This is a genomic window from Streptomyces sp. NPDC005202, assembly GCF_040608235.1.
Lineage (GTDB): Bacteria > Actinomycetota > Actinomycetes > Streptomycetales > Streptomycetaceae > Streptomyces.
In genome coordinates this window covers 1-57,096 of sequence record NZ_JBEXHW010000036.1, presented here as the reverse complement: position 1 = coordinate 57,096, position 57,096 = coordinate 1, and the positions used below count along the sequence as shown (strand labels likewise).

Below are 57,096 nucleotides of genomic sequence, written 5' to 3'. Positions count from 1 at the left end.
GCGACTGCGGCCAGAGATCACCGCGCACCAGCGTGACCGTCTCCCGGTCCGGTGCATCAGCGGCGCGGAGCCGCCGGTCCTCGGCCAGGGACGTCGCCTCGGTCCTGACCCAGACGGCCGCGACGGCCGTCGCCCCCGCCGCGGCGTACGAGACGACACCGCGCGGCGCGCCCAGGACGAGCTGCGGCTCGCGCGGCGTCTGCGGCCGGTGCCGCCACAGGGAGCGGCCGCCGTGGCCGCGCGCCGCCGCGTCGCCGGCCCGCCGGTCGGACAGGAACAGATAGCCGCCGCCCTCGGTGACCGTCACCGACGACGCCGCGGCATGAGCGTGCTCCATGACCGGGTCACCGCCGGGCCCGGGCGCATAGCCGAGGACAAACGGCACGAGGTCCCGGCGGCCGGCCCGCCGCAGCTCCGCCTCGATCAGCAGACCGGAGCCGAGGCGGTGCGCCACCTGAACCCGTGGCTGCGCCAGCAGCGTCTCCAGGGCCGCCGCCCCCGGGCCCTCGTTCTGCGACACCCCCGTCATGCTGTCAAGCCTGTCCGGCGCGCTGCTGTATCCCGACCGCCGTCGCCACCAGGTCGTCGATGTCCTGCCCGGCGAGATGGGCGGTCAGTTCCCGGCGCAGCCAGCCGACCTTCTCGTCCAGGGACATGTAGTGGTGCCTGCCCGCGATGGCCTCCGCCGGTGCGCTCCTCAAGAACCCGGCCAGCGCGACCTCAGCCAGGTCGCGGGGGCTGGGCTGCTGCACGCTCAGGGTGGCGTACAGGGCGCTGCCCTCGTACGCGACCACGGTGTGCTCACGCCCCGGCGGGACGTACAGGACGTCTCCCGGCGTCAGTGCCGTCCGCGTACGGCGGCCTTCCTCGTCGACGCCCCACCGGGTTGCGCCCTCGAGCTGCAGCACGAACAGATGGGCCGCCTCGGTACGGACCCAGGTGCCGTCCTCGGCGTCGTCCTGGGCCGGCGGGGGGCTGAGAAACACCGAGGACCGTACGTCGGCCCGCAACTCCTCGCGCAGAGCGCCGACGAGTTCCTTCAGACCGGCATGCCAGTGATCGGGCTGACGCAGGGTGACCGTGCAGCCCGCCGTGAACCACTTCCGCACGCCGGCGGCGTTCGCGTACCGCGCCCTCGGCTTCTGCTGCACCTTGCGGGTCACGGTGATGTCCGCGGCCGGCGCGCTCACCCCGTCACGGGTGACGCCGAAGTACGGGGCGACGAGCAGCCCGCAGTCGAAGGCGTCCCAGATCTCCGCGGCGGAGAGCAGTGCGGGGACGGCGGCGGACCGGAACGTCGCGGCACGCACCCCCCAGGCATCGGTGAGGAAGGCGTCGGCGTCGCCGACGAGTTCGGTCAGTCGGTGCGCACTCTTGATGCTGGTCATGGATTCACGCCGTCCTGTCCCTCATCGTGGCCACTGCCGTGTCGACGAGGAGTTGTGCGTCCACGGAACTCACATGGTCGAGCAGGGCCTTGGTCACCGCGTCCGCCGTCTCCTCCAGCGTCGCGCGCCAATTCCCTTCCCGTACGCGGTCGCAGCCCTGGGCGAAGAGGGTCATCAGGGACTCGATGAGGTCCCGCGGAGTGGGTTCGGTGATGGTGAACGTCACGTGCAGCGAGGTCCCTTCGCGGGCTGTCGCCACGTGCGGCATGCCGTGCGGCAGGTACAGCACGTCGCCGGGCTCCATGACGAAGGAGTGCGCGTGGCTGTCCACGTCCACATCGAGGCCGGAGCGGGAGTCGATCTCCCGGGGCTCGTCGTAGATCCGCCATTCCTTGGCGCCGGCGACCTGGACGGCGAGGACGTGCGACCCGTCGCGGTGGGGCAGCATGCCGGTGTTGTCGCGCGGCGTGTAGAACACGTACGTCTTGAGCTCGGCGGGCAGGCGAGCCTCGATCTCCCGCATCAGCGTGCCCAGCGGACGGTGCCAGTCCTCGAGCTGGTTCATCTTCATGGTCGCGCCGGCCGCGAGCAGCGAGCGCACCTTCGCCGCGTCGGCGAAGCCCGGTACCGGGGTCCCGGCCACGTTCCGCGTCTTGGTGAAGGCGAGGATCTCCGGCTGCTGCCCCTCTTTGAGGAGGGTGAAGTACGGCCAGCGCAGCAGCCCCGTGTCGAGCATGTCCTGGATATCGGACTCATGAATCAAGTCGTCCACCGGACATGCCTGCTTGAACAATCCGTGTTTCTTGTTCCAGTACGTGCCCAGCAGGTCTTTTTCGTCTATAAGACGAGTGAGCGGATGTTCAGTACCCACGGAGGATCCTTCATGGCGTCTGGTTCCGAACGGTCCCGGGAGCGACGTGCCGCCGCCCCCGGGATCCCTGCGAAGCAAGCCGGTCAGGCTTCGTTGATCTCGGAAATCAGCATCGGGCGCGACTGGTTGGAGAGCTCCTCGACCTCGGCGTCGGCGGCCTGCAGGAGAGCCTCGTCGTCGGTGGCCTTGAGCTTGTCGTTGAGGGACATTCCCTTACCCCTTTGCGAATTCATTGATGATTCCTGCGGTCGACAGGTGCCGGTTACATTAATTATCCGGAAGGGCTCGGTCAAGGCTTTTCCGGGCCGCTCCAATGCCGCTCGAGCAAGAGGCCAGTAATTTTCCGCGGTCCGGTTTCCCGGATTGAAAAAGGGCATGCAGAATTCACGGCACGGGCTTTGTCCGGGGCCTGATTTTCCAGGAGAGAAACGCACAAGAGGTGCAGGTCGGGCCGAAACCCGGGAACGAGCGGGCGCCGACGGCAGGGGCGGGCGGCTCAGCGGACGGGACTCACCCCGGGCGCCGACTCCTGGTCGCCGTTCTCGAACACACGTGCAATGATCCGCGGGCCATCGGTCGGCTTCCTTCCGGCAGGCTGAGGCGAACGAGACACAACCGCTCCGCGCACCGTGCCACGCCCTGCTAGAGCGCCCGTGGAGAGCCGGTCAGGGGGCCTGCGCAGTCCGCCCTTCGCCCGCCCCGCTCGTCCGGGCCGCGCCTCGCGCCGCTCGGGCCCTGTGCCTCGCACCCGCCTCCGTCCGCTTCGGCGGCCGGCTCACCCGGCGGCGGTCGGTGCGGTCGTGTGTCCGTCGTCCGGATCCGGTTCCGTGGTGCGGTCCGGGGCTGTTTCGGTCCTGGTGTAGAGGACGTCGCGGCCCTGTTCGGCGGCGCGGATGAGCGCTTCGCTGACGAAGTCGAGGAAGCGGGCCGCGTTCTCCAGGCGGGTGGCGGCCGGGGTGCCGCGGCCGAGGATGGTGACGCCCTGGCGCGCGGTCTCGATGAACTGGTCGTTGGCCCGGGCACTGCGGATCATCGACTGGTACCACAGGTCGTCGTCGACGACGTAGCGCTCGCGGCGGCGCTCGTCGCGCTGGCGGCGGACGAGGTCCAGGCCCTCGAGGAAGGTGATCGCTTTGGAGATGGACGCCGGGCTCACCTGGAGGCGCTCGGCGAGTTCGGCGGCGGTGAGGCTGCCGGTGTCGGTGGTGTAGAGGCAGCCCAGCACCCGGGCCATCATCTTGGGCAGGCCCGAGGTCATGAAGACGGTGGTGAGGGTCTCCTGGTACTCGCGCACGGCCTCGGCGTCGCGTCCGTACGGCTGCGGCAGCGCCTGCGGTCCCCGGGGCGCGGCCTGTCTGCGCCGGTGGGTGCGCTGCTGGGTGGCGCGGTGGGCCAGGTCGGCGCGGTAGCCGGTGGGGCCGCCGTTGCGCATCACCTCACGCGTGATCGTGGAGGTCGGGCGGCCGAGACGCCGGGCGATCTCGGCGTAGGGCAGGCTGTCGGCCAGCCCCAGCGCGATCTGCTGGCGTTCGGCCTGGGTGAGCCTGCCTCCCGGCATCGGTGCACTCCTTCACGCGCCACGGGTGCTCCCCGGCGCTGCTCGGTGTTCCCTGACGCCTCCACCATAGCGTTCATCGTCACTGCATTGCAACGGTCAGCCTCTCAATCGTTGCGTTAAACGAGACATCGTTGCAATGATTAGTACCCTATGACTTCGAACAATGCAGTCTCTCAGCAAAACCATCGTTGCGGGAATTTGGAAAGCAACGTAGCGTTTCCGGTGTTGGGAAACAGTGAGCCGTCAGCGCAAGGGAGAGCACGATGCAGAAGTTCGACACCCCCGCCCCGATCTCCGCCGTCCTGGACATCCCCGCCGGACGCATCCAGTTCATCGCCGCCGACCGCGCCGACACCGTGGTCGAGGTGCTGCCCGCCGACCCCTCCAAGAGGCGCGACGTGCAGAGCGCCGAGCGGGCGGAAGTCGCCTACGCCGACGGCGTCCTGCGGATCCGCACCTCCGAGTCCGGGAACCAGCTCCTCGGCTCCGGGGCCCTGGAGGTCACCGTGCAGCAGCTGCCCGCCGGCTCGCGGGTCGAGGCCAGGACCTCCGGCTGCGAGCTCAGCGGCGCCGGCCGCCTCGGCGACGTCGCCTTCGAGGGCGCGTACCGCCAGATCAAGGTCGAGGAGGCCGCGAGCCTGCGCCTCACCGCGGTCGACGGCGACGTCGAGGTCGGCCGGCTGGGCGGCCCCGCCGAGATCAGCACCGCACGGGGCGACATCCGGATCACCGAGGCCGTACGCGGCACAGTCGTCCTCCGCACCGAGTCCGGGAACATCACGGTCGGCGCCGCCGCCGGCGTCTCGGCCGCCCTGGACGCCGGGACCGGCCACGGCCGCATCAGCAACTCCCTCAAGAACGACGGCACCGCCGAACTCGACATCCGCGCCACCACCCCCCACGGCGACATCACCGCCCACAGCCTCTGAAAGGACTGCCGCGGGAGCCCGGCTCCGGTGACGGGCGGGCGCGGAACCGGCTGAGCGACCCGGAGTCCCGCCCCCCGGCCGTACCCGCCCGTCAGATCTTCCAGGAACGCAGCGCCTCGGCGACGGCGTACACGCTCAGCCGGGCGTCCCGCACCTTCCGCACGAGATCCGACAGGACGCCGTACGGCGGGTCGATGCCCTCACCGGACTGATCCATGTACTGGGCGGCCACGAAGGCGGCGAACAGGCTGTTGCGGTGCGGAAGCGGCTCCAGACGCACGATCGTGTGCAGCAGCGCGGCCGCGCGCCACGCGGCATCCGGATCGGCCGTCTCCAGCGTCGGCATCTTGGTCTTGTGCCGCGCTACGGCCGCCACGAGCGCCGAGTAGTCGGTCACCGTCACGTCCTCGTGCCCGAGAGCCGCCTCCTGGACGTCGAGCAGCCAGGACACGTCGATGTGCAGCACCATCAGGCGGCCGCGGCCCCGCCGCCCCGCCCAGAGGGCGGCACCTCGTCCGGAAACGCGTCGTCGAACTCGCCGCGCAGCCTGTCGGCCCAGGCCACGGCGCCGGCGACGAACCGCTTGCGATGCATCTCCCGCACCCCGAGATCGTGCAGGTACTGCTTCAGGCTCTTGCCCTCCGCGGCAGCGGCGGCACGGACGCCTTCCATTTCCTCGTCGGAGAAGGACACGTTCAGCGATGGCATGACCCCGATGGTACCTACTTGGTACCTGCCCCGCCAGGCCCCCACTGCCCGAACAACCGACCGGCGGAGAGGGCAGGATTCGAACCTGCGTGGACCCCCGAAGGGGTCCGACTTGAGGGCGTGCGCCCTTGGTCCCCGATCAGCCGCTCCGGGCACCTCTCCTCGCTCCCGGCCCCGCGGTCTTCCCGCGGCGCCGTTCACGTGTCTCATGGTGCAGAGGTGACCTGACACGGCTCTGACACGCCGCTGACCGGCGTTTTCGCTCCGTACGGAGTGAGTGATCACCGGAGGACAGGGACCGCGGTGACGGGCACATTGGTGGCATGGCTATGCCTGGTCCGGCTCGTGCGCCGATCCGCCGGTTGCCTCCTCGGCCACAGAGCGCCCGGGAGACCCGGCGGTTCGTCCGCGAGGCTCTGGACGGGGTGGCCCCGGACGTGGCGGCACCGCCCAGCTGCTGGTCAGCGAACTGGTGACCAACGCGGTGGTGCATGCGCACACCCAGGTGGAGGTGCGGGCCTGGGCCGTGGACGGACGGGTGCACATCGAGGTCAGCGATCAGGAGCCGGGCCGTGTCCTGGTGCCCCGGACGAGCAGCACGGCGTACGCCAGTACGGGACGGGGCTGGCCCTGGTCGAGGAGCTGGCCTCCAGCCACGGCGTCCAGGTCGGCGAGGACCGCAAGACGGTCTGGTTCGAATTGTGGCCCGAGACTCCAGAGCCGCCCGTCTCGGACTGGAACATGCCTCCCGCGCGCACTGCCGCGACCCCCGTCGAGCTGATCGGTCTGCCCGGCGCGCTGCACAAGGCGGCCCAGATGCACCGCGAGGCGCTGCTGCGTGAATCCCTCATGGCGGCCTCCGCCGGCGACCTGCCCTCGGTCCCGCTGGCCGACCTGCAGATCGCGCACGACACGAACCACCTGGTCAGGGCGAGGGTGACCGCGGCGTCCGAGCGTCACTCACACGGGGACCTGCACACCGTGCGCACGCAGATTCCCGACGACGCCCAGGACGCCGTGCACACCCTGTGCCGCGTACTCGACGTGGTCCACGGGCGGCTGCTGACCCGGCCGGCCCTGCCGCAGATCCACGCCCTCAACCGCTGGCTCCTCGGGCAGATCACCGCCCAGCTCGCCGGCCACCGGCCCACCGCCTGGACCGAGATGCCCCGCGAGCCCAGCACCACGCCGCCCGAGCCGGCCGCCTGGGATCCCAGCCGGCTCCAGGCGAGCAGCACCCCGACCATCGCCGCCGACGACGGCGACCGGATCATCGCCGCCAACGCCGCGGCCTCAGACCTGCTGGGCTGGGCACCGGGCGAACTCATCGGGCAGCGGATCACCACGATCATCCCGGAACACCTGCGGGAGCGCCACGTCGCGTCCTTCACCTCCCCGCTGCTGACCGGGCATTCCCGCATCCTCGGCCGCCCGGTGTCCGTGCCGGTCCTGCGCCGCGGCGGCAGCCTGGTCGAGATCGACCTGTGCATCCAGACCAGGAGGCGTCCGACGGCCGCACCGTCTTCGTCGCCCGCCTCACCCGGCCGGACCGGAACGGCCGGCCCGGTCGGCATGACCTGGACCGGGCGCTGTCGGATCGCAGCGACAGTTCCCGAGCCTGATCACAGCTGCTGCTGTCACTGAACCGACGTGTTGTCGTGGCCTGTTGCCGGCCGAGCCCGCAGGAGCCTTCAGGGCCTGCGGCCGTGGAAGGTGCGGCGCAGGTCGCTCACCCAGGCGTCGGGGTTCTCCCAGGGGATGAAGTGGCCGCCGTGGTCGTGGGCGTTGACGTTGACGTGGTTGAACCAGTCGGCCTGCGGGCCGGTCCTGAACGCCCGGACGCGCTCGTCGGCGGTGTGGATGCCGGGCGGGTTCTCGTACGTGACGAAGGTGAGGCCGACCGGGGCGGCACGACCGGGGTGCGGTCGTGAGCGGGGGTCCAGGGATAGCGGTTGGCGTTGGCGTAGTAACGCATCGACGTGGCGATGGAGTTGTTCACCCAGTAGATCGTGGGGTGGGTGAGCATGTCGTCCCTGGTGAAGACGGACTCGACGTCGCGGCCGTTGTCGCTCCAGGCGTTCCAGCGCTCCAGCAGCCAGGCGAGCAGTCCGGCGGGTGAGTCGCTCAGGGCGTGTGCCAGGGTGGCGCCGTCGAGCATGTGCACGGCGAGTGGGACGCCCAGCGGTGGTCCAGCTCGATGATGCGGCCTCGGACGTCGGCGGGCTGGTCGTCGGTGAGGGGCCGGTTCCGGGCGAAGTCCCAGGCGCGGGGCGCGGCGGCAGCTGATAGACGGCATACGGTGGCGGACCCGGACCGGTGCTCCGTGGCGGGATGTGCCCGAAAGATACGGCCCGTGGGACCGGGTCCATGACCTGTTCCGACGCTGGCAGCGGGACGGCACGTGGGCCCGGATCCTCACCCAGCTCCAGGCCCAGGCGGACGCCAAGGGCCTGATCACCTGGGATGTGAACGTCGACTCCACGGTCTGCCGGGCCCACCAGCACGCCGCCGGAGCGGCGAAAAAGGGGACCTGCAGAAGGAACCGCCCGGCGGAGTGTTCGTCGAGCCGGCCGACCACGGCCTCGGACGCTCCCGAGGCGGACTGACCAGCAAAATCCACCTCGCGGTCGAACAGGGGCAAAAGCCCTTGTCCGTCGTGATCACGGCCGGGCAGCGGGGCGACTCTCCGCAGTTCGAAGCGGTCCTGGAAGCCATCCGGGTCCCGAGGCCGGGGCTCGGCAGGCCACGCAAGCGCCCGGACCGGGTCCGGGCCGACAAGGCGTACGACTCCCGCGGCAACCGCTCCTACCTGCGCAGACGCGGGATCAAGGCCACCATCCCCATCCCGGCGGACCGGGCCCGCAACCGTCTCAAGCGCGGATCGCGCGGCGGGCGACCGCCGAAGTTCGACAAGGACGACTACAAGCAGCGGCACGCGGTCGAGTGCGGAATCAACCGCCTCAAGCGGCACCGGGCCGTTGCCACTCGGTACGACAAACTCGCCGTCCGCTACGAAGCGACGGTGCTGGTCGCAGCAATCAACGAGTGGCTGTGACCAGCACTTTCGCAACAGGCCCTATAGAGGCCGTGGTTGCTTAGCGTGACGTGCCGCGGTCGGAGGACACCCGCACACGTGGATTACGCCCACAATGATCAAACTCTGCGAACTGGCCTTGCGAAGAAGGAAGTTCGACTCCGGCGCGTCGGCCGCACCGGTGTGGTGCCGGCCAGCGCGCCGCGGGGGTGGCGGGTGGTTGCCGCGCCGGGGTGGCGGCCGTTCTATTCGGAGGGGTGTGGGGGCGGGGTGCCGTCGGCTGCTTCGGGCCCGTCGTCGGTCGGGTCGGTGGCGGGCGGTTCGGGGGTGCCGTCCGTGTCGCCGGCGTCGTAGGGGCCGGGGTGGGATCGGTCGTCCAGGGTGATGGTGACAGGGTCTCCGTCAGCCGCCAGGGTGGTCAGCCGGTGGTGGATGCGGTGGTAGAGGGTGGTCGCCAGTTCCCAGTCGCCGTCTCCCTCCTCGGCGGTGTGCTTGATGCCGTACAGGCTGATCAGAACAGCGATCAGACAGCGGCCGGAGACGGTGGCGCTGACGCGTTCGTTGCCGTGGTCGGTGATCTGCGGTGGGACGCGGAAGTGGGGATGGCGTCCGGCGTGCGCGGTAATGAACTCCCACATGTCGCGGTGGCAGATCAGGACGGCTGAGGAGACGCGCGCGGCCTGTTGCAGCAGTGCGCTGTGGTCCTTGGTGACGTCGGGTGCGCCGGCGCCCTGTGCCGCCGTGGTCTGCTGGGCCCGCCAGTCTTCGAAGCCGGCTGCCAGTCGGGTCAGCTCCTGGCGGATCCCGGTGAGCTCCTGGTGCTGTTCGTCGCGGGCGGCGGCCTGCGCGTCCTGGGCCTCTTCGAGACCGGTAAGGGCGGCGCGCAGCGTGGAGAGTTCGTCGGCCAGAACGGCGCGAACAGCCTGCCGCACCTGTTCTTCGAGACCAGGCGGCGCTTCCACCTCCGTGCCGGCGCGCTGAGCGGGCACGGAGGGGAGCGGCCCGGCGGGTGGAGGAGCGGTGTCTGCCGTGGCGGGGCCGGCGGCTGCCGCAGAAGGCAGACCCGTGGAGTCGGTCTCGCCTGAGCCGAGGCCAGGGGACGGGGCGGCGGCGTACGAGGCGGCCTGGGCCGCCGGCTCGGTTGCCTCCAGCAGCGGGGCCGGTGCGTCGGTTTCCGTCCCGGGCCGGGCTGCGACAGCGTCTTTCACCTTCTGCACTTCTTGTCGCAGAAGGGTGATCGCTGCCCGCACGTCCTCGCCGAGGTCGTCGCGGCTGGACGCCAGCCGGTTCTTCGTATCCCGCAAGTCGTTGCGCATCCGGGACAGTTCAGCGACCACGGTGTCCGTGGTTTCCCGCTGGGCTGTCCGGCCACTGGCCTCCAGCTTTTCGATCCCCTTGTTCAGTGCGTCCTGCAGGTTCGTGCCGGTCTGCATGAGTGTCGTGTGCAGCATCGTCAGCGTGTTGGACAGATCCTGGCCTCGTTGCACGTACGCCCCCCTCTTGTCGCGTTCAGTGATCGAGTGATCTCGGACCGTTCGACGCCTTGAGATCTGCCCGGCTACTCGGCAGTTCAGAGATCTGATCCGGCCATATGCCGTGGACATCAACGCTTGGGCGGTTCAGGCGCCTGGGTCGCTCACCCACCGGCGCGACCGGCGGATCACTCGGTGGACGGCGTCCGGGAGCACATCCAGGCGGCCACCCAGCGGCAGGAAGAAGCTCCCGTCACCGCGACTGCTCGAGGGCGCCGAGCGCGGCCAGCCGGCCTCCACGCCGACCTCGCACTGGCCCGTGAGGAGATCAAGGAGCTTCAGGCGGAATGCGATCAGCTTCCGGGCGCAATGCGGCAGCAGAACGAGACCTGGCCGGGGTCTGTCAAATGAACGGTGTAACCAGGGTGGTTGGGTTACTGGCGGACGGCTGAGAGCCGGCCGTCGAAGGTGATGTCGAAGGCGTTCAGCGCGGTCTTCCAGCGCATGGTCCAGCGGGCCTGGCCCTTGCCGGTGGGGTCGAGCGACATGATGGCCATGTAGACGCACTTCAGGGCGGCCTGCTCGTTGGGGAAGTGGCCGCGGGCCTTGACCGCCCGGCGGATGCGGGCGTTGACCGACTCGATCGCGTTGGTGGTGCAGACGATGCGGCGGATCTCGGTGTCGAACCGCAGGAACGGGGTGAATTCTTCCCACGCGTTCTCCCACAGTTTGACGATCGCCGGGTACTTCCGGCCCCAGGCGTCGGCGAACTCGGCGAACCGGTCCAGGGCGGCCTCCTCGGTCGGCGCGGTGTAGACGGGCTTGAGGAGTTTGGCGATCTTGTTTCAGTCCTGGCGGGCGGCACAGCGGAAGGAGTTCCGGGCCAACGTGCCGACGAGCGCGCCGCCGGCCATGCCGCCGATGGCCTGCACACCGCGCAGCAGACCGGTGTCGCTCTCGCCGCCGCCCAGCCGGTCGGTCACGAACACGACGAACAGGACCGCGAAGAGTCCCTGCGCCAGGCCCATCAGACCTACGGTCACCACCATGGCCCGCAGCCCGGTCCGGTTCCTGATCTCCCGCAGCCCCTCCAGGTAGGCGCGCCAGGCCGTCTGGTGGACCGGGACTTCCCGAAAGGCCCCGAACGGTCGCAGCAGCAACAGGATCGCCAGCAGGAAGGAGGCGCCGTCGGCGGCGAGTATGCCGGGCAGGCCGAACCAGGCCAGCACGAATCCGCCGACCGATGCGCCGCCCAGCCGGGCCAGGTTGCCGTTCAGGCTGACCAGCCCGTTGGCTGCCGGTACGTCCTCGCGTTCGACGAGGGAGGGCAGGAGAGCATACTTGGCGGGCTGGAACACGGTGGCCAGCGCGGCCAGCACGGCGGTGACGATGTTGACGACGAAGACATCGCCGGGCCCGTGCACGGCGAGCAGCGGCACCAGTGCCGCCGTCTGCGCGAGGCTCACCCCGATCATGGTTCGGCGCCTGTCCCAGCGGTCGGCCAGCACCCCTGCCACCGGCGAGAGCAGCAGGGCCGGCAGCAGTTCCACGAGAAAGTTCGTCGCGGTCGCGCCCACCGAACCGGTGAGCTGGTAGACGTACACCGGCATGGCGACCATGAACATCCAGTCGCCGCTCTCCGAAATGAATCCGGAAATCCACAGGCGACGGAATCCCGGATTTGCCAGTGGGCCCTTCCGCAGGAATTTCATGAGTCCCTCTCGCCGTTCCGTCTTTGCGTGCCGCGAGGCTCCCAGGAGAGTGTCCTTTGTCAAACGGCGCTGAGCAACCCGCCCTGGGCGGACATGTGTTGAGCTGCGCGGAATCGCTGGCCCGGCCGCTGTTCAAGTGGCTCCGGGCCGCAGTTGGACACCGGCTTCCGGCTGCGCCGAACATGCTCCGAATTGCCTTCGTTGACACGATTGCCTTCGTTGACACGCCGAACCGGGCGCTTCTAGCGTCAACGGCATGCTTCCCACCGACATCAATCTGCTTCCCGTACTCGGCCGTCCCACGTTGTCGGGCGACGGCCGATACGCGGTCGTGAGTGTTTTCCGGCCGGATGTGGACGCCGACGAGAACACCAGCGAATTGTGGGTGGCTCGGACGGACGGGTCCGCGCCGGCCCGGCGCCTCACCCAGGGCTCGAACGACGGCGCACCGGCCTTCTCGCCCGACGGACGGTGGCTGGCCTTCCTGCGGCCGGGGCCCACCGGGCCCGCGCAGCTGCACCTGCTCCCCATGGAGGGCGGCGAGCCGTTCCGGGTGACCGACCTGCCGCTGGGCGCGGGGCAGCCCGTCTGGAGCCCGGACTCGCGCCGGATCGCCTTCGCGACGCGCGTGCCCGAGCCCGGCCCGTACCTCCCGGGTGTCCCGCCGCACAAGGAGCGGCCCCGCCGGATCACCACCCTGCGCTACATGTCGGACGGCATCGGGTTCACCTTCGACCGGCCGCACCAGATCTTCGTCACGGAGCCGTTCGCCGAGGAACCGGTGACGACGCAGATCACCAGCGGGGAGCACGCCAGTTACGACGTGGCCTGGAGCCCCGACGGGCAGTTGCTGACGTTTGTGTCGGGCCGGCACGAGACGCACGCCGACGACCTGCGCCGGGACATCTGGGTCTGTTCCCCGGACGGCACCGGACTGCGGGCACTGACCGACGGAGGCCTGGAGCTGGGCTGCCCGCGGTTCTCCACCGACGGCACGCTGGTGTGTTTCGCGGCTGAGACGCTGGACGAGCACAACCGGGCCACGGGCGCGAACAGTTACGGCTTGTGGTCGGTGCCCGTCGACGGCTCGGCACCGCCGCGTCGGCTCACCGACCCGGAGCCGTACCACCTGAGTTTCGCCAGCCAGATGATCGCGCCCGCCTCCGACGGCGTCTACTTCGCCAACGACCACCGGGGCGAGGTCCACCTCGTTCTCGTGCCTTACGACGGCGGCGCGCCGCGGCCCGTCATCACCGGGCGCCGACAGGTCAACGGGTACGCGGTCGCCGAGGGCCCGCAGGGGACCACGATCGCCGCGGTGCTCTCCAGCGCCGAGAGCGCGGGCGACCTGGTGGTGCTGTGCGGTGGCGAGGAGCGGGAACTCACCCCGTTCGGCGCGGAACTGCGGGCCCGCGCAGGTCTGTTGCCGGTGGAGGCCAGTTCACCGCCAAGACCGAGGACGGCTATCTGCTGCACGGCTGGACGGTGCGCCAGCCCGGCCCCGGCCCGCATCCGGTGCTGCTGCAGATCAAGGGCGGCCCCTTCACGCAGTGGGGGTACACCCTCAACGGCCCGGCGTCCTTCGAAGAGGCCCAGGTCTATGCGAGCGCCGGCTATGCCGTCGTGCTCGGCAATCCGCGCGGCACCTCTGGATACGGGCAGGCGCACGGCCGGTACGCAGCCAGTGACCTGGCCCGCATCACCGCCGGCGACCTGCTGACGCTGCTGGACACGGCCCTGCAGTCGCCCGACCTGGACGAGACGCGGGTCGGGGTGCAGGGCGGCTCGTTCGGCGGCTACATGGCGGCGTGGATGGCCGCGCACCACGGCGAGCGGTTCCGGGCCGCCATGGGCGAGCGCGGGTGCTACGCGATCGACAGCCACTTCGGCTCCGCCGACGACGGCGTGAACAACTCCATAGCCCTGTACGGCGCGGACCAGGAGAGGTGGGCCGAGATCAGCCCGCTCACCCACGCCGACCGGATCCGGATCCCGATGCTGCTCATCCAGTCGGAGGAGGACCGGCACACGCCGATGGAACAGGCCCAGCGGATGTTCGTCGCCCTGCGCACCCGCGGTGTCCCGGCCGAGATGCTGCTGTTCCCCGGCGAGGGCCACGACATGTCCCGTACCGGTCTGCCCAGCCACCGGGTGGCGCGGTACGAGGCGATTCTGGAGTGGTGGTCCCGTCACCTGTGACCCGGCCGCCTTCCCCCGGCCCCGGCCGTGCGCCCCGGCGGCGCTGATCGCCGACGCGTCCGCACGGCGTCCGGGGCCGGCCCAGCTCGTGCATCCAGCGATCCGATTAGGAATACAGGCAGGAATGAGGTAGGCGACGGTGACGGATTCCAGCGCCGCCGAGTACTTTCTCTCGGCATATCTGACCCCGCCGGGCGAACGCTCGGTCATCTCCCCCCGGCACGACCACAACGTCTCCCTGTGGCGGCGCACCGCCGGCCGCGTGGAACTCGTACGCCACTGTGACAAATCTGCTAGCGATCACCAGGTGGGTGATGCTCTGACCTGCGAGCCTAGTGATCGTTTCAGGATTTTTTGCTGTGCTCTGGTGCTGCTCTGAGCTGGGGTTTCCGCGGTGCTTCGGGATCTGGAGAGGCTCTGAGGTGCAGGTTTAGTGATCGTCTCGGAATGTAGTGATCGGCGCGGGATTTCTATGTTGCTGCGCGATTGGGCGGATTGGTTTGCCCTGGTCAGAGCCCTTGCCTGAGTCACGGCGTGAGCCGGACTGGCAGCGGCGGTGGTGCCGCCGGTCGTGGCCTGCCCCTGCTGAACCGCGTACAGGCCACGGCTGATGGCCTTCTCCCGGCCGCGGAATAGCGCAACGCCCGCTCCGTGCGGGTGCTGCCGTTCGGTATCTCGTTTGCGATCTCGGAGGCGACCTCCAGGTGGGCGAGGTGCAGCCGCTTCACGGCCGGGGAGGTTGGGTTGAGGCCGTTCGGGCTGTGCGGGTTGCTGCTCACTCAAGTCCCTTCCCTGGAAGCAGATCCCGCGGATGTCGGCCCGCAGAGCGCACTGCAGGGCCAGCAGCCTGGCGGCAGGTGAGGTGAACCGGGGCAGTGCGGCGGCGAGGTAGGTGAGCATCTCCCGCACGCGTACACGCTGGTCGGCTCCGGACTCAATCGGGCTGAGCGGGGGAGTCGACGGGCAAGGGGAACGGCGCAGCCGGTAAGGGGCGACCAGGGTGTCCGGCACGACGGCGGTATGACTCGTCGCCGCCGCGCAGGCCGCACACGTGTCGGCCAGCCGCCAGGTACGGCCGCCGCGGTCGCGGGTGAGGGCGAGCAGTACCGGTCCGGCGCATCCGCGATGGCGCGGATGCCAGCAGCAGCCTTGCGCTCGGCACTGGCAGGTGCGCAGATGCCCAGGCAGTACATCGGTGCGGGCGTGGCAGGCGAGATGCGCCAGGGCGGCGGATCGCGCAGAGCTTGCCTTGAGGGGACGGGTGTGGGCGGTGCAGTGCGGGCAGACGAGACTTGGTCCGCCTGCCCGTGGGCGGAGCTCTACCGTCCAGATACGCCGCACCGCGGCGTGCGCGCCGGCCAGCCTCATCGGCCTGTCGTCCTCCCATCTGTCCGTGCGTCATGGTGGATGCCCCAAGCGAGGGCGTCCGGTACGGCCGCACGGTAGTGCAGAATCCTGCACTGCTGTGGGGCCTCAAGCAGGTTGAGACTTTGAGCACGGAATGGACATCCAGGACGCGGCCGAACACGCCATCAAGGCCTGGTACGAAGCTGACGGTCTCCCCGAGGTGAAGACCGACGGCGCCAAGACGTGGGGAACGTTCCTCCCGGTGGGCGAACCTGACAGGTTCAAGGGAGTTTGTGCGGAGCGAGGCGTCACCTACGTCCAGGGCCTGGCTCAAGCACTGACCCTGTGGCTCGACAACACCAGCCTCGCCTTCAAGGGCGAACACGATCCCCGCGGCACGCAGGCCACCTGGATCATCGGTGCCCCGGCCGCCCGCGCCGTCCGCGTCCTGGAACGCCTGCAGCCCGCCGATACCGACCTGCTCCTGCACAGCCTCGGCCCTCACCCCAAGCCCGGCGCTATGACGTTGCGCACCAGCAACGAGCTGATCAACCAGGTCATCACCTGGATCAACAACTACTGCCGCGCCTACGACCTCACCGACGCCATCCCCGACGTCAACGGCTCGCCGTGGAAACTGACCACCCGCCAATTCCGCCGCACCCTTGCCTGGTACATCGCCCGTCGCCCCGGCGGCGTGATCGCCGGCGCCGTCCAGTACCGCCACCTGAGCATCCACATGTTCGAGGGTTACGCCGGCACCAGCGACTCCGCATTCCGCGCCGAAGTCGAGGCTGAGCAGGCCCTGGCCCGCGGTGAACACCTCCTAGCCCTCGCCACCGACCACCAGCACCACCTGCAAGGCCCCGCGGCGGCTGAGGCCGCTGCCCGCCTCGGCGACTTCCACCGACGCACCCACTTCACCGGCGCTGTCGTCACCGACCCCCACCGGCTGCGCCGCGTCCTGACCACGCACGACCCCGAGGTCTACCCCGGCACCTACGTCACCTGCGTCTTCAACCCCGACAAGGCCCTGTGCCGCCCGAAGATCGCGCCCCGCGGGCAGCGCCCGCGCCCCGTCGCCCTCGACTGCCGGCCCCTTGACTGCCACAACGTCGCCCTCACCCCCGACAATGCTTCCGCTCTGGCCGCCGAAGCCGACCGGCTCGACGACCAGATCCGCAGCCGTCCGACGCTCCCGCCCCTCCTCCTCGCCGACGTGCACCGCCGTCGCGACGCCATCCTCGGCTTCCTGCAGACCGCCACGGTGAGCCGCTGATGACGCCCCACCGCGCGCCACTGCCCAGCCGTGCTGAGGTCGACGCCGCCCTTACCGCCCTGACCGCCGAGACCGGGCGCACACCCAGCGTGCTCGCCCTCGCCACCCGGCTCCAGGTCGCCAACACCACCTTTCGCCGCAACTTCCCCAATGTCTGTGCTGAACTCGCACGCCCGGCAAGCACACCCCAGACCAGCCAACGCGCGGCCGACGCCTACACCCAGGTCAAAGTCGACAACGACCGGCTGCGCCGGGCCAACCGCGACCTGACCCACCAGCTCGACCTCGCATTGGCCGCCATCCAACGCCTGAGCATCGACAACAACCGCCTGCGCACAGCACTTCACCAAGCTGCTGCCGTCACCCCTCTGCCCCGCCGCCCGCCCCCGAGCTAGCTCGTCCGCACTCAACCGTTCACCCTCCTTGCCCTGCTAGCGCCGCCTGGAGCGGAGGGGATGCCTTGGACGTCACCGATCACCGTGGTGCTGCCTGTGCTCGGACGCTGTCGCCTCGGCACGGGGGGCGGTCATGTCGAGTAGCAGCATGGCGTCATGATCGGGGGTTGCAGGCTCGGCCATGTAGACGCCCATACGGTGTCCGGCAGTGCCTTCGAGCGCCATGCCCTGGAAGCCAAGGGTGATCGTGCCGACCTGGGGGTGCTGGAACGTCTTAGTGACGTTCTTGCGGCCGGTGACTTCGTAACGTTCCCACAGGCCGGCGAAGTCGGGGCTCTTGAGGAGCAGTTCTCCGACGAGCTGGGTGAGGTCGGGGGCGTCGGGATCGGTGCCCGCCAGGGCGCGCAAGCGGGCGACGCAGCCGCGGATCTGGTTGTCCCAGTCGGGGAAGAGCGTGCGGGCGTAGGGGTGGAGGAACAGGTAGCGGGCGAGGTTGCGCTGTTTCACGGGCCAGTCGGCGATACCGGCGTAGAGGGCGAGGCCGCCGGGATTGTGGGCGAGAAGGTCCATGCTGCGGCTGACGATGTAGGCGGGGTTGGGCCGCATGGTTTCGAGGAGCAGTTTCAGGTGCGGCCGCACGGTGCGGCTGGGGGCCGGGACGGCCTGAGGCGCGAAGCGGGCGGCGCGAACCGCGAGGTCGCGCAGGTGCTGGTGCTCAGCGTCGTCCAGTTGCAGGGCGCGGGCCAGGGCGTCGACCACGGCGGGACTGGGGCGCGTTTCCTTGCCGCGCTCCAGGCGGGTGTAGTAGTCGATGCTGACGCCGGCGAGGGTGGCCAGCTCCTCGCGGCGCAGGCCAGGGGTGCGCCGGACCCCGGGGCCGGGGGCCAGGCCAGCGGACTGGGGGCTGGTCTGGGTGCGGCGGGCGCGCAGGAAGCGCCCCAGCTCGTCACCGCCGCTGTGCTGCTCGGGTGCCATAGGGCCAGTGTCTCTCCGCCGTCATCGCGTCATGCCTGCCGAGGGGGGCCCTGTCACACCCTGGCTGGCTACCCCCTGGCACACCTCGGCCTGCCTGGAGCGGGCGAGAAGGAGCAGGGTTGAGCGTGTCGCCTCATGTTCGAGAGTGAACGTCTGCGGCACCGTACCGGAGCCGCCCTGGATCTTTCCCGATGGTCCGTGTCCTCCAGGCGGGCCACGGTGGACCCGATGGATGGCGACACGGCTGGGCGGAGCCTGGCTCTCGGCAATGCATTTCTGAAGGGGACCACGATGGCGGACTGGAACAACACGGACCTGAAGAAGGTCGCCGCAGCTGAGGAGCTGGACCTTGCCTCCGAACGAGCCGACGGCACCTTGCGTGCTCCGGTGACCATGTGGGGTGGTCCGCTCCGGCGACCAGCTGTACGTCCGCTCGGTCAAAGGCACCGACGGCCCCTAGTACCGGGGCACGCAGTCCCGCCACCAGGGCCGCATCGAAGCGGGCGGCGTCCGCCAGGACGTCACCTTCCACCCGGCCGACCCCAGCGAGTACCCGGGCGTGGACGCCGCCTACCGCAAGAAGTACGGGCGCTACACGAGCATCGTCGAGCACGTCCTCACCGACGCGGCCCGCGCCTCCACCCTGCGCCTCGAACCGCGCTGACCCTGCCGGCCCGCCTCCACCGAGGGCCTTCACCCCGGCTCACAGCGCTACCACAAGCCACGAAAGGCAAGATCTTCCATGCGTGCCACCTTCATGTACGGGCCCGGAGACGTACGGGTCGAGAACGTCCCCGACCCCAAGATCGTCGACCCCACGGACGCGATCGTCCGCATCACGCTGGCCTGCGTCTGCGGCTCTGACCTGCACCCCTACCACTCCATGGACAAGACCGACGAGGGCACGCCGATGGGGCACGAGTTCCTCGGCATCGTCGAGGAGACCGGCTCCGAGGTGCGCGGCCTGAAGCGCGGCGACTTCGTGGTCTCCCTGTTCGCCTTCGCCGACAACACCTGTGCGATCTGCCGGGACGGCTTCCACACCGCCTGCCCCAACGGCGGCTGGTACGGCGCCGGCGGCGTAGGGGGCGCGCAGGTCGAGGCCGTCCGCGTGCCCCAGGCCGACGGCACCCTGGTCAAGATCCCCACCGATGTCGACACGGCGCTGCTGCCCTCGCTGCTCGCCCTGAGCGACGTCTACCTCACCGGCTACCACGCCGCCCACATGGGCCGGGTCGAGCCCGGCAAGACCGTCACCGTGATCGGCGACGGCGCCGTCGGCCTGTCCGCGGTGCTGGCCTCCCGCCGTATGGGCGCGGAGAAGATCATCCTCATGGGCCGCCACACCTCCCGCACCGACCTCGGCCGGGAATGGGGCGCCACCGACGTCGTCGCCGAACGCGGCGAGGAGGGCATCGCCAAGGTGATGGACCTGACCGGCGGCGAGGGCTCCCACGTCGTGCTGGAGGCCGTCGGCCTGATGCCCGCCTACGAGCAGGCGTACGGCATTGTCCGCCCCGGCGGGATCATCTCCCGCGTCGGCGTTCCCCAGTATGAGGAGGCGCCGGTCGGGTTCGGGTCGCTGTTCGGGAAGAACGCCCAGCTGGCCGGCGGTCCCGCCCCGGTGCGCGCCTACCTCGAACCCGCCATCGAGGACGTCCTCGCCGGTCGCATCGACCCGGGCAGGGTCTTCGACGACGAGGTCGCCCTGGGGCAGGTCGCCGACGCCTACAAGTCGATGGACGAGCGCAGCCGGCTGAAGGTGCTGGTGCGCCCGTGACCAGCCGCAAACCCAACCCTGCCGCCACCGCGGCGCACGAGCGGCTCTTCCCCGGCCACGTTTCCACCCTCGCCGTCACTGACCCGGAGCTGATCGAGTACTTCGACAACTTCGCCTTCGACGAGGTCCTGCGCCACACCGGCGACGTCGACGAGCGCACCCGGCTGATGACGCAGCTCGCGGCGATGATCGCCGTCGGCGCGGTGGCCGAGTACCGGGTGATGCTCGGCGCCGCACTCACCATCGGCGTCACACCGGTCGAGGCCAAGGAGATCGTCTACCAGGCGGTGCCGTACGCCGGTATGGCCCGCGTCTTCGACTTCCTGCACGCCACCAACGACGTGCTGACCGAACGCGGCATCGCACTGCCGCTGGAGGACCAGTCCACCACCAGCCCGGACACCCGGATGGAGCAGGGACTGGCGGTGCAGAAGCAGATCATCAGCGAGAAGGCCGTGGACGCCATGTACGCCGGCGCCCCGGCCGACGAGCAGCACATCCAGCAGTTCCTGAGCGGCAACTGCTTCGGCGACCACTACACCCGCACCGGCATCGACGTACCCACGCGCGAACTGCTCACCTTCGCGATGCTCGCCGCGCTCGGCGGAGCGGACGCCCAGGTGAAGGGCCACGTCGCGGCCAACCTCCACGTCGGCAACACCCGCGCCACCCTGATCGCCGTCCTGACCGGCCTGCTGCCGTTCATCGGCTACCCCCGCACCCTCAACGCCCTGGCCGCCGTCGACGCCATCACCCCGGCCGACGCCGACCCGTCCACCCCGTCCACGGAGGAAGAAGCATGACCACCCGAACCTGGCTCATCACAGGCGTCAGCAGCGGCTTCGGCCACGCCCTGACCACCCAGCTGCTGGAGCGCGGAGACCGCGTCATCGGCACCGTCCGCAACCTCGACAAGGTCGCCGACCTGCGCGAGAAGTACCCCGACACCTTCCGCGCGGAGATCCTGGACGTCACCGACACCACCGCCGTACGCAAGACGGTGGACGCCGCGTTCGCTGCCGGTCGCGTGGACGTGATCGTCTCCAACGCCGGCTACGGCCTCTTCGGCGCCGCCGAGGAGATCACCGACGCCCAGGTCGACCACATCATCGCCACCAACCTCACCGGCTCCATCACCCTGATCCGCGCCGCCCTGCCCCACCTGCGCGCCCAGGGCGGCGGACGCATCATCCAGATGTCCACCTACGGCGGCCAGGTCGCCTTCCCCGGCAACTCGATGTACCACGCCACCAAGTGGGGCATCGAAGGATTCGCCGAGTCCGTCGCCCAGGAAGTCGCCCCCTTCAACATCGGCGTCACCATCGTCGAACCGGGCGGCGCCCGCACCGAGTTCCGCTACGGCAGCGCCCAAGTCGCCGACCCGATCGACGCCTACGAAGGCAACCCCGCCCACGCCTTCAAGGCCATGCTCGACCCGGCAGGCGGCCTCGCCCCCGGCGACCCGCAGCGCATGGCCGCCCGCATCATCGAATCCGCCGACACTGAGCCGGCCCCGCTGCGGATGGTGCTCGGCTCCCAGGCCCTGGAGTCCACCCTCGGCGTGCTGCGCAAGCGGATCGACGACTTCGAAACCCAGCGCGACCTGGCGGCCTCCACGGACTTTCCCGCAGGAGAGTGACTGCCGCACCCCATGCGCGGCCGGCCGCGCCGAGCATCCCGAGCCCTACCTACAGGAGAAGCACCGCAGCATGAAGCACATCAAGCTCGGCGACCTGGACGTCGCACGGATCGGCCTGGGCGCGATGGGCATGTCCCATGGCCTGACCGGCGCCGGAAGCGACGACGCGGAGTCCATCCGCACCGTGCACCGGGCCATCGACCTCGGCGTCACCCTCATCGACACCGCGGAAATCTACGGCCCCTACATCAACGAGAACCTTCTCGGCCAAGCCCTCAAGGGCCGCCGCGACCAGGTCGTCCTGGCCACCAAGTTCGGCCTGGTCTCCCACTCCGGGGCCGGCGCGTGGACGCTGGACTCCAGCCCGGCCAACATCCGCACCGCTCTCGAAGGCTCCCTGAAGCGGCTGGGCACCGACCACATCGACCTGTACTACCAGCACCGCGTCGACCCGAACACGCCCATCGAGGACACCGTCGGCACCCTGGCCGAACTCGTCAAGGAAGGCAAGATCCGCCACATCGGCCTGTCCGAGGCCGGCCCGGACACGATCCGCCGCGCCCACGCCGTCCACCCCGTCACCGCTGTGCAGTCCGAGTACTCGCTGTGGACCCGCGGCATCGAGGACCGCATCCTGCCCGTCCTGCGGGAACTGAACATCGGCCTCGTGCCGTTCTCCCCGCTCGGACACGGCTTCCTCACCGGCACCGTCCGCAACGAGAACGACTTCGAAGAAGGCGACTTCCGCCGCGGCAACCCCCGCTTCACCGGCGAGAACTTCCAGCGCAACCTGGCCCTCGCCGACGAAGTCCAGGCCATCGCCGCCGAGGCGGGCGCCACACCCGCACAAGTCGCGATCGCCTGGCTGCTCGCCCAGGGCGACGACATCGCCCCCATCCCCGGCACCAAGCGCGTCACCCGCGTCGAGGAAAACACCGCCGCCGACAACCTCCAGCTGCCCGCCACGTCGTGGCCAAGCTCTCCAGCCTTCCCCCGGCCGCCGGCGACACCCACACCGAAGCAGGCCTGCGCATGCTCGAACGCTGACCAGCCCGCACCACCCGCACGAGAGCAAGGAGCACCCCGTGGAGTTCGTCAAGCCGCAGCCCACCGGCAAAGGGCCTTCAGACTGGTTCAACGGCGACGTCTGGTTCGACGTCATCCAAGCAGGCCAAGAACCCTCCCGCCTGCGCGCCAACATGGTGCGCTTCGCCCCCGGCGCCCGCACGGCCTGGCACCACCACGCCGTCGGCCAGACCCTCCACGTCGTCGCCGGCGTCGCCCTGATCGGCACCCGTGACGGCACCGTCTACGAGGCCCACCCCGGTGAGACCGTCACCTGCCCGCCCGGCGAAGAGCACTGGCACGGAGCCACCGAGGACCGCTTCATGCAGCACCTCGCGCTGTGGGAAGGCACGGCACCCTACGACGACCGGCCCGAGACCACCTGGCTGGAGCACGTCACCGACGAGCAGTACCGCTCCCCGCGCACCCATAGCCACTGACCCGACTGCCGCCGTCAATGCGGCCCCGCCGCCCCCTGCTTCCCCACACACCGAGGAGTTGCGCTCATGCGCGCCACCCTGCTGTACGCGGCCGACGACGTACGCGTCGAGAACGTTGCCGACCCGAAGATCCAAGACCCCGCCGACGCCGTCGTACGGATCGTGCTGTCCTGCATCTGCGGCAGCGACCTGTGGCCCTACAAGTCCCTACCGCCCACCGACAACCCCCGCCACATGGGCCACGAGTTCCTCGGGGTCGTGGAGGAGACCGGCTCCGAGGTGCACACCCTCAAGCGCGGCGATGTGGTCGTGGCGCCCTTCGTCTACTCCGACAACACCTGCGCGTACTGCCGCGAAGGCCTGCACACCTCCTGCCTGCACGGCGGACAGTGGGGCGTGAACGGCGTCGACGGAGGCCAGGGCCAGGCAACCCGCGTCCCCTACGCCGACGGCACCCTGGTGAAACTACCCGTCGGCGAGGACTCCGAGCTGTTGCCTGACCTGCTGACCCTTTCCGACATCCTGTGCACCGGCTACCACGCCGCCCGTACCGCCGGAGTGACACACGGTGACAGCGTCACCGTCATCGGCGACGGCGCCGTGGGCCTGGCCGCCGTGATCTCCGCCAAACTCCTGGGCGCCGAGCAGATCATTCTCATGGGCCGCCACCAAGCCCGCACCGATTTGGGCCGCGACTTCGGCGCCACCGACGTGGTCGCCGAGCGAGGGGAGCACGGCATCGCCCGGGTGCGGGAGCTGACCAGCGGCGAGGGCACCCGCAAGGTCCTGGAATGCGTAGGACTCAAGGACGCAATCGAGCAGAGCTTCGGCGTGGTCCGCGATGGCGGCACGATCAGCCGGGTCGGCGCCCCGCAGTTCACCGACGTACCGTTCGGATTCAGCGACTTCATGCGCAACATCACCCTCACCGGCGGCGTCGCTCCCGCGCGGGCCTATATCGAGGAGCTGATGCCGCACATCCTCAACGGGGAGATCCAGCCCGGCCGCGTCTTCGACCGCACGCTCGCTCTGGAGGAGATCGCCGACGGTTACCGCGCGATGAACGACCGTGAAGCATTGAAGGTCCTCATCCGGCCCTGACCAGACGCCTCAACCCAGGCCCGCGAAGTCCTCATCACCCCTGCTCGGTCAGTGGTCAACCGCTGACTATGTCCACAACACGCCCTCCATCCCGACCGATGCCCACGTCAGCCACTCGCGCACGGTTTCCGGGTCGGTGGTCGACGGGCACAGCACCCACGGGGCGGACAGCCGGCGGGCGGCGAACACGGACTCCAGCGCGGCCCGGCGCCGCTGATATGGCCATCCGGTCGTGTCGGTCCCGGACAGCCGCAGCAGATCGAACGCGGAAGCGCACGAGTTCTCAGAATTTGGACGAGGGGGGGCGCGAACCCGCGCGCTCCGCAGTCCCTACGGCTACCGAGTGCGCGGGTTCGTGAACCTAGTAGGTGATCGAGTCCGATGACGTCTCTTGCGGCGCGGTTGTGTCAGAAGAACTGCCTCCGCCGGCGATCCCCCACTGGACCACGGCGGGGACGAAGAGCAGACGTTCGGCTCTCGTGGACCGGTCGTTCACTGCACTCCCGCGTACGTGTCCTGGTACGCCGCCCTCCCTCCGAACACGTTGAGGCCGAGATGGCCGCTTGTGTACGTCGTGTCCGTCACGTCGATGATCTGGCTGCCGTTGAGGAACACCTGGATGCGGTCGTCCTTGGCGAGGACGCGGACCTGGTACGTCGTACCGCGGCGGACCAGGGCCGGGACGCGGGCGAGGGCAGCGCCGTCGTCGAAGTAGCCGCCTGCCTTAGCGACCAGGCGGATCACGCGCAGGTCGGGGTCGATGTTGAGGCAGTAAGCGTCGGAGCCGTCGGAAGAGGCCCGCCAGAGGAGTGAGAGGGCACCGCCGGTGTCGGGGTCGGGGCCGCCGAGCCGGACCAGGGTGGTGAGGTCCACGTCCTTCACGGTGCGTGCGGACATGGCGTTGGAGTCGGCGTCGAAGGTGCCGGCGCGGCCCGCGCTGTCGGTCGACCAGTGGCCGGCGGGGACGACTGTCAAGGTGCCGAGGTCCGTGCGGAACTGGCCGCCGGTCGGGGCGGCTGCTGGCGGCTGGACGCGGTCCACGATGCGGTAGGTGGGCTCCAGTCGGTGGACCTTGAGCGTCTCGATGCGCGCGGAGCCGCCCTTGGCGTAGAAGGTCATGCCGTCGGCGTCCGGGGAGGGGAAGATGAGGCTGGTCACCGCGGCCTGGCCGTCCGCGCCGAATGCCTCCACCGAGGACGAGTCGACGTACAGGCGCAGGGTCACCTTGCCGTCCGTCGGCTTCATCGGCGCGGTCGTGCGGCCCGCGAAGTACTGCGTGAAGTTGCTGACGCCCGACGTCGAGCGGTCCACGAACAACTGGGTGGCTTCGGCGTCGTATCCGACCGTCGTGTGCTGGTCGCCGTCGGCCCGGAGCATGAAGCCGATCTCGGTGGCGGTGCCGAGGGTGACCTCGGCTTCGATCTCGTAGGCGATGCCCCTGATGGCCGAGAGCGGGTTCGCGGAGGCGGGGCCTACGGAGAGGTTCGCGCGGGTGGTCGTAGAGGTGCGCAGGGCGGTCAGTTCCGGGACCGGGCGCTGTACCAGGCGTACGCCGTCACCTGTGTCGGTGAGGGTCAGTTCGCGGGGGACGCTCAGCTGGCCGTTCCAGGCGCCGGTCGGGGCGCTGAAGGGGTAGTCCCAGTTGCTCATCCAGCCGAGCCAGACGCGGCGTCCGTCGGGCAGGCCGTAGAAGGATGTGGCGGCGTAGTAGTCGCGTCCGGAGTCGGCGCGCAGGACCGTGCCGGCCGTCTGGTCGGGGGCGAAGGATGTGCCGTTCCAGTCGCCGGTGAAGTATTGGGCGGCGGAGCCGTTGGTGGCGCGTACCGCGCCGGTGCTGAGCGTGAGGACCCACTTCACCTTGCCGTTGTCGTCGTCGACCGGGAGGGGGAAGAAGTCGGGGCACTCCCAGACGCCCGGGGTGGCCCAGTCGCCGTAGCCGAAGGAGCTGACGTGGGTCCAGGTGAGGAGGTCGGTGGAGGTGAAGAAGCGGACGTGGTCGCCGCCGGAGACCACCATGAGCCACTGGCCGTGGGCTTCGTCGCGGATCACCTTCGGGTCGCGGAAGGTCCAGCCGGCGTCGGGGCCGCCCGGGTTCTCGACGGCCGGGGTGGAGCCGCCGTGCAGGTGCCAGGAGCGGCCCTTGTCCTTGCTGTAGGCGATGCGGACGCTGGCGTTCCCGCCCGGCTTGTCGGGGTGGTAGCTGGTGTAGTACGCGATGAGGCCCGCGCCTCCGTCGAAGAGGCCGGACGTGTCGTCCGTGTCGACGACCGCGCAGCCCGTCCAGCAGTTGCCGTACTCGTTCCAGGGCAGGGCGATCGGCAGGGCCTGCCAGTGGACGAGGTCGGTGCTGACGGCGTGCGCCCAGCGGCCCTCGTCCTGGTGGAAGAGGTGGTACTCGCCGTCGTGGTGCACCAGGCCACAGGGGTCGCTGGTGCGGCCGGTGAGCTGGGAGTAGTGGTAGGTGGGGCGGTACGGCGCGGTGAAGTAGTCGGCGGCGGCGGTGAATTCGACGTTTTGGAAGTACGACGTGCCGTGCGTGGCCGAGGTGCCGGCGGTGGCGCCTCTGGTGTGAGCGACCCGGGTCTTCAGGGTACGTACGCCGTCCACGTGGACCTCTACGGTTTGGCCCGTGGCGCGGGCCTCGACGCGGTAGGTGCCGCCGGACGCGATGGGGCGGACCGGGCCGGCGGCGGAGGCGAGGCGTGCGCCGGAGGAGCGGTCGAACAGGACGACGGCGTCGCGGCCGGCGTCCAGGCGGACCTCATAGCCGCCGGTGCCGTTCGCGGCGGCGCGCAGGACCAGGCCGGCCGAGGACGAGGTGCCGGCGGGGGTGATGTCAGCTCGCGCCACCAGGTCACCGTCCGTGAAGGGGGCCGTGCGCAGGCCGTTCTCGCCGCGGATGCCGCGCAGGTCGGGGGTCCAGGTGCCGGAGCGGTCCGTCCAGCCCTGCAGGCCCGTGGTGAGGTCGGCGGCGGCGAGATTCTCGAAGGACGCCGCGCCTCCCGTTGCCGTGACGGCGAGCCGACCCGCGGCGTGGGCCGAGTCGTGGGCGGTGATGACGGGGCTGTAGCCGTCGGGCGAGAGGAAGTTGGTCTGCCAGTGCACGCGCAGTTCGGTGCCCTCGGCTTCGATACGCAGGCGGTAGACGGTGTCGGCCTTGATGGTCGTCGCGTAGGTGCCGAGGGTGACGTCTCCGTCGATGCGGTACAGCCTCAACCTGCCCTGACTGGGGTCGACTTGGACGGCGTAGCCGTGGGTGGCCGTACCGTCCGTGCGCAGCAGCAGCGCAGCGACGGCGGTGGCGTCGTGCAGGAGCAGATCGGTCTGGAAGGCGGTGTCGTACGCCTTCGTCGCGGTCAGCGCGAGGGCGGTCGCGCCTGCCGACGGGGCCGCGTGCCAGCCGAGCGGGGTGGCCGTCCAGTCGCCGCCGGTCGTGGTCCAGCCGGTGAGGTTGGTGGTCACGGTGGAGGCGGAGGGCGGTCCGAAGGTGACGGTGCCGCCTTGGGCGAGCAGGCCGACGGAGCCGGTGTCGTGGCGGTGGTCCTCGGCGTGGAGGAGTCGCTTGCCGTTGACGGATACCGACACCTCTGCTCCGTCCACGGCGACTTCGAGGTCGTAGGGTCTTCCGGCTCGGGTGCCCGGCAGGGGCGCGGTGGCGATGGTGTCGCCGCTCGCCAGGTCGTGGAGGCGGATGCGGGCGCGGGTTGTGTCGAGGGTGGCGGCGTAGCCGGTCGAGCCGTCCGGGGCGGCACGGAACACCAGCCCGCCGATGGCGGAGGCGGACTGGGGAGTCACTCGGGCCGTGTACGTGCCCTTGGTCGCGAGTTGCTGCTCGGACAACGCAAGGACGGGAGCCCGAAGGCCGGCTGTCACCTTCCGGCCGCCGTCCGGGGTGCGGGTCCAGGTGCCAGTGACGGGGAGGGGGTCGGGGATCGGGACGGGGCTCGCATCGCCGGTCCCCGGGGTGGCGGCCTGGGCTGCGGGCAGGATCGCACCGAGGGGCAACAGGACGGTGGCGGTGCCTCCGGCGAGCAGGAGGGTACGACGGGACACGCTCATAGCGCGGCTCCTTGACGATGGGTGGGCTGCGGCCCGCGGATACGTCCGCTCCGCGGGCCGCAGCTGGCTCTAAGACGGTCACGGCCACAGAGGCCGGGGCCCTTCTGCGAAGGCCGACGCCATCTGCCAGGCGTCGAACCGCTCCAGATGAACGTCACCGTCGGCACCGATACCGACGCCGACGGCGTCGTGGGAGCGGGTGGGGTAGACACGGGCGGTCAGAGGCCGTCCGTTGGCGAAGATCTCCAGTGCGGAGTGGTCGACGAGAACCCGCAGATCAACCAGGCCCTCGCTGTCCAACGGCAGTTCGCCGTAAAGGGGTTCGGTGTCGACGGTGAGGTCGAGGCTGCTGGCCTCGCGGTGCAGACGGAGGGTGCCGGATCCGTCGTACGCCCTGCTCACCTCCACGATCGTGCGCTCCGCGCCGTCCGGTGTCTCGCGGATGACGAGCCGGGCGGTCGCGCCGGGGGCCAGGCGCAGCGAGGTTTCGATGTCCAGCTGGTCGCCGCGCACGTCGTGCAGTCGGGTGTACGCGTCCCCGAGCGGGCTGGCGGGCAGCCGTACGTGATCTCGCCGCAGCACTCCCAGTTCCGGGACTGGGGCCTGCGCGAGCCGGCCGTCCGTGCCGAGCGTGACGACCCTGGGCAGGGACATCACCCCGCACCAGCCGGCCTCGGCGTCCGCCTCGTCGGTGCGGCCCTCCTGGAGCCAGCCGAACATGATCCGGCGGCCGTGTTCGTCGCGGGTGGACTGGGGGGCGTAGAAGTAGCGGCCGCCGTAGTCGAGGCGGTGCAGGCCGGCCGGGGTGAAGGTGTCGCCCTCGTAGCGGCCGGTCCAGTACAGGGGGTGGTGGGTGGTGCCCTCGTCCCAGGCGGAGAAGACCAGCGCGTCCGTGCCGTCGAGCCGGAACAGGTCGACGCACTCCCACATCGTGCCGGACCAGTCGGGTTCGCCCCGGTTCTGCGAGGCGTCGCCGGTCAGCAGCGGGCCGATGTACCGCCAGCTGCGCAGGTCTTCGGACTCGTAGAGGAAGGCGGTGCCGCCGACGCCCCGGATGCCCGAGCCGACCAGCTGCCGCCACACCCCGTTCTCCCGCCACACGCAGTGGTCACGGAAGGCGGTGACGTCGACACCCTCGGGCGGAGCGGTGATGACGGGGTTCGCCGGGTCCTTGGTCCAGTACCGCAGGTCCGCTGATCCCCGTGCCACGCACGGGAGTTCCTGCTCCCCGTGACGGCCGGAGTAGACGATCGTGGGTGTTCCGCCGTCGTCGACGAGGACTCCGGACCAGCAGCCGTCGCGGTCGGGCCCGTCGGCGCCGGGTACGAGTGCGACCGGTTCGTCGGTCCAGTGGACGAGGTCGGTGCTGGTGGCGTGGCCCCAGTGGATGCGGTGGTGGGCGGGGGCGAGCGGGTTGTACTGGTAGAAGAGGTGGTAGACGCCCCCCCAGTGGGTCAGTCCGTTGGGGTCGTTGAGCCAGCCGCCGGGTGAGGTGAAGTGGAAGCGGGGGCGGTGGGGGTCGCGATGGGCGCGCTCGGCCAGCCCCTCGGCGACGTGGATGTCGGCGGGGGAGGTGAGTTCGTGGGTCATGCGGCGGTGGTCTCCGCTTTCTCGGTGTCGTCGGTGGCCTCGCCGGCCGGCCGGTCGGCGGCCTTGAGTACGCGGCGGGCGATGTCGGAGTTGGGTGCGCGCAAGTGGCAGCGCACCCAGTGGGGCTGGCCGTCGTCCTCGCCGACGATGTGGCGGACGGGCTCGGTGCGGCTGCAGGTGCCGTCGGCGCCGTAGGGGCAGGATGTGGGGTTGAGGATCGCCTCGCGGAGGCGGGCGCGCTCGACCGGGTCGTAGCTCCCGGCCCGCTCGGGGTCGGGTACGGCGGACAGCAGCAGGCGGGTGTAGGGGTGGGCGGGGGCGTCCATGACGGCCAGTGCGTCGCCGCCTTCGACGAGTTCGCCGGCGAACATCACCATCGTCGTGTCCGCAAGATAGCGGGCGGAGCCCAGGTCGTGGGTGATGTAGAGCATGGCGATGTCGCGCTCGTCGCGCAGGCGCCGCATCAGGTTGAGGATGCCGACGCGTACGGAGACGTCCAGCATCGAGGTCGGTTCGTCGGCGAGGATCAGCCGGGGCTCGACGGCGAGGGCGCGGGCGATGGCGACGCGCTGGCGCTGGCCGCCGGAGAGCTCATGCGGGTAGGACTGCAGCATGTCCTCGGTCAGGCCGACGGTCGTCATCAGCTCGCGCAGTGCCCCGGGTGTGGTGGGGTGGCCGTGCAGGACGAGAGCCCGAGTGAGGAAGTGCTCGATGCGGTGTACGGGGTTGAGCGAGCCGAAGGGGTCCTGGAAGACCATCTGGACCTTGCGGCGGTACGCCCGTGATGCCCGCCGCCGCTGGGTGCGCAGCACGTTCTCGCCGTCCAGCAACACTTCACCGGAGGTGGGCTGTTCGAGGCGGGCGAGGCAGCGGGCGATGGTGGACTTGCCGCTGCCGGATTCGCCGACCAAGGCGGTGATACGGCCGGCCGGGATGTCGAAGGAGACGTCGGCGACGGCCCTGACGCGCTGCCGGGAGAAGACGGTGCCGACCTGGAAGTCCTTGGTCAGACCGTGTACGGACAGCAGGGGTGCGGTCATCGGGGGCCTCCTTCAGAGCTGCGGGCCACCCAGCGGCCCGGCTCGACTTCCCGCAGGTCGGGGATGTTCATGGAGCAGTCCGAGCGGTCCTCGGGACAGTGCACGTGGAAGCCGCAGCTGGCGGCGGTGCGCGGGGCGTCGAAGAGGCCGGTGAGTTCCCGGCGCGGGCCGGTCAGGGGCGGGAAGGCGTTCATCAGCGCCTCGGTGTACGGATGCAGTGGCTCGGCGAACAGCTCCTTGGCGCCCGCGAGTTCGACGATCCGACCGCCGTACATCACGCCCATGCGGTCCGACAGCTCGACCATCAGGGACATGTCGTGGGTGATGAAGAGGATGGAGAAGCCCAGCTCCCGCTGGAGGTCGCGGATCTGCGCCATGATCTCCTGCTGCACGACCACGTCGAGCGCCGTGGTCGGCTCGTCCATGATCAGCAGCCGGGGCCTGAGCGCAACAGCCATGGCGATGACCACGCGCTGGCGCATGCCGCCGGAGAGCTGGTGCGGGTACGCCTTCAGCCGTCCCGGGTCGATGCCGACCAGCTCCAGCAGTTCGCCCGCCCTCTCCCGCGCGGCCCGTTTCTTCAGCTTCTCGTGGGTGGTGAAGATGTCGGCGATCTGCTCTCCGATGGTCAGGACGGGGTTGAGCGAGTTCATCGCCGACTGGAAGACCATGGCGATCTCCCGCCAGCGGAAGCTCCGCAGCTCCCTCGCGTCCAGGGCGAGTACGTCCCGGCCCTGGAAGCGGACGCTGCCTGCGGTGATTTCCGCCGGTGGCTTCAGCAGCCGCATCACCGCGTTGGCGATGGTCGACTTGCCGCAGCCCGACTCGCCGGCCAGGCCGAAGATCTCGCCCGCGCCGATGGAGAAGGAGACGTCGTCGGCGCCCACGACGGTGCGTCCGTCGCCCTGGTATTCGACGCGCAAGCCGCTGACTTCGAGTACGGGGTCCATGGCTCAGCCCCTCCTCTTCCTGGAACGCAGGCGCGGGTTGGTGATTTCGTCGACCGCGTAGTTGACCAGCGCCAGCGCGAAGGCGACGAGCGCGATGCACAGCCCGGACGGGACGAAGGCCCACCAAGTGCCGGTCAGCAGCGCGCCGTCGTTGCTGGCCCAGTACAGGTTGGTGCCCCAGCTGACGACGCTGCTGTCACCGAGGCCGAGGAACTCCAGACCGGCCTGGGCCCCGATGCCGAAGATCACACAGCCGAGCAGCGTGGTCATCACCACCGACGCCATGTTGGGCAGGATCTCGCGGAACATGATCCGCAGCGGGCGCTCCCCGGTGACGACAGCGGCGGCCACGAAGTCCTTGCCCCGGATCGACTTGGCCTGCGCCCGCAGCACCCGGGCCGAGCCCGCCCAGCCGGTGACGACCAGGACCAGGATCACGGTGGAGGTCCCAGCTGGCAGAAACGCGGCCAGGATGATCAGCAACGGCAGGCCCGGCAGCAGCAGGAAGACGTTGGTGACCAGCGTCAGCGCGTCGTCCACAACCCGGCCGAAGTACGCGGAGGCGAGGCCGACGACGATGGCCACCGCCGTCGCCGCGAGCCCCACGGTGAAACCGACGAAGAGCGAGCTGCGCGCACCCCACAGCGTGAGGGCGAGCACGTCCTGTCCCTTGGCGGTCGTGCCGAGCCAGTGCGCGGCCGACGGGGCCTGGCTGCCCAGGGAGTTAATGAGCGACGGGTCACCCGGGGCCAGCACGGGAGCGAGCAGGGCGAGCAGCGCGAAGAGAACGAGCAGGATCAGCCCGGTCAGCGCCTTCTTGCTGGCGACGAGCTGGCGCAGCAGCCCGCGCCGGCGGGAAGCGCGCGGGGAGGCGGCTGGCGTCGTGGCCGTCGCGATCTCGATGGCGGTCATCTCGGCAACCTCCTCAGCGCACGCGGACGCGCGGGTCGAGACGGACGTAGACGAGGTCGACGAGGAAGTTCGCGAACAGCACCGCCGCCGTGATGGTGAGGAAGATGCCCTGCATCAGCGGGTAGTCCAGGCCCTGGACGGCCATCAGCAGCTGGTAGCCGATGCCGGGATAGGCGAAAACGACCTCCGTGAGCAGCGCGCCGCCGACCACGAAGCCCAGCGCCATGCCGAAGTTGGTGACGGAGGGCAGCAGCGCGTTGCGGGCGGCGTAGCGGAACATGATCCGTGTGGGGCTGAGCCCCTTCGCCTCGGCCATCGTGATGTAGTCCTCCGCCGCCGTGGCGATCATGGTGTTGCGCATGCCGAGCATCCAGCCGCCGATGGAGACCAGCACAATGGTCAGCGCGGGCAGCACCAGGTGGGTGCCGACATTGGCGAGGAACTCACCGTTGAAACCGGGGGTGAGACCGGCGTCGTAGGCGTGCCGCAGCGGGAACCAGCCCAGGCTCACCCCGAACAGGTACAGCGCGCCCATCGCCAGCCAGAAGTACGGGAAGGACCCGACGAAGATCAGCAGGGGCGGGAAGGCGGAGTCGAGGATGCCGCCGCGCCGCCAGGCGGCGACGATGCCGAGCAGGTTGCCGACAACGGCGGCGATGACCAGCGCGACCCCGCCGAGCAGGAGGGTCCAGCCGATCTGTGAGCCGATCACGTCGGTGACAGGGGTCGGGAAGCGGCTGATGGAGATGCCGAGGTTGCCGGTGAAGACGTCCTTGACGTAGGAGACGTACTGCTCCCAGAGTGGGCGGTCGTCCACGCCGAAGAGTTTCCGCAGCTGGGTTATCTGGTCGGGCTGCATCGTGCCCTGGGCCTGCGCGACCATCCGGGAGACCGGGTCGCCGGGCATGAACCGGGGGAGGACGAAGTTCAGGGTGATGGAGGCCCAGAAGGCGAGCAGATAGAACCCCAGGTTACGCAGGATGAGACGCACGGGTCGTGCTCCTGTAGGTGGGGGTGCGGTGGTCGTCGAGGGAAAGGCGACCGCCGGGGAGGAGGGCGGCCGCCGGTCCGGGCGTCAGCTCCTGACGGGCTTCAGCGAGGTGAGCACGAGGATCGTGCTGCCGTTGCGGTTGCCGAGGGTGGCGTACGGGTTCTTCTCGGTGGGCCAGCCGGTGAAGCGGGTGTCCGTGTACGCGCCCCACTCGGGGCCGGTGAACAGCGGGACGACGGGCGCGTTTTCGTTGTACAGCTTCTGCAGGCCGTCGATCTGCTCGCGCTGCGCGCTCTCGCTCGTGGCGGCGGCGAAGGCGTCGATGAGCTGATCGGCCTTCTTGTCACCGAAGCGATGGTAATTCTCGGTGGCCTGCTTGCCGACCGGCTGCAGCATCTTCGTCGACATCACGCCGCGGTAGTACTCGTACGGCGTGGCGCCGTTGTTGCTCCACACGATGCCGGTGTCGAAGGTGCCCGTGTTGTACGAGGCCGAGACCGCCGACCAGTCCGGCGTCTTCACGGTGGCGGTGATGCCGACCTTCGCGAGGTCCTGCTTGATGATGTTGGCGACCGAGATCCAGTCGGAGGAGGCCGAGCCGACGGAGATGTCGAGCGTGAAGTCCTTGCCGTTCTTCAGCTTCCGCTTGCCGCCGCTCTCCTTGTACCCGGCGGCATCGAGGGCCTTCGCCGCCGCGTCAGTGTTGTACTTCGTCCACGTGCAGGAGGCGGCAAGCGACGTGTCGCGCCACTTGTCGTACGTGCGGGCCAGACCCGTGCAGTCGGCGGGCTGGGCATAGCCGTTCATCGCGACCTTGGTGATCTGGTCACGGTCGACGGCCATGCTGAGCGCCTTACGGACGGCCGCGTCGTTGAAGGGGGCCTTCGTGGTGTTCAGCTGCCAGTTGATCATGGCGCCGGTGGCCGGGAACCAGTAGTGGTTGTGCTTCTTGTCCTTGGCGACGAAGGACTTCTCGATGTCCGGGATGAACGACTGTGTCCAGTCGACCTCGCCGTTGGTGAAGGCGATGTTGGCGCTGTCGTTGCCGGAGAAGGCGAGCATCTGGATGCCGGCGATCTGCTGCTTGCCGGGCTGCCAGTAGTCGGGGTTCTTGAGCAGTTCGTACGACTGGCTCTGGAACTTCGTGATCTTGGTGTATGGGCCGGTGGCGACCGGGTCGGGGTTGCTGAACTTCGCCGGGTCCTTCACCTTGGACCAGATGTGCTTGGGCAGGATGTAGTGGCCGCCGATCTCGTAGAAGGCGGGCGAGAAGGGCTTGTTGAAGGAGAACGTCACCGTGTGGGCGTCGGCCGCGGTGACCTTGTCGAGGTAGTCGAAGCCGCCGAGCACCTTCTTCTGGAGCTGGAAGGTGTAGACGACGTCGTCGGCGGTGAGCGGCTGCCCGTCCGACCACTTGACGCCGTCGCGCAGGGTGAAGGTGAGGGACTTGCCGTCCTTGGCCTGCTCCCACTTGGTGGCGAGCCACGGGGTGTCCTTGGCGTCCGCCATGCTGTGCACGACCAGCGGCTCGTAGATCGCTTGCAGGGTCATCGGGGCGGCCTGCGGGGAGAGCGGGTTGAAATTGCGCGTGAACGTCGCCAGGTCCTCGCGCGGGATGGTGAGCAACTGGTTGCCGGAGGTGTCGCCGGTCGCGGAGGCGCCCGAGCCGCCGGTACAGGCGGACAGGACCAGGGTTCCGGCGGCGGCCGCAGTGATCGCTCTCAGGACCGGCCGAAGGCGCCGTGAGGCAGGGGATGGTGCCATAATGGAGACTCTTTCCTCTCTTCAACACACAGGACGAAGACGGGGTGGGATTCCTCGGCGGACTGATTCGCGGTCAGACCGACGAGCGTTCGAGCAGCGGGCAGTCGATCGTCACCCGGTGGGTGTCGAGCGGCTGCCCGGCTGCGAGGGCGGCGAGCATGTCGACGCCCTTGGTGCCCATGGCCTCGAAGGGCAGGGCGAGGGTTGTGAGCTTCGGCCGCAGATAGGCGGCGATGAGTTCCTGGTTGTCGAACCCGACCACGGCCACATCGTCGGGGATGCGCAGTCCCCGTTCCTTGATCGCGTCGTATGCGCCCATCGCCATCCGATCATTGCCGCAGAACAGCGCGGTCGGCCGATCGGTACCCGGACGGTCCAGCAGTTCACAGGCGGCCGTGTAGGCGCCGTCGGCGGTGGCCCAGCCGGGGATGACGAGAGACGGGTCAGGGGCGATGCCGGCCTCGCGCAGGGCCTGCTCGTACCCCTCGCGCCGGCCGATGGCGGCCGGGATCGCGGGGTCGAGGTTGATGAGCCCGACGCGGGTGTGCCCGGCGTCCAGCAGCCGACGGGTCGCCTTGTATCCGCCCGACACCTCGTCGGGCAGGATGCACGGCAGCTCCCCTTCCGTGTCATAGCAGTTGACCAGCACGGTCGGCACCTCACGGGCGGCCTTGGGGAGCGTGACGGCCCGATGCCAGGTCGTGGCGTACAGGAGCCCCTCCACCCGGTGGTCCAGCATCTGGTCGAGCGCGGCGGCCTCCTGAGCGGGATCGCCGTCACTCGCGGCGATCAGCAGGAACCGCTGCTCGCTCCACGCACGCCGCTGCGCGCCCGTGATGACCTCGGCGGCGAACGGCCCGGTCACGATCTCGGTGATCAGCCCGAACCACCCGCTGCGATTCGCCGCCAGCGCCCGTGCCCCGGCGTTGGGCCGGTAGCCGAGCTCGTCGATGGCGTCGAGGATCCGCCGACGGGTCTCGTCGGGGATGACCGCGCCCGGACGGTCGTTCAGGACGAAGGAGACCGTGGTCCGCGAGACACCCGCACGGCGAGCCACGTCACTCATGGTCACGCGACGCGCCTTGTTCGTGGCCACTTCCAGTCCCCTTCAGTCAATGGAGGCGCTGGATGGCCTCCGGTTTCGCGCTTTAGTAACGCGCGTTAGTTTGGTGTTGCAGGGAAGTTACGACCGCCTTATGCGGCATGTCAATACATCATCGGGTAACGAAGGGCAGTGGAATCGAGACCGGCTCCTCGCTGCAGTTCCTCGCCGATTCCTAATCGGCTCCACCCGCGGCGGCAGTCGGCGCGGCGCTTTGAAGACCGGCCCGTGGGGCCACGGCACGGCCGTGGAGCCGCCGCCGAGCCGTCGACGGCGTACTCAGGGCCGCTTGAGGAACACATCGATGCGCCCGGGGTCGCGCTCGACAACGGGATCGAGGATCTCGTCGACGCGCTTGACCAGCTCGTCGTCGAGCGTGACGTCCGCCGCCTTGGCGTTCTCGGTGATCTGCTCGGGCCGGGACGCTCCGACGATGGCCGCGGAGACATTCGTGTTGCGCAGCACCCACGCCAGGCTCAGGGTCGCTGGCGACATGCCTGCCTCGGTGGCGAGAGCAGCCAGTTCCTGGATCCGGGTCAGGACCTCATCACGCAGCCATCCGGCCACCGCGTCGCTGCCGCCGTTCGTGTCGGTGGCACGGGAACCTGACGGCGGTCGCGTTCCCGGCTTGTACTTGCCGGTGAGCACGCCCTGGGCGAGCGGGGACCACACGATCTGGCCGATGCCCAGCTCCTGGCAGACCGGGACGATCTCCGGCTCGATCACGCGCCACAGCAGGGAGTACTGCGGCTGGTTGGACACCAGGCGGATCTTCAGCTCCCGCGCGAGTTCTGCGGCGGCTCTGATCTCCTGTGGCTTCCACTCCGAGACGCCGATGTAGTGCGCCTTGCCGGCGCGGACGACATCGGCAAGGGCCTCCATCGTCTCGTCGAGCGGAGTGGCGTAGTCGTAACGGTGAGCCTGGTACAGATCCACGTAGTCCGTGCCCAGGCGGCGCAGCGAGCCGTTGACCGACTCCATGATGTGCTTGCGCGACAGACCGCGGTCGTTCTTCCCCGGGCCGGTCGGGAAGAACACCTTGGTGCAGATCTCGACAGCCTCGCGGCGCACGCCCTTGAGGGCGGTGCCCAGTGCCTCCTCTGCCCGGGTCTCCGCGTACGCGTCGGCGGTGTCGAAGGTGGTGATTCCGGCGTCGAGAGCGGCGCGGACACACGCCGTGGCCGAGTCCTGCTCCACCTGTGAACCGTGGGTGACCCAGTTCCCGTAGGCGATGGCGCTGACCAGCATGCCGCTGCCGCCCAATTGGCGGTAGTCCATGTCCCTGTCCCTTTCTGCTGACGAAGAAGACCGTCGCGTGCGAGACATCCGCATGACGTGCCACGTCACTGACGGCCACACCACACGCTTCTGCGTGGCTGTTTCCGATGCCTCTCAATCGACGGGAGGGCGACACAGTCTCGATTTCGCGCTTTAATAACGCGCGTTAGTAGGACGTTGCGAGGACGCTACGACCGTTTCGCGCGGTACGTCAATACGTAGGCACAGGGCACATCAGGCCACCCGTCCCGTCCCGTGCCCTGCGCCGGCACCGCGCGCCGGACGCCCCGCACCGACCGAGCCGAACACGCGGACCGCGGCAGCCCCGCGTGCTTTCCAGAAAGGCAGACCGTCACCATGGCCCGACCCGAATCCACCGGCGGCGTCACCGTGCTCGGCGAGTGCGTCGCCGACGGTTTCACCGACCCCGCCCTGGCCGGACCGGGCGAACTCGCCCTGCGCGTCCTGCCCGGAGGCGGCCCCGCCAACACCGCCGTCGCCCGGCTCGGCACTCCCACGCGCTTCCTCGCGCGGCTCTCGTACGACGTCTTCGGCACCCTCTTCCGCAGCCGTCTCACCGACTCCGGCGTCGACCTGACCGGCAGCGTGACTGCCCGCGAGCCCAGCACGCTCGCCGTCGCCGCCCTCGACGAGACCGGCCAGGCCACCCACACCTTCTACGCGGACAGCGCCCACGACTGGCAGTGGACCGACGACGAACTCGCGGCGACCTCGTACGACGGCACCGTCTGCCTGCACACCGGTTCCCTGGCACTGATACGCCAACCCGGCGGGAGCCGCATCGAGGACCACCTCGACAAGGCGCGCGAGCATGTCACCGTGTCCATCGACCCCAACGTCCGTCCCCTGCTCATACCGCCCGCCGCTTACCGTGAACGGCTCTCCGACTGGTGTGCTCTCGCCGACATCCTGCGCCTCAGCGAGGACGACCTCGCCGTGCTCCTCCCCGGCACCAGCCCGGAGCAGGCGTGCGACACCTGGCACGCCGCCGGTGCGCGTCTCGTCGTCATCACCCTCGGCGAACGCGGTGCCCTCGCCTCCCTCGACGGCCTCCGCGTCACCGTCCCTGCCCCGGCCGTCGACGTCCTCGACACCGTCGACGTCCTCGACACCGTCGACGTCCTCGACACCGTCGGCGCCGGAGACTCCTTCACCGCGGGTCTCCTGCAGCGCCTCGCCTCCCTCGGACACCTCAGCGGTCGACTCGACACGCTGAGCCTCAAAGATCTCACCGACGCCTGCTCTTTCGCCGCCCGCGTTGCTGCCCTGACCTGTTCCCTCCCCGGCGCAAACTCGCCCTGGGCCAACGACATCACGCTGGAGGCCGGCGTCGAACGGCCTGTGCCACGGGTGTGAACACGCATGTGCGTTCCCGCAGGAACAGACGGCGCCCGCCCGCTGCGCGATCTCCTGGAGACAGTGAGCGACGTCAACGACTCGGCATGCGATAGCCAGGGATCCCCGCGGGATGCGATGGGCTCTGGCGATCCTGCGAGACTGCCAGCATGACTGGCATGATCGTGGTCAGTGACTACGACCCCCGATGGTCCGAGTGGTTCGAGGAGCTGCGGCAGCGACTGGCACCTCATGTCGCGGAGCTGGCTGTGTCCATCGAGCATGTCGGCAGTACATGTGCCCGGGTGCGCCGCCAAACCGATCATCGACCTCGACATCGTGGTGTCCGAGGATGCCATCGTGCCCGAGTTGATTTCCCGGCTCAACGGGCTGGGCTACCGGCACGAAGGTGATCTGGGGATTCGGGGGCGGGAGGCTTTCCACGCCCCTCCTGCGGACCCCGAACATCATCTGTACAGCGTGGTTGCAGGCTCAAAGTCCCACCTTGATCACGTCCTGCTCCGTGATTACCTGCGTAAGCAGCCCGATGAAGCCCACCACTACGGCGCGTTGAAGGTGGCCCTGGCACAGCGGTTCTGTGCCGACAGCGAGGGCAGGGCGGCCTACTCGGCGGCGAAGAGCGCTCTGGTGGAGGAATTGCTCGCGAAGTCCTACGCCGCCGGGCCACCGGCGAAGCGTGACATGAGGCGGACCGCATCGGGTTGGTGATGGTGTGACGCCCCGACCTCATTCGCGTACGGAGTCGTGACCGGTGTCGCGCACAGCTTACGTGGGGAGCGCGGGCCAGCAGTGCCTTGGGACAGCCGCCGCCCGGTTAGCGGATCCGAGGAAGGGCCTTGTCTGGGTGAGCAGCGTGTACGTATTTGACGGCGATGTTGGGGTGAATACCGAAGAGGCGGACGAGATGGACGGGGTCGGCGGTCTCCTGTGCCTCGTACAGGATGCGGTCGGCCCATACCTGCCGGGGCAGCAGCCCGACCTGGTCGAAGGCGGCACGCATGGCACAGTAGCTGAGCTGCGGCGATGCCGGATGCCGATAGGAGTGGCTGGTGATGATCAGGTGCCGGTTGATGGCCTGGGGCCAGCGGCGTCTGCGTTCGCGCAGCCAGTCGGCCACGAGGTGGGCACTCAGGTCGTCGAGGTAGACGGTGTGCGTGTGCTTGCCGCGGTGCACCGCCAGCGTCCGCCGGGCCAAGTCGGCATCGGCCAGGTCGAGGCGGGCGACCTCCACAGCCCGCAGGGCATGGATGGCGACCAGGCCGACGATGAGCCGGGCAGCGGGACCGTCCAGCCGGTCCAGCACACCGGCCAGCCGGTCGCTGGACAGGGGCCGCGGCAGGTGGACTCCGCCGGAGGCCTGTATCCCGGCGGTGGGATTGCGGAAGATCAGCTGCTCCTGCTTCAGTGCGCGGAAGATGCTGCGCAGGACGCTGAGCAGTCCGCGGGTCACGTTGCCCCGGTGCCGGGCAAGTTCGGCCCGGACATCGTCGGCGGTGATCTGTCTCAAGCATTTCCCGGCAGCGGCCCAGGAGGTCAGGGCGGGCCAGGCGATGCGCAGATAGTGGCGGATGCGCCGGTAGCCAGCCGGTGGATGCTGGAACCGGCCGCGACCGCGCATAACCCGTATCCAAGCCCGTAGCTGGTCGGCCATCGGTTCGGGCAGCTGCGCGATCCGCTCGTACAGGGCCCGTTCGTCGTGCCTGTCCCGCCGCTCTGCGCCCAAGTCCGGGATGCCCGTCTGGACCTGGCGCTGGACGTCGGTGAGCAACTCGGCAGGACTTTCGAGGAGTTCGTCCTCCTCCAGCAGGGCCTGGCCATCGAGGAAAGAGATCGCGCAGCGGGTCGCGGCAGTGCCGGCCGCCACCGTCCCGGCCAGGGAGCGCACATCCCGCTCAGCAATCGGCGCGTGCGGGCCCACCCGGGCCAGCAGGGTATGCAGGACCAGGGCCGCGCCGCCCACCACGCTGCGCTTGTCGGCGATCCAGGTTCGCGGGTAGCCAGCGGTGAACGTGTCCAACACTTCCTGCGCCGGGGCCGGCAGCGGGGCCAGGGCCGTGGCAGCGATGTGCTGTTCGCGCTTCCAGGTGCGGGGCATGGTGAACAGGGTCAGCTGTCCCGGATCCATCGGCGCTGGTGTCACCTGTTCCTTGGACGCCAGCGTCGTCCGGGCTCGTTCGCGTGCGCGGCTGACGGGGCCGGACCGCTTGTGCACGACGAACCCCAGCTCCCCGGCCTGCCGCTTCAGCTGGTGCGCGAGCACCCCGGCGAAGGCGAGCTGCGTGAAGGACACCGCGGCCAACTCGGTGCCGCACTCCCGTACGTAGGCCAGGCAGCCTCTGCACAGCCCTTGCTTGTGCAGAGGCAGGCCCTGCCGACGACAGCGCGGACACGGGCCGGGCGGGTAGAGGCCAGGGTTGTGCCGCCACTCGCCGCAGCCGCCGCACCGAGTCGTGGTGATTCCCCAGCTCCCGCAGTCCGCGCATGCGCCGACCGGCCACAAGGCCGGCGGCGGAGCCGCACGCGGCCGCAGCATCCCAACCTCGTCGAGGATCTCGGCCGCGGTCGCCTTCAGCGGCAGCCGCACCTGGTCGAGCATCTCCGGTGCGACCAAAGCCTCACCCTCGGCATCCCGGATCGCCAACGCGCACCGGATCACCCGCATCGCCATGTACGGCCAGTTGGCTGCCAGACCGGCCTTCGCCGCCCGCTGCTCGGCGAGTGCCTGCAGGACTGCTTCCTCGGGCCATGTTCGAGCGCTGATCCGCCGGGCGTGTTTGCGCTCAAGACGTCGCTGGACGGGAAATAGCGTCTGTTGCCCGCGTATCGCCGCCGGACAGATCCGCGGATCATCGATCAGCCGTCGCACCTCACGCGGCCCCAGGTAAGGGGTGGCTGCACCGCGCGGGCGCGGCAGGCTCCGTCCACCCTGCTGGCCGAGTCCTCGTACGTACAGGTGCAGTTGGGTCGGCGCCGGGAAGACAGCCTCGATCCCGAACCGGATCTCCTCCCGCACCGCGATCACGCACGGGCGGCACAGGCCATCGCCATCCACCTGCCGGATCCGACGGCAGCGGGCACAAACCGTCTGGTCGGGGCGCTGTTTGAGCCAGTTGAAACAGCTCCAGCACAGTCCCACAAGTAGTCGGGGCACGCCCCAGTCCAAACACAGCTGGCATTGCCATACGACAGTCATGGTCACAGCCGGTCAGTTCGGCGGCCGCAGCCGGCGCGGGCCCTCTCGCCGGGGCACCGGTCGTACCGGACCCCCCTCGCCGCCGACCGCCCGGTCCTGCTCTTCCAGGTTCTGCGCGGCGGCCACGGGCTCGGCCTCCATCAGGTCTGCCACGGTGCACTGAAGTGCCGCGCACATCTTGTCGAGGTCGTCCAGCCGCACCGTCACTGGGGTACCACCCCACAGCGCGGCGACCTTGCTCAGCGACGGCGTGAAACCCACCTTCGCGAACGCCGCCTGCAGATCGACCGGCCGCCAGATGTCCCGCTTGGCAGCCGCCCAGCGCAGATTCCACTTCACCGCAAACTCCCCCTATCTGCGACCAGCCGCTGCCCGGCCCGCGCCGCCGACGCCCTCCAGCCATCCGCCTGCTCTGGATCGGCCTGGGCCGTCGCCAGGTAATTCACCGTTGTAGTCGTCCAGAAGTGCCCGAGCATCCGCTGTACCTCCCACAACGTCATCCCGCGCTCGTAGTTGTGGGTGGCGCACGCATGCCTCAGCAGATGCGGGTACAGCTCCGTCACCGGCCCGCGCAGATGCAGCCGCGACGCCGTCTTCAGCGCCCGTCGGAACGTTGCCGGGACCACCGCTGGCGCAATGGGCATGTTCAGCGCGGCCACCGGCTTCGGCAGCCGCTCAGAGGGAAACAGCGGCGCCCCAAGGTGCTCCGGGTCGTCCCGGAACAGGCCACGGACCTCCTCCACGTACCACCACAGCAGCTCGCGCCCCTCCTCGAACAGGAACGCCTCCCGCGGCCGGGGCCCGGACCCACGCGCACCCTTGCCCTGAACGACGAACCGGCCCCAGCGCCCCGACTCCCAGTGCACGTCCTCGAGTGCCACGCCGCACAGCTCCGCCGCCCGCACCCCAGACAGGTAAGCGATCTTCGCCATCACATAGTCCCGACACGCCACTGCCTCCTTGCGGGCCTGCGGCAGCGCATTTCGCCACCCGGCGAAGAACTCGCGCATCGCCCGTTGTGAGGGAGGCACCCGCAGCCCGAAGTCGCCCCGGTGACGTGGCCGGTTGAACGGGTCAACCGGCGACTCCACCACCGTGCCGAACAGCCGGTGGATTTCCCCGGCGTATCGCTGCTCCAGGAAGGCGAAGTACGCGTCAATCTTGTTGATCTTCGCGCGGACCGTTGAGCGGGCCCGCTTGCCCGGCCCGGCGAAGTACCGGTCCAGCGCCGCCGGGGTGAGCTGCCACGGGACGATGTCATAGTGCTCGCACACCTCGATCACTGGCTTGACCAGCTGATCGATCGACGCTGGCATCAGTCCGGCCGCATCCCTCGCCCACTGGTACTCAGCCAGCGTGTCGAAGAAGTACGACCGCTCATCCCGCTGTCCCGACCGGCTCGACCGATAGGTGTGGAGAGAGAAGATCTCCGCCAGACCAGCCGACTCACGAACAGGAGACAGGGAACGGGTTTCGGATTCCCCCATGAACCCGCAGATTACGAGCGTCACTCCTTGAATTCGCGAGTGACTGGTGAAATCCACACCGTCGTGGGATGCCTCGAACAAGGGTTGCCCACCTGCTGACTTCCCTCGATCACACCCTCACGCACCAGTCCGGAACCCGCGCGTACTCCAGTAACGAAGTGGGCCGGCCACTCGGCAGCCGCCCGGGCCGCCCTGGCGCCGCGCCGCTGAAGCCGGTTCTGCAGCTGCTCGAAGGCGAGCCGTCCCGCGGTGTCCCATACGACCAGCTCGCCGTCCAGCGCGGTCGCGTCCGGCAGCTGCGTGGCCCCGGCCTCAATCTCCGGAAACGCCGAAAGCATCTCGGTGCCGCGCCTGGAGCGCAGCACCACCCGGCCCGCGTCGACCGAGACCAGGGCCCGGAACCCATCCCACTTGGGCTCCGCCGCCCAGCCCGGCCGTAGCTGGGGCCCGGGCACGGGAGCGCTCAGCATGGGTTCCGGCGGCGTCCACGTCACACCGGATCCCTTCCACCGAGCGCTCCGCTGCTGTCCTTCTGCTGCTGAGTACCGCTAAGGGGTGAAGGCGGGAGAGCCCCGTCAGAGACAGATGGAGGTACTGCTGTGATCGTTCGCCTCGTGGGCGGCCCGCTCTGTGGCCGTCAGCTGTCGACCACCCCGGGCCCGTGGGCCGGAGACTGGCTCACCGTCGGCGACGCCGACTGGGGCCTGTACGTCCCTGTGCACCGCGACCGACGACCGGGATCGTCCTGGCGGAGGCCCGGGTCACCATCCCGCGTCGGCGGTAGCCCGCTCAGCAACGCCAGAGCGCCGCCGTTGGGCATGGTGGGATGAACACGCTCACTGCTGTGTCCCGGCGGCGTTTGGGTCGGCGAGGCCGCTATTGCTCGCGAATATCCACCCGCTGTGGGGAAGCACCGTGCCCAAGGAGCTGGCGGTGTCAGGGAGGACGTACGCGTCTTCGCCGAACACCCAGTACGCGAGGTTCATCAGGGCCCTCCAGTTGCTCCGGGTACTGGGGATGAACTTAAGACCTGTCCCACCTGCGTAACCCCGGGCGTTTTTGGCGAGCAGCTTGTAGATGAGGTCCTTGTAGCGATCGGCCGTGGACGCGCCGGCGATGAGAACAGTGGTGGCGGCCGCCACGAGGTCCGCGAGTTGCAGGTGGTCCACATGGTCGGAGCGTGTGGTGATGATGGGCAGCAGGATCTGTTTATTCGCGGGTTTCACGTACTGGGTGCCATCGGTGTCGAGGGCCAGCGCGTCGGCCAGCCAGCGGGTCTCATCTGTCCGACCGCCGCCTGGTTGATCAGCGATCACGATGCCCTTCTCATCACCGAGCGCATAGGTGACTCGCTCGTAGAGATACTGCAGCATCTCGCTCTTCAACTCGGTCTCGGACCAGCCTGGCATCAGCTCGGGCGCACATACGACGACGCAGGCCTGGACCCCGAACTCAGCAGCCCCTTCCAACATCCGCACCCGAGCGGTATGCAGCTCCTTCCACTTGTTGTGGAGCGGTCCCCCGTCCGGCGACCACTTGAACTCCGTGCCGGCCGGGACGCCCAGCTCTTGCCGCAGCTGGGCGAGCTGCTCGCGGTAGGGCTGCAGCGAATCCTGCGGAAAGATCACTGCCCCGTAAGCATGGAGCTCCCCAAGGTCCTGCCGGGGCACGTCTTCCCGCTTACGTGCGCTGTCGTCCATGAACGCGAAGTACATGGTGGGGAAGCCTACGACCGATCGGGTGACGACCGCCGTTGCTCTCGAAGCGAGCTCCCCGCCTCTGGCGTTGACCGGGTGACAGCGAGAGAGGAGCGGACATGGCACCGAGCAGACGACGGGAACCGGAGCGGTTCTCGTACCACGACATCCGCGACGCGATGGTGGAGATCCTGGAGAAGGAGCACGGCATCACCACCAGCCGCTACCACAACCGGCCGTTCCGCCCGGCCTGCCACCTGATCCACCAGGACCATCCCCTGGAGCGCCGCAAGCCGCGGGGGAAGCTGCCCAAGTGCCACCCGAACTTCGGCAAGTCCGAACGCGACTTCGAAGGCGAGTGGGACGAATGCTCCCTGACCGCAGACCTGCCCTCGTTCGGCGGGAAGCTGAAGGTAGACCACGAGGACACATGGTGGATGGGCGACCGCATGGTGGCCTACGTCTGGTACCCCTACGACGTCCCGCTGCGCGAACTCGGCAAGGCCGACGCACGGGCCGCCCGCCACGGCCTGGGCCTGACCCTGCACACGGGCTGGGGCGCGCACTACTACGGCAACACCCCAGCCATCGTCCTCTCCCCGGACTGGTTCAAGGTCCCGTACCACCCGCGCACGGAAGACCTCATCCGCGCCGCTCGCCAGCTGCCCCAGCGCTGTGAGTGGTAGGCCACGGCGGGCGGCACGCATTACGGAAGGCGATGTGTACCGCACTGTGCGAAACCGGTACGGTCACCGCATGTCTGGGGAGTACAACACACAAGGCGCTGCTCGCGGGGGAGTTGGCGTGGGCGTGGCCAGCACCGAGCTGCCGATGCAGAGCGGACCGCCGCTGACGGAGTTCGAGCTCTCGGTCGGCGAGCGCAAGATCCTTCAATTCAAGAGGAAGCCCCAGATTACGGCGGTCGCCGAACTGGTGTGGAACGCCCTGGACGCCAACGCCACCGAGGTCGACGTCGAACTGCGACGCTCCAGCATGAAGGCGATCACCGACATCGTCGTGACCGACAACGGTCATGGCATGACGCCCGAGCGAGCCCGCACCGCCTTCCAGGCATACGGCACCACGTGGAAGACGAGCAGGACTCACACCGATGGTGGGGAGCGCATCCTGCACGGCCGCAATGGTGAGGGCCGCCTCTTCGCCTTCGCTCTGGGCGACCAGCTCACCTGGGAGTCCACCGCCAAGGTCGGCGACTCTTTGGTCGGGGTCCGGATCCGCGGCAACGCCGACCACGCCACCATCTGGCAGGTCGAAGAGACCGAGCCGACCCGGGACAAGCCCGGCACGACAGTCCGTATCTCTGTGCCCCAGGGCAAGCCGCTGAGCCGCCTGGAGCGCGACGATGCCGCCGCGAACCTCACCGCGAAGCTGGCGTTCTACCTCCGGGCCTACCCGCACGTGCGCGTCACGTTCGACGGCAAACGGCTCGACCCCAGCGACATCATCGTCGGCGAACCCATCGACCTGGAGCTGGACCTGCCGCAGGTGTACGCAGGCGAGGACCCGCCCCCGGTCGTGACCTTCGTCGAGTGGAACAAGCGGATGGGCGACCGCAAGATGCTCCTCTGCAACGCCGACGGCATCGCCCTGGGCGAGCACGGCAGCGACTGGTCCGACGGCATCATCAGCTTCACCCCCTACCTGCGCGCCAACCTGTTCAACGGGCTTTCCGTCGACGACCTGCACGGTCTGACCATGTCCCACTCCGGGCTCCTGGACGCGGCCGTCAAGGCCGTCCAGCAGCACTTGGCCGTTCGCGGCGCCCAGATTTCAGCAGAGGTCGTGCGGCAGCTCAAGACCGAAGGCATCTACCCCTACGACGACCAGCCGGCGACCGGCGCACTCGCCGTAGAACGCCAGACCTTCGACGTCGTCATCTGACAAATCTGCTAGCGATCACCAGGTGGGTGATGCTCTGACCTGCGAGCCTAGTGATCGTTTCAGGATTTTTTGCTGTGCTCTGGTGCTGCTCTGAGCTGGGGTTTCCGCGGTGCTTCGGGATCTGGAGAGGCTCTGAGGTGCAGGTTTAGTGATCGTCTCGGAATGTAGTGATCGGCGCGGGATTTCTATGTTGCTGCGCGATTGGGCGGATTGGTTTGCCCTGGTCAGAGCCCTTGCCTGAGTCACGGCGTGAGCCGGACTGGCAGCGGCGGTGGTGCCGCCGGTCGTGGCCTGCCCCTGCTGAACCGCGTACAGGCCACGGCTGATGGCCTTCTCCCGGCCGCGGAATAGCGCAACGCCCGCTCCGTGCGGGTGCTGCCGTTCGGTATCTCGTTTGCGATCTCGGAGGCGACCTCCAGGTGGGCGAGGTGCAGCCGCTTCACGGCCGGGGAGGTTGGGTTGAGGCCGTTCGGGCTGTGCGGGTTGCTGTGTGCACGGGACGCCGTGAGCAGATCCGAGACGTCCTTGCCCCAGTCCACGGCCCGCACATCGCGCTCGGTCTCCTCCAGTACCGCCCGCACCCGCTCGCAGTACATGAGGGACAGCTTCAGGCTCTCCGCCGCGCTCTCCTCGGCACGCCCCCAGCGGCGGGTGCTCACCTGGCGGCGCAGCATCAGGTCCTTCGCGGCCTGCACGTCCTCCAGGTCGTGCTCCAGTCCGGACAGCAGGAGATTGATGGCCGGGGTCGTGGCCCGCAGCACGGCCTGGTTGTGGCGTCCGAATCCCTCTTCCAGTAGCCGCAGGGACAAGGTCACCCGACTGTGACCTTCGCGGTAGTCGCTGTAGGAGACGTCGAACTCCTCGCCGTCCTGGGCGTCGTTGAGCAGCTCGCGCAGGACGAATCGGGCCACCGCCAGATGCTCCGCGGCATTGCGCTCGGGCGCCGCCGACGCGGCCAGGGAGGCAAGGAAGTGAATCACCTCCTCCGTCGTCGCCTCCGCCTCCATCTCCTGCTGGCTGACCACCGCCTCCAGTGCGGCCAGGGCGAGGGTGCGGGGATCGTAGAGGCCCCGGGGAAACCGCTGCCACGCAGTGCGCTGGTCGATGCGGTGCAGCGGCGCCCCGCGGGCGAGGACCGAACTGCGCCGGACGAAACCCGGCTCGGCCACTAGCGCGCGCCACTCGTCGACTCCGTCGGAGGCCGCGGGCACCGACACCAGCAGCCGCCGCTCCTCCCGGTCCAGCAGGGCCTGGACCATCGTGTCGAGACCGTCGTCCTGCGCATCGCCCGGGCTGTGAGGAAGTGCCTTCGTCTCTGTCATGGAGTCAGTGGAGCAGCCCCCACTGACAATAAGGACAAAATACTTTCAATGGGTCACCCGGTCGGGGCGCGACCGGAGGGGTGAAACGGCGCCCGACCTCCGTACGCCGAAAAGGGGCGGCGCCCAGGTCCGCTGGCGACCTTCGCTATGCAATATTCGCAGCCTTTCGTCTCACATAGCTGAAATGATGCAGAAAGTGCATCACCTTCAGGTAGGATGAGGGCATGGGATTGGGGCTGGAGGAGTCGTTGCGGCTGACGGTCGCCGCACTGATGCAGGCGACGGGTGAGTCGCAGCGGTCGGTGGCGTCAGCCCTCGGGCTAACGCAGACGCAGGTCTCGCGTCGTCAGTCGGGTGCGACGTCATGGACCTTGCGCGACGTCGACACGCTGGCCGGACACTACGGTGTCACCGCTCTGGACCTGCTGTCCGGGCCGACCAGGGCGTGCGAGGCACTTCCGGCCGACCGGCGCCACAGCGACCGGGTCGGGGCGAAGGGAGGCGGACGGTGAGCGACTAGGACGCGATCGATTCGCTGCTTGCCTCGATCCGCCCGCAGGCCGAACTCCCGGCCCCCGAACTCCGCCGCAGCCTGCGGGAGCGGGCGGGGCTGTCCAGGGCGCAGGTGGCCCGCGCACTGGGGGTGAGCCCGTCCACGGTCGGCGGCTGGGAGACGGGCCGGGATCCGGTCGGCGGCACCCGCGACAAGTACGCGTACCTGCTCGAAGGGCTGAGTGCCAAGCTCACCGTCGCCGACACGGCAGTGCCTGCCGCTGAGCAGTCTGCAGCGGACAGCGCCGTCTCGCCTCCACCGGAGCCCGAGCAGGACTCCGACGAGGTGGAGACGCTCGCCGTTGCGCAGCCGTGCGTGCTGTGCGGCGCCCCGGCAGGCCAGCGCGTGGCGGGATTCGTCCAGCACCTGGACCCGTCCGACTGCCGGGCGGCCGCCGCTGAACCCCCGAAATCCGCGGCCGCCGCACCGCCCGCCCGGGAAACCCGGACACCGCCGCACCCAGTACGTCCGTCTGTCCGTCCGGACACTGCCCCGCGCGGGCGGGCGTTCCAGAGACCGTCAGGGCCGGGCGATTTTGATCCACGAAGCGGTTCGCGCCGCGCTCGCCGAACACCGGGGCGATATCGAAGCCGCGAGCGCCGCGTTGCTGAAGCGGGCCATCCCGGACGCGATGCGCCTGCTGGACGAGACCCGCAAGGGCGCCCGCTACGACGTGATCGCCCACCCCCTGATCCCCGACATCCTCAGGAAGCAGACCTCCAGGGGCGCCGACCAGATCTGGGAGGCCCGCCCCAAATGGACCCGCGCCACGCTCCCGCCCGGTCGGCACGAGGTGACCGCACTCGACATCAACGGTGCCTACCTCTCGGCCCTCAAGACCCACCTCCCGCTTGGCCGGCTGGAGCACTCCACCGGCTTCGCGCACGACCGGCGCCGCGCCGGAGTCCACCTGATTACCCCGCCTGCCTGGGAACACGACGCGGTGCTGCCCAACCCGATCGGCCAGCGCGACGAACCGGGCCCTCTGTGGGTCACCGAACCGACCCTGCGCCTGCTGCTGCGCCTGTCCGGCCCGAAGCACCGCCTGTGCGAGCCACCCGAGATCCACGAGTCGTACACCTCGGGCGCCACCGAGAACCTCCTGGAGAAGTTCCGGATCGCACTCAAGGACGCCCGCGACACCGCGCTCGCAGACGGCGACGAGCTGACGCTGGAGTACGTGAAGGCGATGTACTCGAAGTTCGTCTCCACGATGGGGGAGTCTAACTACAACCGGGAGCTCTACCGCCCGGACTGGATGCACATCATCCGCTCCCAGGCCTTCGCCAACCTCTGGATGAAGGCACTCAAGGCTCACGAAGCGGGACTGCCCGTCGTGCGGGCGATGGGAACCGACGAGCTCCACGTCATCGGAGACTGGCGCCGTGTCTTCCCCGAAGGCCGCTCGGTTACCGAGGTCAAGGTCAAAGACACGTACATCGCCACAACCGGCGCGATGCCGGCACAGGACAGGAGCGGTAAATGCCGGAGAAGAACATCGACTTCGGGAAGTTCGGAGCCCAGGGCATCAGGGGCACCGACGCCGTCGCCCGCCAGCTCGACCAGCTTGCTGGCGGTATCGCCACCCCGGTGACCGCCCACCGAGGCCTGATGGCACGCCTGCACTACCTGACGACATCGGACAGGACCTGGCAGGCCGCCAGGGACGCCGGGCTGACAGTGAGTGATCGGACCCTGAGGGCATGGAAGCAGGGCACACGCCGTCCCTCGAAGGCCAACCTGGAGCGCATCGACGCCGCATACAAGGCGGTGCGGCGCCGCAACGTCGCCCGCTACCTCACCGCCCGCCTCAACCGCGAGGGCCGTGGCACCCGGGTGGAGATCCACCCCCTCGACCAGTCCGGCGTGGCACGCCCGCTCCAGCGGGTGGTGGAACACCGGTCGATGAACGTGCGCCGCTGGGAGTCGCGTCCTGGGCGGCCGGCGACCACCAAGGTCTGGACGAGGCCTGGACCGCAGGTGTCCTGCCCGACCTCGGCTCCCAGTGGGGCCAGTACGAGTACGTCACCAACATCGGCTTCGCCGCGTAGAAGCCGCCGTGTGACGTTGTCTCCTCTCGAGTCCAGGGGACGGACGCGGCCGCCCCACCGGGGTGATCGGAGCGGTCAATCACGTGGTGGGGAGTCCCGGAAGCCGGTCGTAGGCGGGATTGCCGGGGAAGGCGATGGACTCGATGTGCTGCGGCGGGATCGCGTTGCGGTAGAGGACGTCGGCGTTGGCGGGGGCGTAGCCGATGGCCTTGCCGACGAAGGTGTGCACTACCGATTTGAAGACGAGGTGCCTGCCGGGACTGGCGAGGTCCACGTAGGCGGTGACCAGTGTGGGCCGGCCCAGGCGACGCAGTCTCTGAGCAATGCCGTCAGGCTCGTCGCAGTGCTGCCAGTAGATCGCCTCGCCACCCCAGAAGGACAGCAGCCGCCATGCCCCGTTGATGTCGTGGGAGGTGGCCTCGGCGGAGAGGGTCAGGCAGACCTGGCCCTCTCGGTTGCTCATCCTCTGCCTTCCCGGGACGACCATGCTCTGGGAGCGCAGTACCTCCCGCTCAGCGTCGGTCAGATAGCCCCGCTCATGGGCCTGGTTCAGGCGGTCATCAACGAGAGCTGCATCCAAGGGGCGCAGGCCATGGGCACGAATCGCATCGGCCTCGTGGTCGAGCAGTCTGGTGCAGTGCTGCGCCCGCAGAAGGTGGCCACCAAGTAGGTCGAGGATCTGCGCCTTCCTGTCCTCCAACTCCAAGTCGACGTACAGCTCCGGCTCGTCCAGTTCGGTTTCGTCGGCGATCTTGTAGATAAGGTCTGCCAGCGGCCGGGGCCAAGTGGCGGGGTTGTCCACGTCCACGACGGGCCGACTGGTGGCGGCGTGAGCCAGTGTCATGGCGAGTCAGTATTCCACTGCCGGACCAACAGGCTCCGGACCGGGAAATGGGCCACGAGACCTGGACGATGAGCGGGGTCGGCGCGCTGGACGCCGCAACTACGGCCAGGTCAGGCCGGCCTCAAGGGCCAGAAGGATTCGGAACCGTACGGCCCCGGCCCATAATGGTCTCCAGCGCCTGCCGCCATGGCGTACGGTGGTGCGAACCGACGCGGGGTGGAGCAGCTCGGTAGCTCGCTGGGCTCATAACCCAGAGGTCGCAGGTTCAAATCCTGTCCCCGCTACTGCAAGGTGGAGGGTCCACAACCGTACGGTTGTGGACCCTCCACTCTTATGACGCCTACATGTCGGCGGCCGCCATGCCCAACTGCCAGGTCAGGCACGAGCGTTGGCTCACCGGACCGGTCCGGGACGCGATCCGGCTGTGCCCCGCCCCAAGCAGCAGCTCGCTCCGGCCCGCCGGACCGGACGGCGCGGCCACCCCCCTACAGTGACGCCCCAGCCACATCAGCAGCGCCTGACGTCCTTCAGCCACATCCACCCCCCACCCGGCCATCAACTGCTCCACGCCTGCAAGCCATCGGGCCCGGTCCGCCGCATCCCGCCGCCCCGCGCATTCGAAGTCCAGCATGGCGTGCGCGAGTTCCGCGGCCTCCGGGTAGATCACCAGCGGGGCCGCCCGCATCTCCCAGGCGTCCAGCCCGCCCGTCCAGGCCCGCCGCACCCAGCACACGGTGTCCGGCATCCGCGTCCACCAGTACACCGCCACCTGGAAGGCATCGGCGAACAACTCCTCGCCGGCCGGCCCCCACCGTTCGGCCAGCTGCTGCCGCACCTGGTGCGCCGCCATCGTCTCGTGCAGCTCGGCCAGCTGCACGAAGTCCGGACCGCGGCCGCGGGAGTCGTCCGACCAGTAACCGTGCCGCAGACAGACCTGCCAGCTGTCCGGCGACATCAGCCACACCGCCTCGCCGACCCCCAGGGCATCAGCGCACAGCGGGCAGGACCGCACGAGGTGCCCCGCCACAGGCTCCCAGGGCCACCTCCACTCCGCCGCCTCCTGGCCTGGCAGCAGGCGCTCCGCGCCCAGGCTGGGCAGATCCTGCTGCAGAAGATCAGCCGCCCGGTCAGCCAGGACAGCCAGATAGCGCAGCCCCGCCTCGTTCACGTACATCTCGGTGCACTGCGGGTACTTCTCCACCCGCTCGGGGTCCGCGGATGCCTCGCCCTGCCCGACCCGGTCGAGGAAAGCAGCCAGACCCAGGCCGTTGGCGTGCGCGAGCCGGTTCACGAACGACCCCGTCGACTCACCCGGCACCGGCCGCACGCGCAGCGGCAGCGGCCTGCGAGGCCCGTACAGACCGGGATCGTCCAGCACCGCTGCCCTTCCGCCGAAGCCGCCACCACGGGTCACCGTGACCGACCCGCCAACAGGCGGTCAAGAACACCGACACTCGTTCAGGTGAACCCAGGCGAACGCCCAGCCACGGCCTCGCACACCCCTTCCACCCTGTGAACCAGGTGCCTGTGCACACCGTCACCGGGGGAGGACCATGGCCACGACGACACGCATCCGCCCGGACGCGACCGCCCCCGCCCCCGCGACCGGCCCGCGCCTGAAGACCCGCCTGCGCGGAGGCCAGCAAATCGCCGTCGACACCTCCGCCAGCAGCTTCATCGAGGGCTACCGCCGCGTCAGCGTCTACATGGCCACCGGCACCGGAAAGACCCTGGTGGCCCTGCACATCGTCCAGGAAACCGCGCCCGAAGGCGCCTCCCTGGTGGCAGTCCCCTCCCTGCGACTCCTTGAGCAGACCGCCGCGAAATGGCACAGCGAAGGACGTCCCGGCCGCTCCTCGGCGTCTGCTCCTCAAGCCACCCGGCAGACCCGTACCTGGCCGGCATCCTCACCATGGTCAACACCGCCGACGACCTGGCCTGGCAGGCAGCCGACACCCAGGGACCGCTCAACGTGTTCTGCACCTACGACTCCCTGGACAAGGTCGTCGAAGCCCACCGCGACTTCCACCTGCCCCGCTGGGACGTCGTGGTCGCCGACGAAGCCCACCGCACAGCCGGTGACTACGACAAACCCTGGGCCCGCATCCACCACGACGACCAACTGCCCGCCCGCCACCGCCTCTACATGACCGCGACGCCCCGCGTCTTCGACGAGAAGAAAGCCCGCGCCAAAGGCATCAGTCCCAACACCGTCATCGCCTCCATGGACGACGTGAGCATCTACGGACCCGTCGTCTACCGCATCTCCCTGAGGGAAGCGATCGACGAGGGGCTCCTCGCCGACTACCGCATCGCCGGCGTCGTGATCAGAGACGAAGACCTGCGCGGCCTCCTGAACCGGCTCCCCGCACACACCTGGACCGGCGAGGCCTTGCGTGCCGCAGCCGCCCAAGTCGCCCTGCTGGTCGCCCAGCACCGCTACGACCTGCGCCGCACGCTGACCTTCCACCCGTGCATCGCCGCGGCGGACGTCTTCGCCGAAACACTCCACGAGACCGCGGCCCTCATGCCCCCGGCCTACCACGCCCCCCTGCAGGTCGGCACCGTCAGCTCCCGACAGACCCCCTTCGAACGCCACAAGAACTACACCGACTTCGCCTCCGCGCCCCTCAACACTGCCGCCTCACAGCAGCCGCCCCGCCGGGCCGTCCTCACCAACTGCCGCTGCTGCGCCGAAGGCGTCGACATCCCCGCCATCGACTCCCTGCTCTTCGCCCACCCCAAGACCAGCAGCATCGACATCATCCAGTCCATCGGACGCGCACTGCGCCAAACCCCCGGCGACGGCAAGATCTCCACCATCGTCATCCCCATCTACATGGCACCCGGCGAAACCCTCGAGGAGGCCGTCAAGAAGACCGCCTTCCACCTGATCTACCGGGTCCTCATCGACCTCGACGTCTACGACGAGCACACCTTCCACCTCGTCGACCACTTCCGGTACCCGAGCGACCCCACCGACACTCCCCAGATCGCCCCGCGCCCGGAACGCGCCGACGAGATCATCCCCGTCCTCGACCTGAACGACGTCATGGCCCCCAACCGCGTATGGGAGGCCGCCTTAGAGGTCGCCACCGACTTCCACCTCCAGCACGGCCACCTCGACGTGCGCCTGGAACAAGGCACCCGCACGCTCCTCGCACGCCGCTACCGCTTCGACTTCACCCTCGACCCCGACGCCATCGCCCAGGCAATGGACCTGATCGCCTGGCCCGCCGACAACGCAACCCTCTCCGCCCCACGCCGGGCAGGCCTCGCGGCCGCGACCCGCTTCCACGCCGAACACCAGCACCTACGCGTCCCCACCGACTACGAAGATGCCTACGGCTACCGACTCGGCACCTTCATCGACGGCCAGCGCACCGCCCGCAGACAAGGCCTCCTCACCGAGGACTGGACCGCCGAACTCGACGCGCTCGGCATGATCTGGGACGACCACGAAGCAACCTGGCAGGGCCACCTCACCACCATCACCACCTTCCACACCGAGCACGGCCATCTCGCCATCCCCCTCCACCAACCCGGCGGCCAATTCCTCATCAGCCAACGAGCCCTCGCCCGCAACAACCGCATCCACCCCGACCGCCACGCCCAGCTCGCCGCCCTCGACCCCCACTGGACCCTCCCGCACGGCCCCGACTGGCACCGCAAATACCACCTCCTACGACGCCACATCGAAGCCGGCCACAGCCCCACCACACTGCGCCGCGACACAGTGATCGACGAGGTGAAGGTAGGAATCTGGCTGCACCGCCAGTTCTCCACCTGGAACCAGCTCACCCCCGGACAACGCGACCTCCTGACCCGCCTCCAGCTCACCCCGACCGCCATCTCCCTAACCCCTACAAGGCCGATGAGCCCACCCGCACCCAAGCGGCCCCGTCGCTCCTTCGAGCAGACCGCACAGATCCTCCGGCTCTTCGTCGAGCGCTGGAACCGCCCGCCCGGCGCCCGGGAATGGGTCGAGGTCGACGGAGAACGCATCATGATCGGACCGTGGCTCTGCAAGGCACGTTCCAAACGGAACGCCAACCAACTCACCGCAGAACAAGACCACTTGATGGCACAGATCCTTCAAGCGGACTGGAGCGCCAGCAAATCCGAGTAAGAGCATCAAGCCGCAAGACAGAGAAGTGCCCCCAAGCAGGAGTCTCCTCCGGAGTGATGCTGCGTCAGGCAGGCGGTTGGGGATGTCGGTGAAGACGTCTCACATGCCATCGCGCGATACAGCAGCAAGACCTTGATCCTGCGGGGCGCCTCGGCAGCACCGTGAGCTCTACAGAACCCCAAGCTCATCAGGCGTCAGAACCGGGGCGACCTTCTCGGCTATCCCGACCGGGCCGGTGCAAGTTGCCCCGGGTTTACGCACAAGAGCCCCCAGACAACGCCGCGGTCCAGGCATCGCCCTACAAGGCCCCATGTTCACAATGGAGTTCGAAAACCAGGGCGAGATGCAGCAAGGGCTGAAGCGGAAGACGGGCCAACCCCCGCATCACCAAGTCCAGTTCTTGGCCAGGACTGGCTCAACACCGAGCCATCGTTCCCGAAGAAGAGAGCGCCCGCATCTCGGATACTCCATAGTTTTTATGCTTCCATCGAAGCGATTGTGAGCATCCGTCAGGCACCCGGCCCCATAGGGCGGTGGTCAAACCGATCAGACTCCCGTTCCCGAGTAGGCATCTTCCCTGGAACCGCGCCGCGACGAGAGCCACCCCGGCTAGTAGCCAGACTGAAGTCGGGCGCGGAGCGGACGACTTCTCAAAAACCTAAACGAACAAGCGAGTTGCACGTACAACAGACCCGAGGTGACGCGGTGAGCCGATCGCTCCGCGATCCGCTCACCGCGCCACCGACCGATCCACGTCGTGATCCACGGAGTGGATCACTTCCCGTCACGGAGTGACGGGTAGCCCTGCGGAGCAGGGCTAGTCTTCCGCCGCGTAGCGGCGGCGCGTTGTGTCTGCGGAGCAGACCGCGCGGCGGCGGGCAGCAGCCCCGAGCACGTCAACAGGCGGCTGTTGAGCATGTTGCGTCCCGTGCGTTGGACCGGCGCGCGGCCGAGGAACAATGC

General features: G+C 69.2%; 44 protein-coding genes, 2 tRNA genes and 10 pseudogenes (1 of these 56 only partly in view). 25 read left to right on the top strand and 31 right to left on the bottom strand.

The annotated features are described in order from the left end of the window. The 5 genes from ABZV31_RS32695 to ABZV31_RS32675 all read right to left on the bottom strand — a co-directional run. On the bottom strand, positions 1 to 529 hold the 5' portion of the coding sequence (locus ABZV31_RS32695) for a prolyl oligopeptidase family serine peptidase (RefSeq protein ID WP_355900489.1). It extends 1,451 nt beyond the left edge of the window; only the first 529 of its 1,980 coding nucleotides appear in the window; the start codon lies at positions 527 to 529; its stop codon lies off the left edge, out of view. A 4-nt stretch (positions 530 to 533) separates the two neighbouring features. Then, positions 534 to 1,388, bottom strand: a complete 855-nt coding sequence (locus ABZV31_RS32690; protein WP_355900488.1) for a cupin domain-containing protein — start codon at positions 1,386 to 1,388, stop codon at positions 534 to 536. 4 nt (positions 1,389 to 1,392) lie between these two features. Further along, the gene (locus tag ABZV31_RS32685; RefSeq protein ID WP_355900487.1) at positions 1,393 to 2,259 is read right to left on the bottom strand and encodes a cupin domain-containing protein; all 867 of its coding nucleotides are present in this window, start codon (positions 2,257 to 2,259) and stop codon (positions 1,393 to 1,395) included. 83 nt (positions 2,260 to 2,342) lie between these two features. Beyond that, entirely contained in the window at positions 2,343 to 2,468 is a 126-nt protein-coding gene (locus ABZV31_RS32680) for a hypothetical protein (protein ID WP_279617438.1), read from the bottom strand. Between the two features lie 566 nt (positions 2,469 to 3,034). Beyond that, positions 3,035 to 3,817, bottom strand: a complete 783-nt coding sequence (locus tag ABZV31_RS32675) for a helix-turn-helix domain-containing protein (protein ID WP_355900486.1) — start codon at positions 3,815 to 3,817, stop codon at positions 3,035 to 3,037. Positions 3,818 to 4,080: 263 nt separating this feature from the next. Here ABZV31_RS32675 and ABZV31_RS32670 point away from each other — a divergent pair, with 263 nt between their 5' ends. Next, positions 4,081 to 4,746, top strand: coding sequence for a DUF4097 family beta strand repeat-containing protein (locus ABZV31_RS32670; protein WP_355900485.1), 666 nt, complete (start codon positions 4,081 to 4,083; stop codon positions 4,744 to 4,746). 91 nt (positions 4,747 to 4,837) lie between these two features. Here ABZV31_RS32670 and ABZV31_RS32665 read toward each other — a convergent pair whose 3' ends face one another. The 3 genes from ABZV31_RS32665 to ABZV31_RS32655 form a co-directional block, all read right to left on the bottom strand. Then, the gene (locus ABZV31_RS32665; RefSeq protein ID WP_355900484.1) at positions 4,838 to 5,215 is read right to left on the bottom strand and encodes a toxin Doc; all 378 of its coding nucleotides are present in this window, start codon (positions 5,213 to 5,215) and stop codon (positions 4,838 to 4,840) included. After that, complete coding sequence (locus tag ABZV31_RS32660) at positions 5,215 to 5,454, bottom strand: hypothetical protein (protein WP_330343167.1); 240 nt, start codon at positions 5,452 to 5,454, stop codon at positions 5,215 to 5,217. Before ABZV31_RS32660 ends, ABZV31_RS32665 begins: the two co-directional genes overlap by 1 nt. 64 nt (positions 5,455 to 5,518) lie before the next feature. Further along, positions 5,519 to 5,616 (bottom strand) — tRNA-OTHER (locus ABZV31_RS32655). Positions 5,617 to 6,195: 579 nt separating this feature from the next. Here ABZV31_RS32655 and ABZV31_RS32650 point away from each other — a divergent pair. Next, positions 6,196 to 7,098, top strand: a complete 903-nt coding sequence (locus ABZV31_RS32650; RefSeq protein ID WP_355900483.1) for a PAS domain-containing protein — start codon at positions 6,196 to 6,198, stop codon at positions 7,096 to 7,098. Positions 7,099 to 7,145: 47 nt separating this feature from the next. Here ABZV31_RS32650 and ABZV31_RS32645 read toward each other — a convergent pair. Further along, a pseudogene (locus ABZV31_RS32645) lies at positions 7,146 to 7,725 on the bottom strand (epoxide hydrolase); the annotation flags it as partial. Positions 7,726 to 7,730: 5 nt separating this feature from the next. Here ABZV31_RS32645 and ABZV31_RS32640 point away from each other — a divergent pair. Then, positions 7,731 to 8,509 (top strand): annotated as a pseudogene (locus tag ABZV31_RS32640) (IS5 family transposase); the annotation flags it as partial. 224 nt (positions 8,510 to 8,733) lie between these two features. On the opposite strand, the gene ABZV31_RS32635 reads toward ABZV31_RS32640, so the two are convergent. From ABZV31_RS32635 to ABZV31_RS32625, 3 genes and pseudogenes are all read right to left on the bottom strand, one after another. Continuing rightward, positions 8,734 to 9,975, bottom strand: a complete 1,242-nt coding sequence (locus ABZV31_RS32635; RefSeq protein WP_355900482.1) for a hypothetical protein — start codon at positions 9,973 to 9,975, stop codon at positions 8,734 to 8,736. 419 nt (positions 9,976 to 10,394) lie between these two features. After that, positions 10,395 to 10,847 (bottom strand): annotated as a pseudogene (locus ABZV31_RS32630) (transposase); the annotation flags it as partial. Positions 10,848 to 10,850: 3 nt separating this feature from the next. Next, positions 10,851 to 11,672 (bottom strand): annotated as a pseudogene (locus ABZV31_RS32625) (MFS transporter); the annotation flags it as partial. 256 nt (positions 11,673 to 11,928) lie between these two features. Between ABZV31_RS32625 and ABZV31_RS32620 the strand changes: the two are divergent. The 3 genes from ABZV31_RS32620 (at position 11,929) to ABZV31_RS32610 (ending at position 14,250) form a co-directional block, all read left to right on the top strand. Next, the gene (locus ABZV31_RS32620) at positions 11,929 to 13,392 is read left to right on the top strand and encodes a hypothetical protein (RefSeq protein WP_355900481.1); all 1,464 of its coding nucleotides are present in this window, start codon (positions 11,929 to 11,931) and stop codon (positions 13,390 to 13,392) included. Continuing rightward, positions 13,296 to 13,871, top strand: a complete 576-nt coding sequence (locus tag ABZV31_RS32615; RefSeq protein WP_355900480.1) for a prolyl oligopeptidase family serine peptidase — start codon at positions 13,296 to 13,298, stop codon at positions 13,869 to 13,871. Before ABZV31_RS32620 ends, ABZV31_RS32615 begins: the two co-directional genes overlap by 97 nt. 139 nt (positions 13,872 to 14,010) lie before the next feature. Continuing rightward, a complete protein-coding gene (locus ABZV31_RS32610) occupies positions 14,011 to 14,250 on the top strand; it encodes a hypothetical protein (protein WP_355900497.1) in 240 nt (79 codons plus the stop codon). Positions 14,251 to 14,684: 434 nt separating this feature from the next. Here ABZV31_RS32610 and ABZV31_RS32605 read toward each other — a convergent pair. Then, positions 14,685 to 15,239: pseudogene (locus tag ABZV31_RS32605) on the bottom strand (hypothetical protein); the annotation flags it as partial. Between the two features lie 133 nt (positions 15,240 to 15,372). On the opposite strand from ABZV31_RS32605, the gene ABZV31_RS32600 reads away from it, so the two are divergent. Beyond that, positions 15,373 to 16,497 carry a hypothetical protein gene (locus tag ABZV31_RS32600; protein WP_355900479.1) on the top strand — a complete coding sequence of 375 codons (1,125 nt, stop codon included), beginning with the start codon at positions 15,373 to 15,375 and terminating at the stop codon, positions 16,495 to 16,497. Beyond that, entirely contained in the window at positions 16,497 to 16,892 is a 396-nt protein-coding gene (locus tag ABZV31_RS32595; RefSeq protein ID WP_355900478.1) for a hypothetical protein, read from the top strand. The genes ABZV31_RS32600 and ABZV31_RS32595 overlap by 1 nt, the downstream gene beginning before the upstream one ends. Before the next feature lie 72 nt (positions 16,893 to 16,964). On the opposite strand, the gene ABZV31_RS32590 is transcribed toward ABZV31_RS32595, so the two are convergent. Continuing rightward, on the bottom strand, positions 16,965 to 17,867 hold the full coding sequence (locus ABZV31_RS32590) for a helix-turn-helix transcriptional regulator (protein ID WP_355900477.1): 903 nt from the start codon (positions 17,865 to 17,867) through the stop codon (positions 16,965 to 16,967). Positions 17,868 to 18,360: 493 nt separating this feature from the next. Between ABZV31_RS32590 and ABZV31_RS32585 the strand changes: the two genes are divergently transcribed. From ABZV31_RS32585 to ABZV31_RS32555, 7 genes and pseudogenes are all read left to right on the top strand, one after another. After that, on the top strand, positions 18,361 to 18,531 hold the full coding sequence (locus ABZV31_RS32585; RefSeq protein WP_355900496.1) for a DUF2255 family protein: 171 nt from the start codon (positions 18,361 to 18,363) through the stop codon (positions 18,529 to 18,531). A gap of 78 nt (positions 18,532 to 18,609) precedes the next feature. After that, a complete protein-coding gene (locus ABZV31_RS32580) occupies positions 18,610 to 19,647 on the top strand; it encodes an alcohol dehydrogenase catalytic domain-containing protein (protein ID WP_355900476.1) in 1,038 nt (345 codons plus the stop codon). Beyond that, the gene (locus tag ABZV31_RS32575) at positions 19,644 to 20,450 is read left to right on the top strand and encodes a carboxymuconolactone decarboxylase family protein (protein ID WP_355900475.1); all 807 of its coding nucleotides are present in this window, start codon (positions 19,644 to 19,646) and stop codon (positions 20,448 to 20,450) included. The genes ABZV31_RS32580 and ABZV31_RS32575 overlap by 4 nt, the downstream gene beginning before the upstream one ends. Further along, entirely contained in the window at positions 20,447 to 21,286 is an 840-nt protein-coding gene (locus ABZV31_RS32570) for an SDR family oxidoreductase (protein WP_355900474.1), read from the top strand. The genes ABZV31_RS32575 and ABZV31_RS32570 overlap by 4 nt, the downstream gene beginning before the upstream one ends. A gap of 70 nt (positions 21,287 to 21,356) precedes the next feature. Beyond that, positions 21,357 to 22,333: pseudogene (locus ABZV31_RS32565) on the top strand (aldo/keto reductase). A gap of 38 nt (positions 22,334 to 22,371) precedes the next feature. Then, positions 22,372 to 22,791, top strand: coding sequence for a cupin domain-containing protein (locus ABZV31_RS32560; protein ID WP_355900473.1), 420 nt, complete (start codon positions 22,372 to 22,374; stop codon positions 22,789 to 22,791). Between the two features lie 66 nt (positions 22,792 to 22,857). After that, positions 22,858 to 23,892 carry a zinc-dependent alcohol dehydrogenase family protein gene (locus ABZV31_RS32555; RefSeq protein ID WP_355900472.1) on the top strand — a complete coding sequence of 345 codons (1,035 nt, stop codon included), beginning with the start codon at positions 22,858 to 22,860 and terminating at the stop codon, positions 23,890 to 23,892. Positions 23,893 to 24,384: 492 nt separating this feature from the next. Here the strand turns inward: ABZV31_RS32555 and ABZV31_RS32550 are convergent, their stop codons facing one another. The 9 genes from ABZV31_RS32550 to ABZV31_RS32510 form a co-directional block, all read right to left on the bottom strand. Then, on the bottom strand, positions 24,385 to 27,951 hold the full coding sequence (locus tag ABZV31_RS32550; RefSeq protein ID WP_355900471.1) for a glycoside hydrolase family 32 protein: 3,567 nt from the start codon (positions 27,949 to 27,951) through the stop codon (positions 24,385 to 24,387). A gap of 78 nt (positions 27,952 to 28,029) precedes the next feature. Continuing rightward, positions 28,030 to 29,541 (bottom strand): glycoside hydrolase family 32 protein, encoded by a 1,512-nt coding sequence (locus tag ABZV31_RS32545; protein WP_355900470.1) that lies wholly within the window; start codon positions 29,539 to 29,541, stop codon positions 28,030 to 28,032. Beyond that, positions 29,538 to 30,581: an ABC transporter ATP-binding protein gene (locus tag ABZV31_RS32540; protein WP_355900469.1), complete on the bottom strand. Its 1,044-nt coding sequence runs from the start codon at positions 30,579 to 30,581 to the stop codon at positions 29,538 to 29,540. Before ABZV31_RS32540 ends, ABZV31_RS32545 begins: the two co-directional genes overlap by 4 nt. Then, positions 30,578 to 31,531 carry an ABC transporter ATP-binding protein gene (locus tag ABZV31_RS32535; protein WP_355900468.1) on the bottom strand — a complete coding sequence of 318 codons (954 nt, stop codon included), beginning with the start codon at positions 31,529 to 31,531 and terminating at the stop codon, positions 30,578 to 30,580. Before ABZV31_RS32535 ends, ABZV31_RS32540 begins: the two co-directional genes overlap by 4 nt. Positions 31,532 to 31,534: 3 nt before the next feature. Next, a complete protein-coding gene (locus tag ABZV31_RS32530) occupies positions 31,535 to 32,443 on the bottom strand; it encodes an ABC transporter permease (RefSeq protein WP_355900467.1) in 909 nt (302 codons plus the stop codon). A gap of 13 nt (positions 32,444 to 32,456) precedes the next feature. Then, positions 32,457 to 33,434, bottom strand: coding sequence for an ABC transporter permease (locus tag ABZV31_RS32525; protein ID WP_355900466.1), 978 nt, complete (start codon positions 33,432 to 33,434; stop codon positions 32,457 to 32,459). 84 nt (positions 33,435 to 33,518) lie between these two features. Next, positions 33,519 to 35,198, bottom strand: a complete 1,680-nt coding sequence (locus tag ABZV31_RS32520; protein ID WP_355900465.1) for an ABC transporter substrate-binding protein — start codon at positions 35,196 to 35,198, stop codon at positions 33,519 to 33,521. A gap of 73 nt (positions 35,199 to 35,271) precedes the next feature. Beyond that, the gene (locus ABZV31_RS32515) at positions 35,272 to 36,264 is read right to left on the bottom strand and encodes a LacI family DNA-binding transcriptional regulator (protein ID WP_355900464.1); all 993 of its coding nucleotides are present in this window, start codon (positions 36,262 to 36,264) and stop codon (positions 35,272 to 35,274) included. Positions 36,265 to 36,579: 315 nt separating this feature from the next. Beyond that, a complete protein-coding gene (locus tag ABZV31_RS32510) occupies positions 36,580 to 37,578 on the bottom strand; it encodes an aldo/keto reductase family protein (protein ID WP_355900463.1) in 999 nt (332 codons plus the stop codon). Positions 37,579 to 37,935: 357 nt separating this feature from the next. Here ABZV31_RS32510 and ABZV31_RS32505 point away from each other — a divergent pair, with 357 nt between their 5' ends. Together ABZV31_RS32505 and ABZV31_RS32500 are read left to right on the top strand one after the other, a co-directional pair. Further along, positions 37,936 to 38,955 (top strand): carbohydrate kinase, encoded by a 1,020-nt coding sequence (locus ABZV31_RS32505; protein WP_355900462.1) that lies wholly within the window; start codon positions 37,936 to 37,938, stop codon positions 38,953 to 38,955. A gap of 149 nt (positions 38,956 to 39,104) precedes the next feature. After that, positions 39,105 to 39,663: pseudogene (locus ABZV31_RS32500) on the top strand (GrpB family protein). 106 nt (positions 39,664 to 39,769) lie between these two features. Here ABZV31_RS32500 and ABZV31_RS32495 read toward each other — a convergent pair. The 5 genes from ABZV31_RS32495 to ABZV31_RS32475 form a co-directional block, all read right to left on the bottom strand. Continuing rightward, positions 39,770 to 42,007 carry a hypothetical protein gene (locus ABZV31_RS32495; protein WP_355900461.1) on the bottom strand — a complete coding sequence of 746 codons (2,238 nt, stop codon included), beginning with the start codon at positions 42,005 to 42,007 and terminating at the stop codon, positions 39,770 to 39,772. Between the two features lie 153 nt (positions 42,008 to 42,160). Beyond that, a complete protein-coding gene (locus tag ABZV31_RS32490) occupies positions 42,161 to 42,487 on the bottom strand; it encodes a helix-turn-helix transcriptional regulator (RefSeq protein ID WP_355900460.1) in 327 nt (108 codons plus the stop codon). Continuing rightward, positions 42,484 to 43,659, bottom strand: coding sequence for a site-specific integrase (locus tag ABZV31_RS32485; RefSeq protein WP_355900459.1), 1,176 nt, complete (start codon positions 43,657 to 43,659; stop codon positions 42,484 to 42,486). Before ABZV31_RS32485 ends, ABZV31_RS32490 begins: the two co-directional genes overlap by 4 nt. After that, complete coding sequence (locus ABZV31_RS32480; RefSeq protein ID WP_355900458.1) at positions 43,656 to 44,129, bottom strand: hypothetical protein; 474 nt, start codon at positions 44,127 to 44,129, stop codon at positions 43,656 to 43,658. The genes ABZV31_RS32485 and ABZV31_RS32480 overlap by 4 nt, the downstream gene beginning before the upstream one ends. A gap of 342 nt (positions 44,130 to 44,471) precedes the next feature. Then, on the bottom strand, positions 44,472 to 45,350 hold the full coding sequence (locus tag ABZV31_RS32475) for a DUF3800 domain-containing protein (protein WP_355900457.1): 879 nt from the start codon (positions 45,348 to 45,350) through the stop codon (positions 44,472 to 44,474). Positions 45,351 to 45,451: 101 nt separating this feature from the next. On the opposite strand from ABZV31_RS32475, the gene ABZV31_RS32470 reads away from it, so the two are divergent. Both ABZV31_RS32470 and ABZV31_RS32465 read left to right on the top strand, forming a co-directional pair. Then, positions 45,452 to 46,018 (top strand): hypothetical protein, encoded by a 567-nt coding sequence (locus ABZV31_RS32470; protein WP_355900456.1) that lies wholly within the window; start codon positions 45,452 to 45,454, stop codon positions 46,016 to 46,018. A gap of 124 nt (positions 46,019 to 46,142) precedes the next feature. Further along, complete coding sequence (locus ABZV31_RS32465) at positions 46,143 to 47,234, top strand: ATP-binding protein (RefSeq protein WP_355900455.1); 1,092 nt, start codon at positions 46,143 to 46,145, stop codon at positions 47,232 to 47,234. A 242-nt stretch (positions 47,235 to 47,476) separates the two neighbouring features. Here the strand turns inward: ABZV31_RS32465 and ABZV31_RS32460 are convergent, their stop codons facing one another. Then, positions 47,477 to 48,556 (bottom strand): hypothetical protein, encoded by a 1,080-nt coding sequence (locus ABZV31_RS32460; protein ID WP_355900454.1) that lies wholly within the window; start codon positions 48,554 to 48,556, stop codon positions 47,477 to 47,479. Between the two features lie 224 nt (positions 48,557 to 48,780). On the opposite strand from ABZV31_RS32460, the gene ABZV31_RS32455 reads away from it, so the two are divergent. The 3 genes and pseudogenes from ABZV31_RS32455 to ABZV31_RS32445 all read left to right on the top strand — a co-directional run bounded on the left by ABZV31_RS32455 (position 48,781) and on the right by ABZV31_RS32445 (position 51,160). Further along, a complete protein-coding gene (locus tag ABZV31_RS32455) occupies positions 48,781 to 49,068 on the top strand; it encodes a helix-turn-helix transcriptional regulator (RefSeq protein ID WP_355900453.1) in 288 nt (95 codons plus the stop codon). 14 nt (positions 49,069 to 49,082) lie between these two features. Beyond that, positions 49,083 to 50,591: pseudogene (locus ABZV31_RS32450) on the top strand (helix-turn-helix transcriptional regulator). Beyond that, a pseudogene (locus ABZV31_RS32445) lies at positions 50,592 to 51,160 on the top strand (transcriptional regulator). 79 nt (positions 51,161 to 51,239) lie between these two features. Here the strand turns inward: ABZV31_RS32445 and ABZV31_RS32440 are convergent. Then, positions 51,240 to 52,004, bottom strand: coding sequence for a hypothetical protein (locus tag ABZV31_RS32440; protein WP_355900452.1), 765 nt, complete (start codon positions 52,002 to 52,004; stop codon positions 51,240 to 51,242). Between the two features lie 210 nt (positions 52,005 to 52,214). Here ABZV31_RS32440 and ABZV31_RS32435 point away from each other — a divergent pair. Further along, positions 52,215 to 52,288 (top strand) — tRNA-Met (locus ABZV31_RS32435). A gap of 56 nt (positions 52,289 to 52,344) precedes the next feature. Here the strand turns inward: ABZV31_RS32435 and ABZV31_RS32430 are convergent. After that, the gene (locus ABZV31_RS32430) at positions 52,345 to 53,382 is read right to left on the bottom strand and encodes a TniQ family protein (protein WP_355900451.1); all 1,038 of its coding nucleotides are present in this window, start codon (positions 53,380 to 53,382) and stop codon (positions 52,345 to 52,347) included. Positions 53,383 to 53,557: 175 nt separating this feature from the next. On the opposite strand from ABZV31_RS32430, the pseudogene ABZV31_RS32425 reads away from it, so the two are divergent. Both ABZV31_RS32425 and ABZV31_RS32420 read left to right on the top strand, forming a co-directional pair. Next, a pseudogene (locus ABZV31_RS32425) lies at positions 53,558 to 53,779 on the top strand (DEAD/DEAH box helicase family protein); the annotation flags it as partial. Positions 53,780 to 53,829: 50 nt separating this feature from the next. After that, positions 53,830 to 56,133: a Helicase associated domain protein gene (locus tag ABZV31_RS32420; protein ID WP_355900450.1), complete on the top strand. Its 2,304-nt coding sequence runs from the start codon at positions 53,830 to 53,832 to the stop codon at positions 56,131 to 56,133. Positions 56,134 to 57,096 lie beyond the last annotated feature (963 nt).

Coding starts and splice junctions, on each gene's coding strand:
- ABZV31_RS32570 (WP_355900474.1), top strand. CDS start 20,447: ATGACCACCCGAACCTGGCTCATCACAGGCGTCAGCAGCGGCTTCGGC.
- ABZV31_RS32580 (WP_355900476.1), top strand. CDS start 18,610: ATGCGTGCCACCTTCATGTACGGGCCCGGAGACGTACGGGTCGAGAAC.
- ABZV31_RS32670 (WP_355900485.1), top strand. CDS start 4,081: ATGCAGAAGTTCGACACCCCCGCCCCGATCTCCGCCGTCCTGGACATC.
- ABZV31_RS32595 (WP_355900478.1), top strand. CDS start 16,497: ATGACGCCCCACCGCGCGCCACTGCCCAGCCGTGCTGAGGTCGACGCC.
- ABZV31_RS32550 (WP_355900471.1), bottom strand. CDS start 27,951: ATGAGCGTGTCCCGTCGTACCCTCCTGCTCGCCGGAGGCACCGCCACC.
- ABZV31_RS32470 (WP_355900456.1), top strand. CDS start 45,452: ATGGCACCGAGCAGACGACGGGAACCGGAGCGGTTCTCGTACCACGAC.
- ABZV31_RS32475 (WP_355900457.1), bottom strand. CDS start 45,350: ATGTACTTCGCGTTCATGGACGACAGCGCACGTAAGCGGGAAGACGTG.
- ABZV31_RS32535 (WP_355900468.1), bottom strand. CDS start 31,531: ATGGACCCCGTACTCGAAGTCAGCGGCTTGCGCGTCGAATACCAGGGC.
- ABZV31_RS32545 (WP_355900470.1), bottom strand. CDS start 29,541: ATGACCCACGAACTCACCTCCCCCGCCGACATCCACGTCGCCGAGGGG.
- ABZV31_RS32600 (WP_355900479.1), top strand. CDS start 15,373: ATGGACATCCAGGACGCGGCCGAACACGCCATCAAGGCCTGGTACGAA.
- ABZV31_RS32420 (WP_355900450.1), top strand. CDS start 53,830: ATGGCACAGCGAAGGACGTCCCGGCCGCTCCTCGGCGTCTGCTCCTCA.
- ABZV31_RS32555 (WP_355900472.1), top strand. CDS start 22,858: ATGCGCGCCACCCTGCTGTACGCGGCCGACGACGTACGCGTCGAGAAC.
- ABZV31_RS32530 (WP_355900467.1), bottom strand. CDS start 32,443: ATGACCGCCATCGAGATCGCGACGGCCACGACGCCAGCCGCCTCCCCG.
- ABZV31_RS32690 (WP_355900488.1), bottom strand. CDS start 1,388: ATGACCAGCATCAAGAGTGCGCACCGACTGACCGAACTCGTCGGCGAC.
- ABZV31_RS32590 (WP_355900477.1), bottom strand. CDS start 17,867: ATGGCACCCGAGCAGCACAGCGGCGGTGACGAGCTGGGGCGCTTCCTG.
- ABZV31_RS32460 (WP_355900454.1), bottom strand. CDS start 48,556: ATGACAGAGACGAAGGCACTTCCTCACAGCCCGGGCGATGCGCAGGAC.
- ABZV31_RS32505 (WP_355900462.1), top strand. CDS start 37,936: ATGGCCCGACCCGAATCCACCGGCGGCGTCACCGTGCTCGGCGAGTGC.
- ABZV31_RS32680 (WP_279617438.1), bottom strand. CDS start 2,468: ATGTCCCTCAACGACAAGCTCAAGGCCACCGACGACGAGGCTCTCCTG.
- ABZV31_RS32650 (WP_355900483.1), top strand. CDS start 6,196: ATGCCTCCCGCGCGCACTGCCGCGACCCCCGTCGAGCTGATCGGTCTG.
- ABZV31_RS32660 (WP_330343167.1), bottom strand. CDS start 5,454: ATGCCATCGCTGAACGTGTCCTTCTCCGACGAGGAAATGGAAGGCGTC.
- ABZV31_RS32515 (WP_355900464.1), bottom strand. CDS start 36,264: ATGAGTGACGTGGCTCGCCGTGCGGGTGTCTCGCGGACCACGGTCTCC.
- ABZV31_RS32620 (WP_355900481.1), top strand. CDS start 11,929: ATGCTTCCCACCGACATCAATCTGCTTCCCGTACTCGGCCGTCCCACG.
- ABZV31_RS32675 (WP_355900486.1), bottom strand. CDS start 3,817: ATGCCGGGAGGCAGGCTCACCCAGGCCGAACGCCAGCAGATCGCGCTG.
- ABZV31_RS32540 (WP_355900469.1), bottom strand. CDS start 30,581: ATGACCGCACCCCTGCTGTCCGTACACGGTCTGACCAAGGACTTCCAG.
- ABZV31_RS32440 (WP_355900452.1), bottom strand. CDS start 52,004: ATGACACTGGCTCACGCCGCCACCAGTCGGCCCGTCGTGGACGTGGAC.
- ABZV31_RS32455 (WP_355900453.1), top strand. CDS start 48,781: ATGGGATTGGGGCTGGAGGAGTCGTTGCGGCTGACGGTCGCCGCACTG.
- ABZV31_RS32520 (WP_355900465.1), bottom strand. CDS start 35,198: ATGGCACCATCCCCTGCCTCACGGCGCCTTCGGCCGGTCCTGAGAGCG.
- ABZV31_RS32510 (WP_355900463.1), bottom strand. CDS start 37,578: ATGGACTACCGCCAATTGGGCGGCAGCGGCATGCTGGTCAGCGCCATC.
- ABZV31_RS32665 (WP_355900484.1), bottom strand. CDS start 5,215: ATGGTGCTGCACATCGACGTGTCCTGGCTGCTCGACGTCCAGGAGGCG.